Source organism: Paracoccus sp. P2, from assembly GCF_046335115.1.
In the GTDB taxonomy this organism is placed as follows: Bacteria; Pseudomonadota; Alphaproteobacteria; order Rhodobacterales; family Rhodobacteraceae; genus Paracoccus; species Paracoccus pantotrophus.
The window spans coordinates 56131-98715 of sequence record NZ_JBGOSN010000016.1 but is presented as its reverse complement, the minus strand read 5'-3'; the positions used below and the strand labels follow the sequence as shown (position 1 = coordinate 98715).

General features: G+C 66.9%; 42 protein-coding genes (1 of these 42 only partly in view). 21 read left to right on the top strand and 21 right to left on the bottom strand.

Going from position 1 to position 42585, the window contains the following annotated elements; genetic code table 11:
• The first annotated feature begins 188 nt into the window (after positions 1–188).
• From ACDP63_RS12305 to ACDP63_RS12285, 5 genes are all read left to right on the top strand, one after another.
• Positions 189–5126 carry a Hint domain-containing protein gene (locus ACDP63_RS12305; protein ID WP_409928092.1) on the top strand — a complete coding sequence of 1646 codons (4938 nt, stop codon included), beginning with the start codon at positions 189–191 and terminating at the stop codon, positions 5124–5126.
• Between the two features lie 351 nt (positions 5127–5477).
• Positions 5478–5903, top strand: coding sequence for a hypothetical protein (locus tag ACDP63_RS12300; protein ID WP_036747366.1), 426 nt, complete (start codon positions 5478–5480; stop codon positions 5901–5903).
• Positions 5904–5915: 12 nt separating this feature from the next.
• On the top strand, positions 5916–6215 hold the full coding sequence (locus tag ACDP63_RS12295; protein ID WP_409928091.1) for a hypothetical protein: 300 nt from the start codon (positions 5916–5918) through the stop codon (positions 6213–6215).
• A gap of 430 nt (positions 6216–6645) precedes the next feature.
• Positions 6646–7311 carry a transferrin-binding protein-like solute binding protein gene (locus ACDP63_RS12290; RefSeq protein WP_409928090.1) on the top strand — a complete coding sequence of 222 codons (666 nt, stop codon included), beginning with the start codon at positions 6646–6648 and terminating at the stop codon, positions 7309–7311.
• A 50-nt stretch (positions 7312–7361) separates the two neighbouring features.
• The gene (locus ACDP63_RS12285) at positions 7362–8372 is read left to right on the top strand and encodes a hypothetical protein (RefSeq protein WP_143091246.1); all 1011 of its coding nucleotides are present in this window, start codon (positions 7362–7364) and stop codon (positions 8370–8372) included.
• 30 nt (positions 8373–8402) lie between these two features.
• Here ACDP63_RS12285 and ACDP63_RS12280 read toward each other — a convergent pair whose 3' ends face one another.
• Positions 8403–9245 (bottom strand): hypothetical protein, encoded by an 843-nt coding sequence (locus ACDP63_RS12280; RefSeq protein ID WP_024844144.1) that lies wholly within the window; start codon positions 9243–9245, stop codon positions 8403–8405.
• Positions 9246–9532: 287 nt separating this feature from the next.
• Between ACDP63_RS12280 and ACDP63_RS12275 the strand changes: the two genes are divergently transcribed.
• The 5 genes from ACDP63_RS12275 (at position 9533) to ACDP63_RS12255 (ending at position 13709) form a co-directional block, all read left to right on the top strand.
• Positions 9533–10582: a glycosyltransferase gene (locus ACDP63_RS12275; RefSeq protein WP_024844145.1), complete on the top strand. Its 1050-nt coding sequence runs from the start codon at positions 9533–9535 to the stop codon at positions 10580–10582.
• Between the two features lie 292 nt (positions 10583–10874).
• A complete protein-coding gene (locus tag ACDP63_RS12270) occupies positions 10875–11648 on the top strand; it encodes a LamB/YcsF family protein (RefSeq protein WP_024844146.1) in 774 nt (257 codons plus the stop codon).
• A gap of 1 nt (position 11649) precedes the next feature.
• On the top strand, positions 11650–12354 hold the full coding sequence (locus ACDP63_RS12265; protein WP_051419559.1) for a 5-oxoprolinase subunit B family protein: 705 nt from the start codon (positions 11650–11652) through the stop codon (positions 12352–12354).
• Complete coding sequence (locus ACDP63_RS12260) at positions 12351–13328, top strand: biotin-dependent carboxyltransferase family protein (protein ID WP_024844148.1); 978 nt, start codon at positions 12351–12353, stop codon at positions 13326–13328. Before ACDP63_RS12265 ends, ACDP63_RS12260 begins: the two co-directional genes overlap by 4 nt.
• A gap of 186 nt (positions 13329–13514) precedes the next feature.
• Positions 13515–13709 (top strand): DUF1127 domain-containing protein, encoded by a 195-nt coding sequence (locus ACDP63_RS12255; protein WP_024844149.1) that lies wholly within the window; start codon positions 13515–13517, stop codon positions 13707–13709.
• A gap of 209 nt (positions 13710–13918) precedes the next feature.
• Here ACDP63_RS12255 and ACDP63_RS12250 read toward each other — a convergent pair whose 3' ends face one another.
• The 7 genes from ACDP63_RS12250 to ACDP63_RS12220 form a co-directional block, all read right to left on the bottom strand.
• On the bottom strand, positions 13919–14677 hold the full coding sequence (locus ACDP63_RS12250) for an SDR family NAD(P)-dependent oxidoreductase (RefSeq protein WP_024844150.1): 759 nt from the start codon (positions 14675–14677) through the stop codon (positions 13919–13921).
• Positions 14674–15087, bottom strand: a complete 414-nt coding sequence (locus ACDP63_RS12245; RefSeq protein ID WP_024844151.1) for a hypothetical protein — start codon at positions 15085–15087, stop codon at positions 14674–14676. The genes ACDP63_RS12250 and ACDP63_RS12245 overlap by 4 nt, the downstream gene beginning before the upstream one ends.
• An 8-nt stretch (positions 15088–15095) precedes the next feature.
• Positions 15096–16028, bottom strand: a complete 933-nt coding sequence (locus tag ACDP63_RS12240; protein WP_024844152.1) for a 3-keto-5-aminohexanoate cleavage protein — start codon at positions 16026–16028, stop codon at positions 15096–15098.
• A gap of 18 nt (positions 16029–16046) precedes the next feature.
• The gene (locus ACDP63_RS12235; RefSeq protein ID WP_147427499.1) at positions 16047–16982 is read right to left on the bottom strand and encodes a 3-hydroxyacyl-CoA dehydrogenase; all 936 of its coding nucleotides are present in this window, start codon (positions 16980–16982) and stop codon (positions 16047–16049) included.
• Between the two features lie 9 nt (positions 16983–16991).
• Positions 16992–19508: a branched-chain amino acid ABC transporter ATP-binding protein/permease gene (locus ACDP63_RS12230; RefSeq protein ID WP_024844154.1), complete on the bottom strand. Its 2517-nt coding sequence runs from the start codon at positions 19506–19508 to the stop codon at positions 16992–16994.
• Positions 19509–19515: 7 nt separating this feature from the next.
• Positions 19516–20391, bottom strand: a complete 876-nt coding sequence (locus ACDP63_RS12225; RefSeq protein WP_409928089.1) for a branched-chain amino acid ABC transporter permease — start codon at positions 20389–20391, stop codon at positions 19516–19518.
• Between the two features lie 76 nt (positions 20392–20467).
• Complete coding sequence (locus tag ACDP63_RS12220; protein ID WP_024844156.1) at positions 20468–21709, bottom strand: ABC transporter substrate-binding protein; 1242 nt, start codon at positions 21707–21709, stop codon at positions 20468–20470.
• A gap of 146 nt (positions 21710–21855) precedes the next feature.
• Between ACDP63_RS12220 and ACDP63_RS12215 the strand changes: the two genes are divergently transcribed.
• Positions 21856–22515, top strand: a complete 660-nt coding sequence (locus ACDP63_RS12215) for a GntR family transcriptional regulator (RefSeq protein WP_231486682.1) — start codon at positions 21856–21858, stop codon at positions 22513–22515.
• Positions 22512–23279, top strand: coding sequence for an SDR family oxidoreductase (locus ACDP63_RS12210; RefSeq protein WP_024844158.1), 768 nt, complete (start codon positions 22512–22514; stop codon positions 23277–23279). The genes ACDP63_RS12215 and ACDP63_RS12210 overlap by 4 nt, the downstream gene beginning before the upstream one ends.
• Positions 23280–23361: 82 nt before the next feature.
• Here ACDP63_RS12210 and ACDP63_RS12205 read toward each other — a convergent pair whose 3' ends face one another.
• The 10 genes from ACDP63_RS12205 to ACDP63_RS12160 all read right to left on the bottom strand — a co-directional run bounded on the left by ACDP63_RS12205 (position 23362) and on the right by ACDP63_RS12160 (position 32161).
• On the bottom strand, positions 23362–24135 hold the full coding sequence (locus ACDP63_RS12205; RefSeq protein WP_024844159.1) for a hydroxypyruvate isomerase family protein: 774 nt from the start codon (positions 24133–24135) through the stop codon (positions 23362–23364).
• Between the two features lie 259 nt (positions 24136–24394).
• Positions 24395–24970: a peroxidase-related enzyme gene (locus tag ACDP63_RS12200; protein ID WP_024844160.1), complete on the bottom strand. Its 576-nt coding sequence runs from the start codon at positions 24968–24970 to the stop codon at positions 24395–24397.
• A 21-nt stretch (positions 24971–24991) separates the two neighbouring features.
• Positions 24992–25978 (bottom strand): MDR family oxidoreductase, encoded by a 987-nt coding sequence (locus ACDP63_RS12195; protein ID WP_074990559.1) that lies wholly within the window; start codon positions 25976–25978, stop codon positions 24992–24994.
• Positions 25960–26832, bottom strand: a complete 873-nt coding sequence (locus tag ACDP63_RS12190; RefSeq protein WP_409928088.1) for a TetR/AcrR family transcriptional regulator — start codon at positions 26830–26832, stop codon at positions 25960–25962. The genes ACDP63_RS12195 and ACDP63_RS12190 overlap by 19 nt, the downstream gene beginning before the upstream one ends.
• A complete protein-coding gene (locus tag ACDP63_RS12185; protein WP_179921640.1) occupies positions 26786–26947 on the bottom strand; it encodes a hypothetical protein in 162 nt (53 codons plus the stop codon). Before ACDP63_RS12185 ends, ACDP63_RS12190 begins: the two co-directional genes overlap by 47 nt.
• Before the next feature lie 19 nt (positions 26948–26966).
• Entirely contained in the window at positions 26967–27170 is a 204-nt protein-coding gene (locus ACDP63_RS12180; protein WP_024844163.1) for a CoA transferase, read from the bottom strand.
• Positions 27171–27655: 485 nt separating this feature from the next.
• Entirely contained in the window at positions 27656–29059 is a 1404-nt protein-coding gene (gene gndA, locus ACDP63_RS12175; protein WP_024844164.1) for an NADP-dependent phosphogluconate dehydrogenase, read from the bottom strand.
• Between the two features lie 173 nt (positions 29060–29232).
• The gene (locus ACDP63_RS12170; protein WP_123130179.1) at positions 29233–30537 is read right to left on the bottom strand and encodes a TRAP transporter large permease; all 1305 of its coding nucleotides are present in this window, start codon (positions 30535–30537) and stop codon (positions 29233–29235) included.
• 45 nt (positions 30538–30582) lie between these two features.
• Positions 30583–31173 (bottom strand): TRAP transporter small permease subunit, encoded by a 591-nt coding sequence (locus ACDP63_RS12165; protein WP_024844166.1) that lies wholly within the window; start codon positions 31171–31173, stop codon positions 30583–30585.
• A gap of 1 nt (position 31174) precedes the next feature.
• Positions 31175–32161 (bottom strand): TRAP transporter substrate-binding protein, encoded by a 987-nt coding sequence (locus tag ACDP63_RS12160; protein ID WP_036747373.1) that lies wholly within the window; start codon positions 32159–32161, stop codon positions 31175–31177.
• A 242-nt stretch (positions 32162–32403) separates the two neighbouring features.
• On the opposite strand from ACDP63_RS12160, the gene ACDP63_RS12155 reads away from it, so the two are divergent.
• On the top strand, positions 32404–33336 hold the full coding sequence (locus tag ACDP63_RS12155) for a LysR substrate-binding domain-containing protein (RefSeq protein ID WP_024844168.1): 933 nt from the start codon (positions 32404–32406) through the stop codon (positions 33334–33336).
• Positions 33337–33345: 9 nt separating this feature from the next.
• On the opposite strand, the gene ACDP63_RS12150 is transcribed toward ACDP63_RS12155, so the two are convergent.
• Together ACDP63_RS12150 and ACDP63_RS12145 are read right to left on the bottom strand one after the other, a co-directional pair.
• Positions 33346–34377 carry an L-idonate 5-dehydrogenase gene (locus ACDP63_RS12150; RefSeq protein ID WP_024844169.1) on the bottom strand — a complete coding sequence of 344 codons (1032 nt, stop codon included), beginning with the start codon at positions 34375–34377 and terminating at the stop codon, positions 33346–33348.
• A gap of 7 nt (positions 34378–34384) precedes the next feature.
• Entirely contained in the window at positions 34385–35332 is a 948-nt protein-coding gene (locus tag ACDP63_RS12145) for a 2-hydroxyacid dehydrogenase (protein ID WP_024844170.1), read from the bottom strand.
• A gap of 122 nt (positions 35333–35454) precedes the next feature.
• Here ACDP63_RS12145 and ACDP63_RS12140 point away from each other — a divergent pair, with 122 nt between their 5' ends.
• Complete coding sequence (locus ACDP63_RS12140) at positions 35455–36246, top strand: SDR family oxidoreductase (protein WP_024844171.1); 792 nt, start codon at positions 35455–35457, stop codon at positions 36244–36246.
• Positions 36247–36376: 130 nt separating this feature from the next.
• On the top strand, positions 36377–37405 hold the full coding sequence (locus ACDP63_RS12135) for a LacI family DNA-binding transcriptional regulator (RefSeq protein ID WP_231486687.1): 1029 nt from the start codon (positions 36377–36379) through the stop codon (positions 37403–37405).
• A 46-nt stretch (positions 37406–37451) separates the two neighbouring features.
• Here the strand turns inward: ACDP63_RS12135 and ACDP63_RS12130 are convergent, their stop codons facing one another.
• Positions 37452–38126: a 4-carboxy-4-hydroxy-2-oxoadipate aldolase/oxaloacetate decarboxylase gene (locus ACDP63_RS12130; RefSeq protein ID WP_024844173.1), complete on the bottom strand. Its 675-nt coding sequence runs from the start codon at positions 38124–38126 to the stop codon at positions 37452–37454.
• A 223-nt stretch (positions 38127–38349) separates the two neighbouring features.
• Here ACDP63_RS12130 and ACDP63_RS12125 point away from each other — a divergent pair, with 223 nt between their 5' ends.
• The 6 genes in view from ACDP63_RS12125 to ACDP63_RS12100 are tightly spaced (each overlapping or abutting the next) and all read left to right on the top strand, a layout consistent with a single transcriptional unit that may run on beyond the window.
• Positions 38350–38763, top strand: a complete 414-nt coding sequence (locus ACDP63_RS12125; protein ID WP_024844174.1) for an acetyl-CoA carboxylase biotin carboxyl carrier protein — start codon at positions 38350–38352, stop codon at positions 38761–38763.
• A complete protein-coding gene (accC, locus tag ACDP63_RS12120; RefSeq protein WP_028710151.1) occupies positions 38763–40133 on the top strand; it encodes an acetyl-CoA carboxylase biotin carboxylase subunit in 1371 nt (456 codons plus the stop codon). The genes ACDP63_RS12125 and accC overlap by 1 nt, the downstream gene beginning before the upstream one ends.
• Positions 40126–40770, top strand: coding sequence for a 5-oxoprolinase subunit PxpB (gene pxpB, locus ACDP63_RS12115; RefSeq protein WP_024844176.1), 645 nt, complete (start codon positions 40126–40128; stop codon positions 40768–40770). Before accC ends, pxpB begins: the two co-directional genes overlap by 8 nt.
• Positions 40767–41741 carry a biotin-dependent carboxyltransferase family protein gene (locus ACDP63_RS12110; RefSeq protein ID WP_024844177.1) on the top strand — a complete coding sequence of 325 codons (975 nt, stop codon included), beginning with the start codon at positions 40767–40769 and terminating at the stop codon, positions 41739–41741. Before pxpB ends, ACDP63_RS12110 begins: the two co-directional genes overlap by 4 nt.
• Positions 41741–42139, top strand: a complete 399-nt coding sequence (locus ACDP63_RS12105; RefSeq protein WP_024844178.1) for a hypothetical protein — start codon at positions 41741–41743, stop codon at positions 42137–42139. Before ACDP63_RS12110 ends, ACDP63_RS12105 begins: the two co-directional genes overlap by 1 nt.
• Positions 42136–42585 carry the 5' portion of a LamB/YcsF family protein gene (locus ACDP63_RS12100; RefSeq protein WP_024844179.1) on the top strand. It continues 315 nt past the right edge of the window, so 450 of the gene's 765 nt are visible here — the first part of the coding sequence; its start codon is at positions 42136–42138; its stop codon lies beyond the right edge, outside the window. Before ACDP63_RS12105 ends, ACDP63_RS12100 begins: the two co-directional genes overlap by 4 nt.

The window sequence follows — 42585 nt, the reverse complement described above, 5'->3', positions numbered from 1 at the left end:
TCCTGGTCTTGTATGCGGGGGGTGTGGGTCTGCTCATGCCCTCCAGCTACCATACTGGATTCACAAGATGAATCCCTCACAGGATTTGTGCAACAGAGCCGGGCAACGTCTATTATATCGACGGCGCCGGAAACGAGCAGGTTCTGACAAACATCGCGCTCAGCGTCTATCAGCTGGAAAATGGCGACGTGTTTGCCGCACCCTCCGGCGACATCGTTGGCGGGGACGGCACGTTCGGCGATCCGGGAGAGCTGCTGCCCAGCAAGCTGGCCGGGCTCAAGATCTCGCGCATCGAACTGACGTCGCTGCGCAACGACGCGATCGGCAAGGACAGCCTGCTTTTAGACTGGGAATCGCTGGACAGCACCACCACCCTGCATCCGGTCGAGGCAGCCACCGGCGATCCGCTCCGCAACACCAGCGACCAGAACGACCAGATCACCGGCCAGGTCGGCAGCACCGCCGTGACCGGCGGCCACGGGCTGGCGTTCTACATCGGCAACCGGCCCATCCTGGACACGGTCCAGGGCAACGGCGTGATGGAAGGGTCGTCGGCTCTGCTCGGCTATTATGGCCATGGGACCGGTTTCACCTATCAAGGTGTCCAACCCGTCCATCAGGTCATCGACCACCTGGTCGCGTCGAACGACTGGGGCGCCAGCGCCTCCGCGCCCGATGGAGCGCTGGACGAAGGTTTCCTTGGCGCCGACGGCACCTTCAGCGAACTCGACTCGCAGCAGTTGTTCTTTGGCAATGTCTATTACCGCGACATCGACGGAATCGAGAAGGTTCTGCAGAATGTCGCCTTCAACGCCTACCAACTTGAAAACGGCGACACCTACGTCGCGCCGACCGCCGAAATCGTGGGCGGCGAGGGCAATCTGGTCGCCGGCGACGGCGGCATCATCCTGGCCAGCATCCTGAGCGGCAAGGACATTCTGGGTTTCGAACTGACCTCGGTCCGCCCCGACGCCATTGGCCAGGACAACCTCGTTTACGACTGGGAGGCGACCCATGATGTCGTGAATACCTTCTACCTTGGCAACAAGGAAATCCTCGACACCCATCAGGGCGACGGGACGATGGAAGAGGCAGCCCGGTTGCTGGGAAGCTATACCGGCACGGCGGGGATGCCGGGCGACAACCAGTTCACGATCCATCAGCTCTGGGTCCGCCACGATCCTCTGGCGAATGACGGGCTTTTGGCTACGAACGACTACGGCGCCACCGCGACCAACCCCGACGGACTCTATGACGAGGGCTTCGCCAATACCCCCTCTGGCGGCCAGAACGGATCGAGCTTCAGCGAACTCGACTCGCAGCAGCTGTTCTGGGGCAACGTCTATTACATCGACGGCAATGGCCAGGAAAAGGTTCTGAACGATATCGCGCTGAACGTGTATCAGCTTGAAAACGGTGATGTCTTCGCGGTCCCGACCCACGAAATCGTTGGCGGAGACGGCACGTTCGGCGATCCGGGAGAGCTGCTGCCCAGCAAGCTGGCCGGGCTCAAGATCTCGCGCATCGAACTGACGTCGATGCGCAATGACGCGATCGGCAAGGACAGCCTGCTTTACGACTGGGAATCGCTGGATGCCGGCACCACGCTTCAGGAAGGGCGCGACGGCATCGTGGATGGCACCCCAGGCGACGACAACATGGGGCCCGGCTATACCGACCACCAGGGCGATCAGATCGACGGCACCGACGGGCTGGACGACATCATCAAGGCGGGTGCGGGCAACGATACCGTCAACGGCGGCCTGGGCAACGACCACATCGAAGGCGGCGAGGGCAACGACAGCCTGGACGGCAGAGATGGCAACGACTCGCTCTATGGCGGCGCCGGCAATGACTCGCTCTATGGCGGCAGCGGCGACGACTTGCTCGATGGCGGCGATGGCGACGACTACCTGACCGGCGCCACTGGCAACGACACGCTGATCGGCGGTGCGGGCGACGACACGCTGGAGGGCGGTACGGGCGACGATTCTCTGGACGGTGGCCTGGGCAACGACACCTTGCGGGGCTCCGACGGCAACGACACGCTGATCGGCGGCGATGGCAACGACAGCCTGCACGGCGGGGCCGACAACGATATCCTGGACGGCGGTGCGGGCGACGACACGCTGACTGGTGGCACGGGCTCGGATACGCTGACCGGCGGCGCGGGCGCCGACCGCTTCGTGGTCGACGCCGACGGCGACGTGATCACCGATTTCGACGCCGTGACCGGCGTCGGCGACGGGTTGGAGGACAACAACGACTTCGTCAACCTCAGCCCCTGGTACAATCCCGACACGCTGAAAGCCTGGAACACCGCCAACCCGGGACAGACCTATGCCACACCGCTGCAATGGCTGCGGGCTGACCAGAGCGACGGCAGCCTTGCGGCGGTGGGCGGACTGCGCATCATGAACGGCGGCAACCCGGTCCCCGCCAGCCTGCTGACGACCGAGAATACCGGCGTCGTGGACACCGATGGCATCGTGGATGGCACCCCAGGCGACGACAACATGGGGCCCGGCTATACCGACCACCAGGGCGATCAGATCGACGGCACCGACGGGCTGGACGACATCATCAAGGCGGGAGAGGGCAACGATACCGTCAACGGCGGGGCCGGCAACGACCGCATCGAAGGCGGCGAGGGCAACGACAGCCTGGACGGCGGCGAAGGCAACGACACGCTCGATGGCGGGGCCGGCAATGACACCCTGATCGGGGGCGAAGGCAACGACTCTCTCGATGGTGGCGACGGCGACGACCTGCTCGATGGCGGGCACGGCAACGACTCGCTGGAGGGTGGCGAAGGCGACGACGTCCTGCTGGGCAACGACGGCAACGACACCTTGATCGGCGCTGGCGGCAACGACACGCTCAATGGCGGCAACGGCCATGACTCGCTGGAGGGTGGCGAAGGAAACGACCTGCTGGACGGCGGCGACGGCAACGACACCCTGCTGGGCGGTGACGGCAACGACACGCTGATCGGTGGCGACGGCGACGACTCGCTCGATGGTGGAGCTGGCGACGATTCGCTCGGTGGCGGCGCGGGCCATGACACCCTGCTGGGCGGCGACGGCAACGACACGCTGCACGGCGGCGACGGCAACGACCTGCTCGAAGGCGGCACTGGCGATGACTCGCTCGACGGCGGTGTCGGCAACGACACGCTGATCGGCGGCGACGGCAACGACACGCTGGTCGGCGGCGAGAGCGAAGACTCGCTGGTCGGCGGCGAAGGTAACGATATTCTCGTGGGCGATTCCGGTCATGACACCTTGCTCGGCGGCGCCGGCAAGGACTCGCTCTATGGCGGCACCGGCAACGACTTGCTCGATGGTGGCGATGACGACGACTACCTGTTCGGCAGCAATGGCAACGACACCCTGATCGGCGGTGCAGGCAATGACCTGCTGAACGGCGGTGCGGGCGACGACTCGCTGGACGGCGGCCTGGGCAACGACACCTTGCTGGGCGGCGACCACAATGACACGCTGCGCGGCGGCGAGGGAGACGACTCGCTCGATGGTGGCACTGGCGACGACCTGCTGGAGGGCGGTGCCGGCAACGACACCCTGCTGGGCAACGATGGCAAGGATACGTTGCTGGGTGGCAACGGCCACGACCTGCTGGATGGCGGTCTGGACGATGACTCTCTGGACGGCGGTGACGGCAATGACACGCTGATCGGAGGGGCCGGCAATGACACGCTGATCGGTGGCAATGGCGACGATTCGCTCGACGGTGGTGAAGGCAACGACCAGCTTTTCGCTGGCGAGGGCAACAACACCCTGACGGGCGGCGCCGGCAACGACACGCTGATCAGCGGCAACGGCAACGACACGCTTTACGGCGGCGAGGGCGACGATTACCTTGATGCCGGCCATGGCAACAACCTCATCGATGGCGGGGACGGCGACGACTACCTGATCGGCCGCTCGGAAAACGACACGCTTTACGGCGGCGCCGGCAACGATACGCTGTTCGCGGGCACCGGCGACGACTTCCTTGACGGCGGCGAAGGCGACGATGTCCTGGATGCCAGTGGCGGCAACGACACGCTGATCGGCGGCGATGGCAACGACAGGCTGCACGGCGGGGCCGACAACGATATCCTGGACGGCGGCACCGGCAACGACACGCTGATCGGCGGCAAGGGCTCGGATACGCTGACCGGTGGTGCGGGCGCCGACCGCTTCGTCGTCGATGACGGCGGCGACCTGATCACCGATTTCGACGCCGTTACCGGCATCGGGGACGGTCAGGCCGACAACAACGACTTCGTCGACCTTGCCGCCTTCTACAACGATACCACGCTGGCAGCCTGGAATGCCGCCAATCCGGGGCAGACCTACAAGAACGCCCTGCACTGGCTGCGCGCGGATCAGGACGACGGCGTGCTGGATGCGGTCGGCGGGCTGCGCATCCTGGACGGTGCCGGCAATCCCGTCCAGGCCAGCCAGCTGACCACGGAAAACACCGGCGTCGTCTGCTTCCTGCGCGGCACCCTGATCAAGACCGAGGATGGCGAGATTCCCGTCGAGAAGCTGGAACCCGGCATGAAAGTCATGACGCTGGACCACGGCTACAAGGAGCTTTCCTGGATCGGCAAACGCGTGCTTTCGGCCGAGGAACTGGCCGAACAGCCCAAGCTGCGCCCGATCCGCATCCGCGCCGAGGCCCTGGGCGAGAACCTGCCCGAGCGCGACCTGATCGTCTCGCCCCAGCACCGGGTGCTGCTGCGCTCGGTCGTGGCGCGGCGGATGGTCGGCGAGGCCGAGGTCCTACTGGCCGCGCGGCACCTGCTGGGTCTGGACGGCGTCGAGGTGGTCGAGGACATGCAGGAAGTGGAATACTGGCACTTCATGTTCGACCGGCACGAGGTGGTCTTCTCGAACGGTGCGCCCACGGAAAGCCTGTTCACCGGCCCCGAGGCGATGAAGGCGCTGGGGCCGGAGGCGCGGGAAGAGATCTTCACGCTCTTCCCGGAACTGGCCCGGCCCGAACGCGAGGCGCCGATCGCGGCCCGGCTGCTGCTGCGCGGCCGGCAGGGGCGGCACCTGGTGCAACGCTTGGTCACCAATGGCAAGCAACCGTTCACTTGGGGCAAGGTGGGCTGATGCTGACCGGGGCGGGCCTGCGGCCATGCCCCGGACCATGGCGACCAGGCGGTCGGAGGGGACGGAAACAGCCGTCGCGCCGACCGCAAGGCCCTGGCGGTGGCCGAGCAGCGCCGACAGGGCCCCAATCCCCGCAGCGGCAGGACCATCTTGCCGTTTGGCGCAAGAACAAGAAGGCCGGCAGCCCCGCCCCGCGCGGGGCGGTGCTGGATCGGATGCTTTGACACGTCACGGTGCGAACCGGTTGCGGCGCCTCGCTCGCATCGCCTCGGGGCGGCGAGCGACGCGGCGTGGCGGACCGCGGCCGGAAGGGAACAGATCCGCAAAGGCGATACGGAACCGGAGGCAACCATGCTTGCAGAACACATCCCCGTTCAGGTCCGCCGCAGCGGGACCATGGTGCCCGTGCAATCCCTGCGCGTCGGAGATATGCTTTTCGATCCGCTTTCCGGCGATCATGTCGAGATCCTTGACATTTTCTGCAACTGCTCGCCGGACATGCCGGGCCTGCTGTTCGGCATCGCGCAGGGTCGCCTGGGGTCGGGCCGCTCCTCGCACGGGGTTGCGGTCTCGCTGCACTGGCAGGTTCCGGTTCCGGGAATGCCGGACGGGGACGAGAACCCGGCCTGCCTCGACAGGCCGACCGCCGAGCGGCTTGACATCCGGCTGCCAGAGGATGCCACGCTGTTCGCCATCTTTCCCGAACGCGACTGCTTCATGATGTCCTGCGGTTTCTGTTTGCGCGTGTTGGCGCCCTATCCATCCCCTTTGCACTGAAGGAACCGCGCCATGGAAAAGTGCTTGCAGGATCCTCTCTGCCGATACGAAATCATTCACGAGGGCGGCTTTCCGACCGGGATCGTCATCCTTGCGATTCTGACGGCCCTGGCGGCCGCAGGGCTGGTCTGGCTGGTGGACGGGGGGCTGCTGTGGATCATCGCCACCTATTGCCTGACCGGATCGGTGGCGCTGCTGGCGCTGGCCTGGTATCACGCCAGCCATTCCCCCGGCGATCACGCCTGCCCATGCGGCAGCCTTGAGGCCGAAGGCCCGCCCTGCCGCACCCTCGCCAGGGGTCGATCCCGCTAACGCACCGCCAAGCAGGGTCAATGCCCGGCGCTGCGCACGGCTTCGGGTGCATCGGCCCGTGACCCGGCACCGGGCGCAGAGCCTTGCCCCCGCCCTGTCTTCCCCCTGCCCCATCACGGGATGCGCGATCCTCGCAGGGCCCCGGCCCGGTCAGCCCTTGTCCCCGGCCGCTGCACGCAGCTTCGGCCCCCGGAAAGCCGCAGGGCCGAGCCGAGACCCGGCCCGAAGGTCGCGCCGATATCCCGCACCAGCTTTTCCCGAGCGGCCAGGGCCGTATTGATGCTGCTGGCGCCCCTGCCCGTCGCGGCGGCGGCGGACAAGGCATTTCGCGCCGCCTTTCACCCAAACGGGTGAAGACAGGCCCCGTGCCCGGCCCTGTAATCGGCACTGGGCCTTGCGCCCGTAGTTCCAGATTTTCATGGAGGGTTTCATGCAGATGGCCAAAATCTTCAGCGGCGTCCTGGTCACGTCAATCACCCTTGCGCTGGCGGGCTGCGGCGGCGGCAGCGGGTCCGGAAGCGCCGGCGCACCCGGCGGGGGCAGCGGCGGCGGCGGCGGCGGTGGGGGTGGTGGCGGCACAGCCGACGGCCAGACCTTCCTTGACCATGACGGGCCGATGATGGAGATGGTGGAACGCACCGAAAGCCTTGCACAGACGGGCACCGGCGCCATGCCGACGACCGGCAGCGCGACCTATGACGGCTATGCCTTCGTGGAAATGAACATGACCGGCGGCTCGGTCGATGTCGGCGATCCCGGATACGAGGCCGCGATCGGCAAGATCGCCCTCAATGCGAATTTCGCCAACAGCAGCGTTTCCGGGCAAATCCACGAGGTCGGCGTCGAGGACGGGCCCACCCTGACCGGTAGCCTGCCGATCACCGGCGGCAGCATCAGCGGCAGCGGCATGTCGGGCCGGGCGGCGGGCACCCTTCGCGGTGGCGACCGAGGCGACATCGGCCTTGACCTTGTCCTGGATGGGACGTTCCGGGGCAGCAATGCCGAGGTCGTCCGGGGAAACATCACCGGCACGGTCGAATATGACGGCGCCACCGGCACGGTCTTTGGCGACAGCGGCTTCGTCGCTGAACGCTGACCCGCCGAATGCCGCGCGCATCGCGAAAGGCTGGCTGGCGAACCTGGGCCTTGGCAGCCTGCCTGTTGCCCTGCCTGGCGTTGCCGGCCTGGGCGCAGCAGCCCGACCGGACCGAGGCAGCCCTGCTGTCCGGTTCCCCCCGGCTGGCGGCCTTTGCGCTGATGCGCGACCGTCCCGCCGGGCAGGCGCCGCTGCTGGCACGGTTGCTGCACCAGGAAGGGATGCTGCGCGACGGGCGCCCGGCACCGGCCCTGCTGTCGCGACATCTCACGGCCCGGCCGTTGCTGCGATGGGATGACAATATCAACGGCGGCATTCCCGGCGAAACCCTGACCGTCGGCGGGATCGACCTGACGGTCAGCCCGGAAAGCCGCGCCCGCGGCGGACTGGTCCTGGGCCTTGCCGCCTCTGGCAACGCCCGGTACCGGCTGGCTCCGGGCCGCGTGCTGCGGCTGGCCGGTCAGGCGACGGCGGTCTATTCGCCGCGGCATGACCTTTCGCGCCAGGATCTGGGGCTGGGGGCCTGCGTGGCGCAGCACCTGGGCGAATGGCGCTTTGTCGATCTGTGCGGCGGCTACGCCTTTGGCCGGACGGATCTGTCCAACAGCCACCTGGCCTGGACCGGCCTGCGCGGCAGCGGGCTTTTCGAGATGGCGGGCGGTCTGCACGAGCTGTCCCTGGGCCTGCGGCAGACCTGGCGCAAGGATTATCGCCAGGCCTTTGCGGATCTGTCGCTCGATAGCGCCCTTTCCGGGATCGGCGCGGTCGGGCTTCGGCTTTCCGCCGGCGAAAGGGTCGACGGCCATAACGCCATCCGCTACCGGGCGGGGCTGTCGCTGACCCGCCCGATCAGGAAGCGGCCCGTGACCTTCGGCATCGGCTGGCAGCGGGAAGAGGGCTCCACCCTTTTCGGAACGCCGCGGCGGGACGATATTCGCACGCTGGGCATCGAGTTCGGGCTGACGCCGAAACTCACCCTGCTGCTTGCGGGCCAGCATCGAAGCTCAACGGTTCCGATGTATGACGAAAACCGGATCATGCTGGATATGCGCTGGCGCTGATCGGCCGCCAAAGCACCACGGCCCAGCGCCTCACGAACCGCTGAAAAGCCTTCGGCGCCAATAGCCCAGGAAAATGCGGGCCCGTCGTAGCGCCGATTCCCGGCGCTGCATGTAATATCGTGCATTTTCGTAAAGGTAATCGTCCTGGTATCCCTTCAGGAACGAAGAAATCCCATGTCCTTTCCGAAAGGAATCGCGGACGCGCAGCAATCGCAACCCCCATTCCTGACAATGAAAGACACGAATGTCGTCACGATTGACAAGGCGCAATCCCCATAGATCGTTTTCCGCCACATAATCCTCGGCAGCGCCTTCGACCAGGAACCTTCCGTATTTAGATTCGGACTCCTTGGTTCCGGCCTGAAGCATCTTCCATATTTCAGGCCGGATGATCAGAAAACAGTTGCTGATGCTTTGCGTCAACATGAACCCCGGCCTGGTCGTGGGCCGGTCTGCGCGATAAGGTAATGTGCTGCCGGTGATGAAGCAGGCCCCCGTCTCTTTCATCAAGCCAAGGGCGGCATCCTGCCAGGCCTTCTGCCCGGCGCGATATGGGATGGTATCCAGGCGCACCACGCATCCAAGATCGGCCGTGACCGCATCGAACTGCTCTGCCAGAAGCTGCTGTTCCGCCTCGGTGGTTTCTTGTGGCGTCGTCATGCCCATGTCATGCAGGCGAATGCCATGCGCCTCGCATAACTGCCGAACGCGGGCCGCAATGCCGGGATCCCCACCAAAATGCACAACCAGCTCGGCGATCGGATGGTCAAAAAAGGCGATCCAATCCTCGAGAATCACGCAATGATGCTCTTCAAGGACAAAGGTCAACAGCGCGATTGACGGGATATACGGCGCCTTGTCGGACATCAGCATGCAGCATTTCCAGTTTGCGAAAGCAAATTACGCTTGCCAATCCCAAAGATACCGACACGGCATGCGGGTGAAAAGGGGGTGATGACAATCCGCGCCGGCCGCCTGTCCGATGACCATGCATTCCAGCGCCAGGGTGCGGTTCGCCAGCGCGCAAGCGGGTCTGCGATCCCTGTCGGCGGTATCACTGTACCAAGCCGGGCCGGGAAAACCGGCCGCCCTCACCGGTGCTCCATTGACTCGCGTTGCTTTCTTCAACATGTTTTCTGGAAATCAGCTTCCCGGGTGCCATGGTACGTCGCTATCTCTTCCTTTGTCCCGACACCCAAACGGCATCGGGGGGGATCGCCGTCATCTATGATACAGTGGCTGCGCTGTGCCGGGCGGGCTATGACGCCGCCATTCTGCACAACAGCCCGGCCGCCGGCTATCTTGATCATCCGGACAAGCCGCCGCGCTATTATACCTACGACTATTATATCGCCCGGCAAAGACTGGGGCTCGACGGAAAACGGGCCCGGCTCATGTCGCCGTTCATGCTTCTGGGCCAAAGGTTTCGCGGCGGGCCTCTGGAGCCATTGCGGCCCGGCGCAGACGATATTCTGGTCATACCGGAATTCATGATCACGGCCGCGATGACGGCTTTCCCAGGTTCCCGTCTGGGCGTATTCGTACAAAACCCCTTCGCCTTCCAGGAGGCCCATGCAGAAGCCATGGAGAAAGGGCTCGACATCCGCGAGCGCGCGGAGTGGTTCCTGGGCGTGTCGAAAATCTGCCTTGATCAGTTCGACCTTCTGAATATCGAAACCGGCTATCATCTTCCGGTCTCCATGAAGCCCGAGGATTTCCCCTTTCGCGAGAAAAAAGAGCGGTTGATCACCTATATGCCGCGCAAACGGTCGGCAGAGGCACGGCAGATCGTTGACGTGCTGGAGCGTCGAGGTCGATTAAAGGGATACCGGATCGAAGAAATCGACAACATGCCGCGCCTGGACGTGTCGGATTACTTGCAACGCAGCCAGTTTTTCATCTCGCTGCTGCGCATGGAATCAATCGGCTTTCCTGCCGCCGAGGCAATGGCGGCGGGCTGCATCGTCGTGGGCTACACGGGGCTTGGCGGGCGGGAATATTTTACCCCCGAAACCGGCATTCCCGTGACCGAGGATGATACCCTGGGTCTGGTGCATGCTCTGGAAGCCACGGTGGCTGAATATGCCACTGCGCCGGCACGCCTTGATGCCATTCGCCGCCATGCAAGCGAGGTGGTCAATGCCAGTTACAACAGCGCCACCTTCGAAGCGGCGCTGCTGAGGATTTGGCGCGACCTTGATGCGCGTTGAGGAACATGCCTTGCGGGGAAGACGTTATCCGGAGCAAGGCCAGGCGGGGATTCCCCGGTGCCGCGGTGTTCTTGCGTCGGCGTTTTCCTGCGGCATGCCTGCCGCAATCACCGCACCGATGGTCCTGACGCAGAGGACATGAGGCTTCGCCACCGCAGCCGGCCTCTGGACGAAAGGGCGAAGGCGTGTTCCATCTGGGCTTCGAGATGCTCGCCACCTTGGCCGGGAACGACGGGTTGCGCCGCTGGCGCGCCCGGTCGACAGGCCGGGCGGCCGCATGCGGGAGGACGGAATGAAGATTGACCTGAACTCTGACCTTGGCGAAGGCTTCGGGCCCTGGACGATGGGGGACGATGCCGCGATGCTCGATGTCGTCACCTCGGCCAATATCGCCTGCGGCGGCCATGCCGGCGACCCCGAAACGATGTTCGCCACCCTGCGGCAGGCGGCGGAACGCGGCGTCGTCATCGGCGCGCATCCGGGCTATGCCGACCGCGAGGAGTTCGGGCGCCGGGTGATCCCCATGCCGCCCGCCCGGATCGGGCGGATGGTCGCGGCGCAGGTCGGCGCCTTGCAGGGCATCGCCGCGCTGGCGGGGGCGCGGGTGCGCTATGTCAAGCCGCATGGGGCGCTTGGCAATCTTGCCGCGGATGATCGCACCGTCGCGGATGCCATCGTCGCCGCGGTATCGGCCTTGCCGGGAAATCTGGCGGTGCTGGCGATCTCGGGGACCGATCTGGAGCTGGCGGCGCGCGCGGCAGGAGCCGAGGTATTCTCCGAGATCTTTGCCGACCGCGCCTATCTGCCCAACGGCAGGCTGGTTCCCCGGTCACAGCCCGGCGCGGTGCTGCATGATGTCGAAGAGGTCGCGGACCGCCTGATCCGCTTTCTGGAGACCGGGCTGATGCCGGCGATCCAAGGCGCGCCGATCCCGCTGGCCGCGCAATCGGTCTGCGTTCACGGCGATACCGCGGGCGCGGTTTCCATGGCGCAAGCCATCCGGGCGCGGCTGGGCGCGGCGGGAATCGCCGTCGCACCCTTCCTGCAGGTCGAAGGCCGGGCGTGACATGGGCGCTGCCGCCAGCCCTGGCCGCTGCTTTCCGGTTTTCAGCCCCGTGGCCGAGCATGGCATCCTGGTGGAGTTCGGCGACAGGATCGACCCTGGCATCCACGCCCGGGTGCTTCAACTGGACCGGGCCCTAGCTGCGGCGCCCTTTGACGGTTTTCTCGAGGCGGTTCCGGCCTATGCCGGGATTCTGATCCGGTTCGACCCCCTGGTCTGCGATCACGCCATGGCCGAAAGCAAGGCCCGGCAATTATGCCAGCAGGCCGCGCCGGCCGGGGAAAGGCCAGGCTTGCGCGAGGTTCTGGTCTGCTATGACGACGGTCTTTCTCCCGATCTCGCGGCGGTGGCCCAGGCCGCCGGCCTGTCGCAAGAGGCCGTGATCGCCGCACATCTGGCCGGGCAATACGAGGTCTTCATGTACGGCTTTGCGCCGGGATATGCTTATCTCGCCGGCGTGCCGGAGGCGATCCGCATGCCCCGCAAGCCCACCGCGCTGCGGGGCGTCGCGGCGGGCAGCGTCCTGATCGCGGGCCCGCAATGCCTCGTTTCGACCATCACCATGCCGACCGGCTGGTGGAATATCGGCCGATCCCCCACCCGCATCCTGACCGACGACCCCGAGCGGCCGTTCCTGTTCGACATCGGCGACCGGGTGCGGTTTCGCCGGATCGGCCGTGCCGAATACGATGCAGAGGTCGGGAAATGAGCGGGACGGTTCTTTCGGTCGGTTTCGCCGGGCCGCATGTGTCGGTGCAGGACGGCGGACGGCCGGGGCTGATGCGCTATGGCGTGCCGGGCTCGGGCGCGATGGATCGCCGCTCGTTCGCCGCGGCGAATATCGCGCTTGGCAACCCGGCCGGCGCCCCCGGCATCGAGATCTCGCTGGGCGGGCTGGCGCTGGAATGCCTTTCGGGCACGGTCAGCTTCGCGGTCGCGGGCGGTGGTTTCATCGTCGAGCATGCCGGCACCAGGCGCAGCTCATGGACCGTCGCGACCTTGCGGGCCGGGGAAAGGCTGACCGTTCGTCCGGGGCCATGGGGAAGCTGGTGCTATCTGGCCTTTGCCGGGCTGCTCCGATCGCCGCGCTGGCTCGGCAGCGCGTCCACCCATGCGATTTCGGGCTTCGGCGGCGGTCGCCTGGCGACCGGCGCGCGCCTGGTGATCGCCGATGCCGCGCGGCGGGAAGAGCGCGAGGGCAGCATCCCATGCCCGGTCGCCGCCCGGCCCCGCAGAGAGCTGCGCGTCACCATGGGGCCGCAGCAGCGTTTCTTCAGTGCAGAAGCGATCTCGGCCTTCCTTTCCGGCACCTGGCGCATGACCGATGCATGGGACCGCATGGGGGTCCGGCTGGCGGGGCCTTCCATTGCCCCCCATGCCGCCTTGGACATGCCATCCGAACCCATCGTCAGGGGATCGGTCCAGATTGCGGGCGACGGCGTGGCCACGGTTCTGCTGGCCGATCACCAGACCACGGGCGGCTATCCAAAGATCGCGACAGTGCTGGATTGCGACCTCGATTCCTTTGTCCAGCTGCGGCCGCGGGATGCGGTGGCATTCCGCCCCGTCAGCCCCGAGCAGGCGATCAGCCTGTCGCGCACGGCGGCAATAGGCGCAGCCACCTATTTCCGCGCCCTCTCGAACACCAGGCAGAAGCCTCGCGCAGCGGCCCGAGGCGGATAACCCGGATCCGCGCGCCATCCCAAGCCGCCCGCCGGACGGCACGAGGCGCCTGCCGGCCGTCATGCTGCGGCGCAGAATGCATGGCTGCTTTGCCGGGATCGCGACTACTGCCCGCGCTGTGCCCGGACTATATCCGCCTTGTCCGAAACATGCCCGCTGGATGGGCAAGATGAAAAAGGTGCCAAGATGTCCGCTGTCGAACTGAGCCATAACCATGCCGCCGGTAGCCTGGGTCAAGTCTTTGCACGCCTGACCGCACGGATCGCCGCCTGGAACGATGCCCGCATCACCCGCCGCGAGTTGAGCCGGCTGACGGATCGCGAACTGACCGATATCGGCCTGACCCGCGGCGATATCGAGCATGTCGCCCGCGGCCTCTGAGACTCCCCATCGATGAACGGACCCCGCGGCGATGCCTCGGGGTTTTTTCATGCGCGAGGCCGAAATCCGGGGCGCGGGCGCCATGTCCGCGACGGGCGAACAGCAGCGGCCCAAGATGTCGCCCAGCCGGCCCCGGCTGGCCCGGATTCGCACCGCGGCCCGCACCGTTCCGGGCCAATTCCCGATAGGGGGAACGGTTCAATGCGGCCTCATTCGGCGGTCCAGCCTCCGTCCAGCATCATCGCGCTGCCGGTCATCAGGGCAGAGGCGTCGGACGCCAGATAGAGCGCGGCACCCGTGATGTCGCCCACCTGACCCAGGCGGCCCAGCTTGATCATGCGCAGGCAATGGTCGCGAAAGGCCGGGTTCTCGAAATAGGGTCGCGTCAGCGGCGTTTCGATGAAGGTCGGGCAGATCGTGTTCACGCGGATGCCGAAGGGCGCAAGCTCGATGGCGCTGGCCTTTGTCAGCCCCTCGATTCCCCATTTCGTCGCGCAATAGACGGAACGGTCCGCCGCGCCGATATGCCCCATCTGCGACGACATGTTGATGATCGACCCGCCCCGCCCCAGATCGCGCATCCGCCGCGCCACGCTTTGCAGCGCAAAGAAGGCCGCGCGCAGGTTGAGGCCCGCGATGGCATCGAAATCCTCTTCCGTGACCTCGACCAGCGGGCGCGGGCGGTTGGTGCCCGCGTTGTTGACAAAGATGTCCAGCCGCCCCAGCCCCTCGGCCAAGGCACGGAAAGCGCCCACGTCGGTCACGTCGCAGGGGATGGCGCGGGCCTTGAGGCCCTGCGCCACCAGCGCCTCGGCCGCATCGGAAATCTCGGCCGCGCTGCGGGCGCAGAGGATGACCTCGGCGCCGGCCTGCGCATAGACCTCGGCGATGGCGCGGCCGATGCCTCGGCCCGCGCCCGTGACCAGCGCGACACGGCCGTTCAGCGAGAAATCGGGCATCGGGTTCATCGGGCAGCCTTTCCGTAGCGGATGGCGTCGCCGGCATGGCGGCGGACGCGGATTTGGGCCTGTTCGGCATGACCGGCAAGGCCCTCGATCATGCGCCGGCGCAAGCAAGGGCGCGCTGGCGTCGACAGGGCGTGATCGGTCCCGATGGCCCTGTCGCCGCCTGCGACATGGGAGTGCGGGCCAAGGAACGGCGCGCCGTAAGTGAGCCCGTGCGCCGGATACAGGCCGTCGCGGTCGGTCATCCGCACATGCCGGTTGGCGATGCCTTTGGCGGCCCGCAACATCCCGTCACGGATTGCCCTGCCATGGTCCCGCCACCAGGCGGTCGCCTCGACCCTGTCGCGGAGGCGGCAGGTGTCCCCAGTGCGGGCGGCGGCGGCGCGACCGGGTTCCAGATCGGTGATTGCCATGATTTCCCCTAGAAATTGACCTGATCGCCGCCCTTCAGCGCCAGAAATTCGCGCGCTTCGGCGGGCGTTGCGACCTCAAGGCCCAGCCCCTCGACGATCTGCCGCGCGGCGCGGACCTGCTGGGCATTGGTTTCCGCAAGGCGGCCCTTGCCCGCCCAGAGATTGTCCTCCAACCCGACGCGGATATGCCCGCCCATCGAGGCCGACATGGCGGCGATGTTGAGCTGGTTGCGCCCGGCGCCGAGCACCGACCAGCGGTAATCCTCGCCAAACAGCCGGTCGGCGGTGCGCTTCATGTGCAGCACGTCGTCGGGATGCGCGCCGATGCCGCCCATCAGCCCGAACACGGTCTGGATGAACAGCGGCCCGCTGACCAGCCCGCGATCGTGGAAATGCTTGAGGTTGTAGAGATGCGAGGTGTCGTAGCACTCGAACTCGAAGCGGGTGCCGTTCGCGCCAAGCGTGGTCATCACATGTTCCACATCACCGAAGGTGTTGCGGAAAATGATGTCCTTGTTGCCCAGGTAATCCCGCTCCCACTGGTGCTTCAGCTGGGATTGATAGCGGCCGAGCATGGGAAACAGGCCGAAATTCATCGTACCCATGTTCAGCGAGGCGAGTTCGGGGCGATAATGCTGCGCGGGCTGGATACGCTCGGCGATGCTCATGGTCGGCGCACCGCCGGTGGTGATGTTCAGCACGGCATCGGTTGCCTGCCTGATGACGCCAAGAATGGGGTTGAAGGCCTCGACGCTCTGGTCGGGGCGGCCGTCGCCCTCGGCTCGGGCGTGCAGATGGACGACCGCCGCGCCCGCCTCGGCCGCGCCGATGGCCGCCTCCGCGATCTCGGAGGCCGAGACCGGCAGATAGGGCGACATGGACGGGGTGTGGATTGCCCCGGTCACGGCGCAGGTGATGATGACTTTGCCTTGAAGGCTCATGGCTTGCTCCTGAGGGTCTTATCGTTGGGACTGGTCGGCCAGATGGCGGGCCAGGGCGGCTAGGCGGCCGTCGCGCCAGTCCTGGCGGGCGCGGATGGCCTGCGGGGTCGCGGCGTCCGGGAAGGCCGCGCCAAGGATTGCGGCGGCCTCGGGCGTGAAGGCCTCGGCGCGGGCGGCGGTTTTCGCCAGGTCGGCCATCATCTGCCCGTAGCGGCTCAGATAGTCCCCCGCTCCGCCGGGCGCGTTGAGATTGATCGTCTCCATCGGGCCCATGAAGGCCCAGCGGCGACCAAGCCCGTGGCGGATCGTGTCGTCCAGGCCCTGCGCATCGACATAGCCCTGTTCGATCAGGCGCAGGCTTTCGGCCAGCACCACCGCTTGCAGGCGGTTCAGGATGAAGCCGTCGATCTCGCGCTTCAGCACCACGGGCACCTGGCCGGCACGGGCATAGATGGCGCGGGCGCGGGCGGTGACAGCCGGGTCGGTGAAGGGGGCGGGGGCGATCTCGACCACCGGGACCAGATGCGGCGGGTTGACCGGATGGCCGACGAGGCAGCGCGACGCCCCCGGCAGGCCCTCGGCGAAGGCCGAGGCCATGAGGGCCGAGGAACTGGAGGCGAGGATCACCTCGGGGGCCGCCAGCCCGTCCAGCCGTGCGAAAAGCTCGCGCTTGACGGCCAGAACCTCGGGGCCGCTTTCCTGTACCAGTTCGGCCCCCTCCAGCGCCTCGGCCAGGTCCGGCACGGCGCGGATGCGCGCGGCGGTGGCAGCGGGATCCGCGCCCGCCTGCCCGAAGGGCGCGGTCTGCGCGATCATGGCGGCGATATCGCCGTCCAGCCGCGCCAGCACCTGCGGGTCGTGGTCCCAGACCCGGACCTCGAACCCGGCGCGGGCAAAGACGAAAGCCCAGGCGCGGCCGATCAGGCCCGCGCCGACGATGGCGATATGAGACATACGCCCCCCCTACATCCACAGCATTTCGCGCCGCAGCTCGATATCCTCGGCGATGCGGCGGGATTCGATTTCATGCAGCACGCGACCGCGCTCCAGCACGATGGTGCGGTCCGACAGCGCCAGCGCCAGGTCGAGGTTATGGTCCACGATCACGATCGACAGCCGGTCGCGCAGCTTGTCGAAGGTACGGAACAGCTGCTCGACCACCGCCGGGGCCAACCCCTCGAAGGGCTCGTCCAGCAGCAGGACGCGGATGTCGCCCGACAGCGCGCGGGCCACCGCGGCCATCTGCTGCTCGCCGCCCGACATGCTGTCGGCGGGCGTATCCAGGCGCTCGCGCAGGCGCGGGAAATATTCCAGGATTTCCTCCAGCGACCAATGCGTGCCCTCGCCCGTCTGGCGGCGGATGCGGCCCAGTTCCAGGTTCTCGCGCACGGTCATTCCGGCGAAAAGCCCCCGGCCCTGCGGCACATAGCCGATGCCGAGCCGCGCGATCCGGGCGCTGGACAGGCCCGCAAGCTCGTGCTCCATCAGCCCCACCGAGCCCGAGGACGGCGCCACGATCCCCGTAACCGCCTTCAGCACCGAGGATTTCCCCGCGCCGTTGCGGCCCAGCAGCGCCAGGATCTCGCCCTTGTGCAGATCGAAGCTGACATCCTGCAGGATATGGCTCTTGCCGTAATGCAGGTTCACCTTGTCGAGCCTGAGGATCCGTTCCGCCGAGAATTGCCCCTGCCGCGCCGAGGCGGCGACCGCGCTGGTGCCCGAGCCGATATAGATGTCGCGCACCTCGCGCGAGTTGCGGGCATCGTCCACCGTGCCATCGACCAGCACCTTGCCGTCGGCCATGACGGTGACGTGGTCGGCAAGCTCGAACACGCGGTCGATGTCATGCTCGACCAGCAGCACCGGCAAGCTTTTCGAGACGTCCTTGATCAGCAGGCCCACCCGCTCGCGCTCGGCCACCGAAAGACCGGCAAGGGGTTCGTCCGCCAGCAGGATGCGCGGCTCGGTCGCCAGCGCCAGGCCCAGGTCCAGCAGCCGCTGCCCGCCATAGGACAGCGAACCGGCGCGGGCATTCTCCATTCCGGCCAGACCGACCCAGTTGATCATCTCCTCGACCTTTTCATGGACCTGCGCAACGCTGGCGGTCGAGCGCAGCATGGAGTTGCGGCTGGGATCTCGGGCCTGAACGGCCAGGCGGATATTCTCGCGCACGGTCAGCTCGGGGAAGAGGTTGGTGATCTGGAAGGATCGTCCCAGCCCGAGGTTCGATATGCGGTCCGCCGACTGTCCCGAAATGTCCTGCCCCAGCAACGAGACCCGGCCCGCACTGGTCGGAACGATCCCCGACATCAGGTTGAACGCCGTGGTCTTGCCGGCACCGTTGGGACCAAGCAGGGCGTGAAGCGTGCGGTCCCTGACCCGCAGCGAGACATCGTCGACCGCCTTGATCGCGCGAAAATTCTTGGAGATTCCTTCCGCCACCAGCACGTCGCCGCCGCCGCCATCGCGCCCGGCGATGGCACGGGGCAAGGGATAGTCGCCGGTCCTTCGGTCGGCCATGGCCGCCCCGATCTCGGGCTCGGGAAAGAAGCGGCGGCGGAACTGCGCGCCGATGCCGATCATGCCCTGCCGCGCGAAGATCACGAAGCCCAGGAAGATCAGGCCGAACCAGAGCAGCCAGTTCTCGGTATACATCGACAGGTATTCGCGGAAGAGGATATAGAACAGCGCGCCGAGCGCCGGCCCCAGATAGCCGCGCATTCCGCCGATCACGACCATGGCCAGCAGCTCGCCCGAGAAGATGATCGACATCGGCTCGGCCGAGGTCATGCGGTTCTTGTAAAGCAGAAGCGCCCCGGCCAACCCGGTGATCACGGCCGAGAGGACGAAGGCTTTCAGCTTGTAGCGGCGCACATCGTAGCCAAGCGCCTGCGCGCGGCCATCGTTTTCGCGGATCGCCTCCAGGACCGAGCCGAAGGGCGATTGCAGCACCCGCTGAAGCAGCACGATCACCGCAAAACCCAGCAGGGCCACGAAGACGTAGAAATTGAGGTTGTTGTCCAGCAGCGCCGGGCGCTCGATCCCGCCGAGGCCGTTCTCGCCCCCGGTCACGTCGGTCCAGCGAAAGGCCAGTTGAAAGCCCATCGCCGAAAGCGCCAGCGTCATCAGCGAGAAATAGACCCCGCGCCGCCGCAGCACCAGAAAGCCGACAAGCGCCGCGACCAGCGCCGTCGCGGCCACCGCGACGATCAGCGCAACCGCCATGCTGGCATTGCCCAACGACCGCGCGGTCAGACCCGCGACATAGGCCGCCGTCCCGAACCAGATGCCATGTCCGAAGGACACCAGGCCGGTATAGCCCACCAGCACGTTGAGCCCCATTGCGGCCAGCGCGAAGATCACCACCTCGACCGCGGAATTGGCACCCAGCCCGATCCGGCTCAGCAGGACCGGCAGCACCACCAGCGCCAGCGCCACGATCAGCAGGTTCTTCACCGCCAGGAATTTTTGGGAAGTCATCTGAAACCTATTCAAAGCGGGTGATGCGTTCGCCCAGCAGCCCGCGCGGCCGCAGGAACAGCACGACGAGCATCAGCAGGTAGATGGCCAGCATCGAATATTGCGTATAGCCGATGCCGATCATCAGCCCCTTGACCAGCCCGACCAGCAGCGCGGCCACGACCACGCCCCAGAACGAGCCCAGCCCCCCGATCACCACGACGACGAAGGCGGCCGTCCCGACCTCGACCCCCATCATCGGGTGGACGGGCTGCAGGGGCGCCATCAGCACGCCCGCGAGCGCCGCGATGGCAATGGCGATGGCCACCACCGCCGACAGATAGGGCCGCAGCGAAATCCCCAGCGTGCCGAGGATGTCGGGGTTCTGGATGCCCGCCCGCACGATGCGCCCGAAGGCGGTCCTGTTCAGCAGCACCCAGACCGCCGCCACCGTCGCGATGGCGATGCCGATCAGGAAGAAGCGATAGCGCGAATAGACGAAATCGCCCATGAAGACCTGCCCGCGCAGTTCATTGGGCATGGAATAGGCGCGTGGCGAGGCGCCGAAATACCAGCGCAGGCTCTGTTCGATGATCATCGAAAGCGCAAAGGTCAGCAGCAGCGAATAAAGCGGATCCTCGCGGTAGAAACGGGCGAACAGCGTGCGCTCGACCACCATCGCGACGCCCGCCGCGATCAGCGGGCCGACGATCAGCGCGCCGAAGAAACCGATATGCGGCGTCAGCACCAGCGCCAGATAGGCGCCAAGCGTGAAGAACGCTCCATGCGCAAGGTTGACGATCCCCCCAAGCGAAAAGATCAGCGACAGCCCCAGCGCGATCAGCATGTAATAGAAGCCGTCAAGCAACCCGTTCAGAAGCTGCGAAAGAAAGACCAATGTCATGAAGCATCCCCGTTATCATGCGAGATGATCGGGCGCGTCGCCCGGACGCGCCCTGCCCTTGCGGGTTTTTCCGGGATCAGAAGGTGCAGTCGCCGCCGACCGCGCCCTTGATCAGCTCATCCAGCGGCACCTCCGCGCCGGGCAGCGCGCCCGAGGTGGTGAAGATGTCCCATTCGTTCTGCGCCTCGGACGGATCGAGGGCGGTGACGGCATAGACCTCTTGCAAAAGCTGGTGCGTCGCGGTGTCGAAGCGGCCCTTGCGATCCTTGAGGATGTCGAACTCGGTCGCCGGGTCTTCCAGAAACTCGATCAGCGCCGCAGTGTCGGTGCCGCCGGTCTTCGCGATCGCCTCGGCAGCGATGCGCACGGCGATATAGTCGGAATAGGCCTGGTTTTCCGCGGGCTTGCCATATTTCGCCTGGAAGGCCTGCGCAAAGGCCTGCGAGGCATCGGTCTGCACCTGGTGGGTCCAGATGCAGGGCCAAGTGCCCTTGAAATCCTGCGGCCCGGTCGCCCATGCGATGCTGCTGTTATAGTCGAAGCCGCCCAGCGGGATGTCCAGGCCGAACTCGCCATATTGTTTCATGAAGCTGGCCCCCGAAGTGCCGGCCAGGTTCACGACGATCAGGTCGGGCTGGACATTGCGGATGTTCAGCAGATGCGACGAGAAATCGGTCGCATCGGTCGGGATCAGCTCGTCGCCGACCGCCTGCCCGCCGTTCCGTTCAAGAAAGCCAAGCGCACCGTGGCGCAGGTCGTGCCCGAAAGCGTAGTCGGAGCTGAGGATGAACCATTTCTTGTCCTTCACCATGTCGTTCTGAAGGAAATACTGGCCCTCGGCGTTCACATACATGACGTTCTGCGCCTCGGTATGGAACATGGTGCGCTTGCAGTCGCTGCCGCGCAGCGTGTCCGAATTGGCGCCGGTGTTGATGAACAGCTTGTTCGCCCGCGCCGTCACCTGCGCGATGGACAGCGCCGAGGCCGAAGAGATCTCGCCGATGATCATCGCCAGATCGCCGCGCTCGACCATGCGCTCGGCCTTGGTGGTGGCGGTCTGGGGGTTGACGGAATCCTCCTTCACCACGGTCAGCGGACGGCCGTTGATGCCGCCCTTGGCGTTGATCTCCTCGACCGCAAGATCCACGGCCATCACCGCATATTCGCCCATCGGGCCCAGGAAACCCGTGCGCGGGGTCAGATGGCCCAGGACCACCGGGTCGCTTTGCGCGCGCAAAAGCCCCGGCGCGGCCAGCGTCACAAGCCCCGCCGCCGTTCCGGTCTTGAGCAGCTGTCGCCGGCCAATCGTTCTGATCATGTCTTCTCCTCCCATGAAACCGCGGGGTGATTGCCTGCACAGGCTTGACTTTTCGCCCCATCAGTGTGATCACAGATCATACTGGAATCGAAAGCGGCCCTTTGTCAATGACCGAACTAAGCAGCCCGCCCCGCCCATTGAAAACCGTGTCCCTGACCGGGCAAGTCTATGATGCCATTGCGGAAATGCTGCTGGACGGCACGCTGAAGCCCAGCAGCCGCACCTCGATCCGCGAATTGGGCGAACATCTGGGCGTTTCGACCATGCCGGTTCGCGAGGCGATCGGACGGCTGATCGCACAGGGCGCGCTGGCGATTCAGCGCAACAAGGCAGTGATCGTGCCGGCCATGGCGCCCGAGGATCTGCGCGACCTGGTCCGCACGCGCGTGCTGCTGGAATGCGAGGCCGCGCGGCTGGCAACCGACCGCATCCCCGAATCCGCCATTCACCGCATCCGCGAATTGCACGAACAGTTCAGCCGTGAACTCAGCGCCAACAACCGGGCCGAGGCGCTGACCCTGAACCGCCGCCTGCATTTCACGCTTTATGACGAGGCGCGCTCGCCCAGCCTGCGGCAGTTGATTGCGATCTCATGGCTGCGGGCCGGGCCGATGATCTCGCTGGATCTGGGGCCACATAACGCGATCGAACGCGCCAGCCATTCCGTCGATGCCCACGGCCAGCTGGTCGAGGCGCTGCAAGCGCGCGACCGCGAGGCGGCGGCGGCGGCGATCCGCCTAGACATCACCACGGCGGCCGAGATCATCCTGGAACATCTGGCACATGCGGGGGAAAGCCAACCATGACGCATCAACTCGAAGGCCAGCGCGCCATCGTCACCGCCGGGGCATCCGGCATCGGGCGCGCCATCGTCGATGCGATGACCGAGGCCGGCATGACGGTGGCGACCTGCGACATCGACGCGGCGGCGCTGGCATCGCTGCCCGCAGGGGTTTTCGCCCGGCAGATCGATGTCGCCGACGAAGCGGCGCTCACGGGATTTGTCCGCGATGCCATCGCCCATCTGGGCGGGCTGGACTGCCTGGTCAACAATGCCGGGATCGCCGGGCCGACCGCCCGGATCGAAGACATCGACCCTGCCGATTGGCGGCGGACGCTGGACATCGTGCTGACCAGCCAGTTCCTGAGCGCCGCCGCCGCGGTGGGCGCGCTTCGGGTAAGCGGAAATCCCTCGATCATCAACCTGTCCTCGGTCGCGGGCCGCGTCGGATTCGCGCTGCGCACCCCTTATGCCGCCGCGAAATGGGGCGTCATCGGACTGACGAAATCGCTGGCCATCGAACTGGGCGAGAGCGGCATCCGGGTCAACGCCATTCTGCCCGGGCTCGTCGCCGGCGACCGGCAGCGCCGGGTGCTGGAAGCCAAGGCACAGCAGCGCAATATCAGCTTTGCCGAGGTCGAGGCGGAAGCCTTCCGCTATACCTCGATCAAGGAATACGTGCCCGCCGAGGCCATCGCCGCGCAGGCAATCTATCTTGCCTCGCCGCTCGGACGCCATATTTCGGGACAGGCGATCTCGATCTGCGGCGATACGCGGATGCTGGCCTGAAAAAGCCCGGCCGGCGCCCGCTGCCCCAGACGCTGCATGACAAGGGGCCGGAGCCGGAAACAGCCGCCAGACGTGACGGGTTCTAGGACCGGCCGGGGGATCGCAAGATGTCCAGCCATCCCAGCGTGGCCTCGGTCGGTCCGCCGGGACGGTATTCGGCGCCGACCGGCCGCGTCCAGCCCAGCTCGTCCAGAACCGCGCAAATGTGGCGATGGTCCAGCTCGCCCGAGTCGGGCGGACCGCGATCCGGGACCGAGGCGATCTGCACATGGCCCAGGATGTCGCGATGCGCCCGCAGCCGGCGCGTGATGTCGCCCTCCATGATCTGCAGGTGATAGCAGTCGAACATCAGCCGCAGGTTGTCATGCCCGGCCGCCTCGATGATCCGTGCCGCCTGGTCCGAGCCGGTCAGGAAGTAGCCCGGCGCATCGTAGCGGTTCAGCGGCTCGATCAGGATAGTGATGCCAAGCGGCCGCGCCAGCCGGCAGGCATGATCCAGGTTGGCGCGAAAGACGCGCTCGGCGGCCGGCCCCTCGGCCTGGCCCGCCATGACATGCACCGCACCGCAACCGATGGCAGCGGCATAGTCGACGCTGCGCCCGATCTCGGCCCGCGCCTCGGCCTCGCGCCCCGGCAGCGCGGCAAGCCCGTTTTCGCCCGGCCGGCCGCGCCGGGTATTCAGGCCCAGCATCGGCAACCCGGTCTCGGCCAGCGCAGCAGCCAGATCGGCGGCAGGCAGGTCATGGGGCCAATGGCATTCGACCGCATCGAAACCGGCACGATGGGCGGCGCGGATCGCCTGCGGCAGCGGCAGATCGGTCCAGAGAAAGCCCAGATTGGCAGAAAACCGCGTCATGCATCCCCCCAGGCGATATGGTGCGGCTGCAGCAATCCATCGACCCGGGCCGGTGTCAACAGCGTGGGCATGGCGGCATGGTCCCACGCGGCAGCCGCGCCGTCACCTCGAGGATCGCGCCGGGCGAAAGGCCGGCACGGCTTCCTCGGGACCGGATGGCGACCGCACGACCCGCGGCGCGCATCAACCCTGCGGCCGATCGTTCATGCGCGAATCGGCGGCATCCGACGCGGAGCGCAAGCTGCCCGCCGGCCTGAAGTCAGCGGCCAAGGGCATAGAATTCGTCGTTGGGACGCATGCTTGTCACATTGGCCAAACGGTTGGACATGCCGAAAAAGGCTGAAATGGCCGCGATGTCCCAGGCATCCTCCTCGGTGAAACCATGTGCCTTCAAGGCCTGCAGATCGCTTTCCCCCACATCATGGGCCTGTTGCGACACCCTGACCGCAAAGTCGAGCATCGCCTTCTGGCGCGGGGTGATATCGGCCTTGCGATAGTTGACGGCGACCTGATCGGCGATCAGCGCGTTCTTGGCGCGGATGCGCAGGATGGCCCCGTGAGCGACGACGCAATACTGGCATTGGTTGAGACTGCTGGTCGCCACGACGATCATCTCGCGCTCGGCCTTGCTGAGATTGCCGGGCTTGTCCATCAGCGCGTCATGATAGGCGAAGAAGGCCCGGAATTCGTCGGGACGATGTGCCAGTGCCAAGAAGACGTTCGGAATGAAGCCGGACTTTTCCTGCACCGCCAGAATGCGATCGCGGATATCCTCGGGCATTTCCTCGATTGTCGGGACCGGAAACCGGCTGATGGCGGGTTGACCGTTGCTCATGTGCTTTCCTTTCTTGGAATGTCAGGGATTGGCGATCGGCACGACGACGCGGCCGCGCATGGCACCGGCGATCAGCTGTTCGGAAACCCCGATCACCTCCTCGATTGCGACATGCTGCGTCATGCCATCCAGAAGCGCCGGATCGAGATCCTCAGCCAGCCGCCGCCAGGCCTCGCGCCGCTCGTCCAGGGGGCACATGACGCTGTCGATCCCCGCAAGGGTGACACCGCGCAGAATGAAGGGGGCGACCGTGGCCGGGAACGCCATGCCCCCGGCAAGGCCGCAGGCCGCGACAACGCCCCGGTATTTCATGGAGGCGCAGACATTGGCCAGCACATGCCCGCCCACCACGTCGATCGCACCCGCCCATTGCTCACTGGCAAGCGGCTTGCCCTGCTGGTTGAAATCGGACCGGGGCAGGATGCGCTTGGCGCCCAGCCTGGCCAGATACTCGCTCTCCTCGACGCGCCCGGTCACGGCGGCCACCTCGTAGCCCAGCTTGGCCAGCACCGCGACCGCCACGCTGCCCACGCCCCCCACGGCGCCGGTCACCAGCACTTCGCCGCTTTCGGGCCTGACGCCATGGCGCTCCAGCGCCATCACGCATAGCATCGCGGTATATCCCGCGGTGCCGATGCTCATTGCCCGGGAAAAGCTGAACGCGGGCTCCAGGGGGATCAGCCAATCGCCCTTCACACGGGCAAGCTCGGACAACCCGCCCCAATGCACCTCGCCCAGGCCCCAGCCATTCAAGACCACCTTGTCTCCGGGCCGGAAAAAGGGGTCGGTCGATTGTTCGACGACACCGGCGAAATCGATCCCTGGCACCATGGGAAACCTTCTGACCACCGGCCCCTTGCCGGTAATCGCCAGCGCATCCTTGTAGTTCAGGGTCGAGCAGGCGATGCGAACCGTGACGTCGCCCTCGGGCAACCGGCTTTCGTCCAGTTCGGACAGCGAGACCCGCTGCCCGTTCTCATCCTTCTCGATCAGTATCGCTTTGAACATGTCGGCTGTCCCTTGGAGGTTTCGGATCCGGACCGCAGCATGGCCAGAAAGCCCTCTGCGAAATCGTCAAGCGGGGCCGGGCTTCGCTCAAGCTTCGCCCGCAGGACCGCGCCTTCCCAGCCGATCCAGAAGAACCTGGCAAGCCGGTCGCAATCCGCATCCCTTGCGATCTGGCCTGCCGCCTGCGCCGCCCGAAGACAGGTCGCGGTCCGTCCTTCCCAATCCCGGAACACCGCGGCCAGGCGCTCGCGGAAGGCGGCCGGCAGCACGCCCATTTCCTGCCCGAGATTGCCGATCAGGCAGCCCCGCCGGTAATCGAAACGCGCCATCCCCGCCTTTGCATCCGCAAAGAAGTCGCGCAACCGTTCCAGCGGCGGGCGATTTTCTGCGCCCAGCCAATGATCGAGCTTGCGGGCGAAAAAATCCGCATAGGCATCGACCAGCGCCAGGCCGAAGGCATCCTTGCTGTCGAAGTAATGGTAGAATGATCCCTTGGGCACCCCGGCCGAGGAAAGGATCTCATCGATGCTGACGGTGCTGAACCCCTTTTCCGTCAGGACCGCCAGGCCGGCCCGCACAAGCAGCATGCGCGGTGCATCCGGCCGGCTCTGGTCTTTTCGGGGACGGCCTCGCCTGCGCGGCAGACCTGCGTTCCTTGTTTCTTCCATATGCTTTTTTAGACCGGAGTCCTCCTCAAATCCAAAATAATTAGACCAGTCGTCTTGAAAAATTCCCGGCAGGACCGCGCCCTTCTGGTCATGCTTGCGGGGCATGGAATGAAATCGTTTATATTCCGATCCTTGCGTATTACCCTGCCCCGGGAATGCCCACGGCCGCGCGGCTTTCCCCGTCATGCTCGCCCAGATGCGGCGGCGACAGCCGATAGCTGACGGCGGTGCGCGGGAGCTTCAGGGGCTTGCCGATCATCGGCACCCGGACCCCTTCCGGCCCGGTCATCTCGATGCGCATCTCGCGGGTTGCGCCAGGATCACATGGCCATCCGCGACCGCATAGACCTGGCTGGCGCGATGTTCGGATGCGCATTGCCGCATCTTGGCGGCATCCTGCCCGAAATCAGGCCGTTCATGCCCGCGTTGCTCCGCCAGGCGACCCGGCTGTCCACCAGGGCCAGTTCGACATGCTGTCCCTCGCCGCTCCGGGCGCGATGGCGCGGCGCCGACAGGATGCCCACAGCCGCATGTGTCGGTGATTTCGCGCCCGACCATCGTCTGGACGATCTGGTCGCGCGTCACGTCCCGCGCCGGCGATGCCAGGACGGACCTCATCGGGGCCACGTGATCCGCGGCGGCATTTCCGGCGTGCTGCGCGCGATCCGTGAAAGTTCGGCCGAACGGCGAAAGGAAGATCCGCATCGTCTGCCGCGATGTCGGCTCCGAGGCGCGCAAGGGCCTGAACGCAGGCCCGATCGCCGCGGTCCCGTATCATCCGCGCGGGCAGATCTCGCAGGAGCAGATCAGCACCATGCTCGAGGCGCTGGGGCAGAAACGTCGATCCCCGATGATCCTGCGCATCGTGCCGTTCCAGATCATCACCCCCGAAAACATCTGGCCCGAAAACATCTGGGGCCAGGGCTTCGGCGGCGGGGCTGTCCCGGTCAGGCGGCTTTGCCCATGCCGGATTGGCCGCCTGCGGCCAAGACCGCCCTGGCCGCCCGGTTCACGCCTTTCCGCCCCATGGCCCGTGATGGCTGTCCTGGCCGTCCAGACGGTCGAAGCCATGCGCGCCGAAGAAGTCGCGCTGCGCCTGGATCATGTTCGCGGTGCCGCGGCCGGTGCGCATCATGTCGAACCAGCCCAGCCCCGAGGCCAGCGCCGGCAGCGCGTGGCCGGCCATGATCCCCTGCGCCACCACCTGCCGCAGCGCCGGCATCGCGGTCTCGAGCTTCTCGGCGAAGAAGGGCGCCAGCGCCAGGTTGCGCGACGGATCCTCGGCCAGCGCCGTGGCCATGTCGTTCAGCATGGCCGAGCGGATGATGCAGCCCGCCCGCCAGACCCGCGCGATCCCCGGCAGGTCAAGCTGCCAGCCGAAGGCGCGGCCGGCGGCCTCGATCATCGCGAAACCCTGCGCATAGCACAGGATCTTGCCGGCGATCAGCGCCGCCTCCAGCTCGGGCAGCGCCAGGTCCAGCGCCTGCGGGGCGGCGCCGAAGCGCGCCTCGCCCGCCTTGCGCTCGCCGAGGCGGGCCGAGACGTTGCGCGCCATCACCGCCGCCTCGATCACCGGGATCGGCGCGGCGAGGTGCTGCGCCTCGATCGCGGTCCAGCGCCCGGTGCCCTTCTGCCCGGCGGCGTCCAGGATCACGTCCAGCATCGGCGCGCCGGTCAGCGGATCGGCGGCCCCGGCGACGGCGGCAGAGATCTCGACCAGGTAGGATTTCAGCGCCCCCCCGTTCCAGCCGGCGAAGGTCTCGCCGATGGCGGCGGCCGGCAGGCCCAGCCCGTCGCGCATCAGCCCGTAGACCTCGGCGATCATCTGCATGTCGGCATATTCGATGCCGTTGTGGACGGTCTTGACGAAATGGCCGGCGCCGGCCTCGCCCATCCAGGTGGCGCAGGGGGTGCCGTCCTCGGCCCGGGCGGCGATGGCCTGCATGACCGGGGCGACGCGGTCCCAGTCGGCGCGGGCACCGCCGCCCATGATGGCGGGGCCGTGGCGCGCGCCCTCTTCGCCGCCCGAGACGCCCATGCCCAGGAAGCGCATCGGCAGACCGGCGGCGGCGCGGCGGTTGGTGTCGTGGAAATTGGCGTTGCCGGCGTCGATCACCAGATCCTCGGGGCCGAGCAGCGGCGCCAGCGCCGCGATCTGGTCGTCGACGGCCTGACCGGCGGGGACCATCAGGATGATGGCGCGAGGAGGCGCGATGGCGGCGACCAGATCGGCCAGGCTTTCGGTCGGGACCACGCGCTCCGCCAGCGCCCCGGCCTCGGCATGGAAGCGGCGGGTCACTTCGGCGGTGCGGTTCCAGACCGCGATGGGAAAGCCCTTCTCGGCGATGTTCAGCGCCAGCGCCGCACCCATCGTCCCCAGGCCGATCAGGCCGATCCTAGTGTCAGTGTTCATTATTCTTCTTTGCTCTGGACAGCGCATCCCCGAGGGACGCCGATTGATGATCGAAATGCAGCTGCGCGTTAGGCCGTGGCATGGCGCCTCTGATAGCGCCAACGGAACGGGCAGTCAAAGCTGACCTGCATGGCGCCCCGACAAGAAGGCCAGGGCGCCACGCCCAAACGGGATCAGCCCAGCAGCAGGTCGGGCAGGAAGGTGACGATCCCCGGAAACAGCGCCAGCATGATCGCAAAGCCGATCATGATCAACAGGAAGGGGAAGGTGACCCTTGCGATATAGGCCGTGCTTCGGGCGGTGATGTTCTGGATGACGGCGAAGTTGAAGGCTACCGGCGGCGTGATCTGCGCCATCTCGACCACCAGCACCATGAAGATGCCGAACCAGATCTTGTCGAAGCCCGCGGCCTCGACCAGCGGCAGCACCACCGGCAGGGTGGTCGCGATCATCGAAAAGCCTTCAAGCGCGGTCCCCAGCACCAGATACAGCACGATCAGCGCCACGATCAGCAACATCGGCGACAGGTTCCAGTCGGTCACGACATTTGCAACCGCGGCAGGAATGCCAAGGGTCGAGGTGATATTGCCCAGCACCGATGCGCCAAGGATGATGATGCCCATGACCGAGCAGGTCTGCACCGTCCCCAGGATGATGTCGCGCAGCACCCGCAGGTTCAGCGCGCCCTGCGACAGCGACACGAGGAACGCCCCGACCACGCCCAGCGCCGCGGCCTCGGAAGGGGTCGCCAGCCCGCCATACATCGAGCCCAGCACGCAGAGGATCAGGAACATGACCGGGCCGAGATCCCGCAGGGCGGCAAGACGCTGGCGGAAGGGCATGTGGCGCAAGGCGCGTTCGTTCTCGGGCACCAGGTCGGGCTTGGCGCTGGCGCGGATCATGATGTAGGCGGCAAAGACCAGGGCAAGCAGGACGCCCGGAATGAAGCCGGCGGTGAAAAGCCGCAGGATCGATTCATTGGCCAGCACGCCATACATGATCATCACCGTCGAGGGCGGGATCAGGAATCCCAGCGTGCCGGCACCTGCAAGGCTGCCGATGGCCAGGTCGGGCGAATAGCCCCGCGCCAGCAGTTCCTTCAGGGTCATGCGGCCGACGACCTGCGTCGTCGCGGCCGAGGAGCCCGAGATCGCCGCAAAGATCGAGCAGCCGACGACATTGACATGCAGCAGCCGGCCCGGAAGCAGGCCCGCCCAGGGCGCCAGGCCGCTGAACAGGGTCTCCGACAGGCGCGTGCGAAACAGGAACTCGCCCATCAGGATGAAAAGCGGCAACGCGACCAGGTCGGGCGTGGTCAGGATGTTGAACAGGTATTGCGGAAACAGCCTGTCGACGGGCAGGCCGGTGAACATCATTGCCAGGCCGATGGCCGTGGCCAGCAAGGCGATTCCGATCCAGGCCCCGATGGCCAATGTGCCGAAAAGAAGCCCGAACAGGCTTGCGACGATAGCGCCCATGTTTCTCCCCGATATTCCTGGTTTCGCGCGCAGGGGCGCGGTGGCTTACTCGATGGCGCTCGCGGCACCGAGGCTGGGTTTGTCGACAGTGTTGCCGCTGATGGCGGTGACGAGTCGGGCAACCATCTGCAAGGCCAGCACGGCCGCGCCGATGGTCAGCACCAGCTGCGGGATCCACAGCGGCGTGAAACTGTCCTGGGAAACCTCGCCATAGCTCCAGGTGCGATGCGTGAACTGCGCAAGCCAGACCGCCAGGGGAAGCGTGACAACAGAGCCGAGGATGGCAGCGAATATCTCGAACATCCGGGCGTAGCGGCCCTTGCCCATCGACAGCAGCAGCTCTACCCGCAGTTGCAGGCCCGCGCGCAGCGTCATGCCCGAGCCGAGCAGGAAGGCCGCGCCCATCAGATAGGCGCTGTATTCCCAGCCGATCCCGGTGCCCGTGGGAAAGGACGGGACATAACGGCTGATCAACGCCATCGCGGTGTCGATCAGCACGAGCAGGGTCAGGCCCAGGACACAGAGACCGGCAAGCCAGGCCGCGACCAGCGAGGCAAAGTCCGCCGCCCTTTGCAGGGCAGCGACAGCACCGCGTTCAGCGACGGCCTCGGAGGCGACATGCTGCTCTCCGGCCATCTCAGTTGCCGCCTTTCGACGCGAGATAGGCATCGGCGATCGGCTTGGCGGCGGGAACGCGGCTGAAGAACTCTGCCTGAACCTGCTTGGCTTTCTCGGCGATCTGGGCCTTCAGCTCGTCCGAAAGCTCGACCAGCCGCATGCCGTGGCCGGTCATGATCTCGATGCTGTTCTTGTCGCTCTCAAGCGAGCTTTCCCAGAATTGCGGCTCAAGCTCGGCCGCGACCTTCTCGATGGCGGCCTGCTGTTCCGGCGTGAGCCTGCTCCAGGACTCGAGATTGATCGTCACCGCGTTCGACCCCCAGGTATGGTTGGTCGGATAGATATGGCTGAGAAATTCCCAGAACTTGCCGTCCACGCCCGAGCTGGCCGAGGTCGCAACGCCGCTGACCCGGCCCGAGGCCAGCGCCGGCAAGAGTTCGCCCCAGGGCATGGCGATGCCGTCCATGCCAAGGCTGCTGACGATATCGACGGTGTTCTTGTCGGCGCCGCGCACCGTGATGCCGCGGAAGTCGCCGATATCGTCGATCTGGGTCTTCAGATAGACATACTGGGCCGGCGACGGCACCATATAGAGGATCTTCTGGTTGTATTGCTCGGCCAGCTTCTCGAACTCGGGACGCAGGAAGGCGTGGTATTCCTTCAGTTCCTCCATCGACTCGACAAGGAAGGGCACGCCCTCGGCGCCGAACAGCGGGTTCATCCCGACCTGCTGGCTGATGTTGATATCGGCCATGTCGGCAAGCCCGTCGCGAACCGCACCCAGCTGGTCGGGCCCCTTGAAGCCCAGCGACCCCGAGGAGGCGACATTGATGACGACCTCGCCATCGGTGGCCTCCTTGACGGCCTCCGCGAATCTCTTGGCGTTTTCCGTCATGAAATTGCCGTCCGGCAGCACTTCGGACAAGCTGAGCCGGGTTTGCGCCACAGCGGCGCTTGCAAGGGCAAGCGCAGCCGCAGCCCCCAACGCGATCGGCTTGAGGAACATCAATCTCTCCCTATCCTGGCGCTTACCGCAAGCGAGCCGGACCAACGGCATATCGCTGCGGAGCGACCGTTTTGCAGTTTTGTGACCGTTGCACCTGCCACCCTAGCGACCGGGCCGTCGCCGCGAAAAGAACAGTTCGGTCTGACATGATCGCGAATGCTTATACATCGGTGCGCAGCAGGCGCCGACCCAATAGAATGGCCGCCGCGGCCGGAAGAATCGCGCCTCAGGGAAATGTTATCATGGACATACGCAGGCTTTACGCCTTCATGAAGATCGTGGACATCGGCAGCATCACCCGCGCCTCGGCGATCCTGCACATCGCCCAGCCGGCACTGAGCCAGCAGATCGCCGCGCTGGAAACCCATTTCGGCAAGCCGCTTCTGCTGCGCTCGAAGCGCGGCGTCATCCCGACCGAGGCGGGCAAGGTTCTGTATCGCCATTGCCAGATGATCATCCGGCAGATGAACCAGGCCGAGCAGGACATCGCCACCTCCTCCGAGGAGATTACCGGCGCGGTCAGCGTCGTGTTCGCGCCGCTGGGCCTGGGTTCGCTGGTGGCGACGCAGCTGATGCGGACCATCCGCGAAAAGCACCCGGGCATCCTGCTTTATGCCAATGAGGCAGTCGGCGGCGGCGTGATCAGCGAACAGATCATGACCGGCAAGACGGACATCGCGCTGATCTTCGATCCCGGCAAGATCCCCAGCCTCAGCTTCGAGCCGATCTCGACGGAAGAACTGCATTTCATCGGAACGCAGATCGCCGAACCGGAGGATGGCGAGATCTCGTTCGCCGAGGCCGTGTCCCAGCCGCTGATCCTGCCAAGCCCGATCCACACCGTCCGCCAGGTGATCGAGACCACCCTGTCGCGCGTCGGGACCAGCGCCCAGGTCGTCGCCGAGACCGAGTCGATTTCCTACCTGTCGAACGCGCTGGCCGAGGGGCTGGGCTGCACCATCCTGCCCGCATCGGCGGCGCAGGCCGTGCAGCGCCGCGTCGCGGGTGCCCGAAGCTACCGCATCCGCCGCCCCAACATGAAGGTCGCGATGGCGATCTGCGTCTCGGCTCAGCTGCCGCTTTCGGAAGCAGCCGCCGTGGTGCGCGATCATCTGGTGCGGCTGGCGACCGAGGCGGCGCGGTCCCCGGCGGCCTCCGGTTCAGGCCAAGGCTGAGGCCTCGGCTCAGGCGAAGAGGATCTGCGCCTTGATCGCCGCCGAACGGTCCGAGGCCAGCCGGAACGCCGTTTCGGCCTCGTCCAGGGCGATCTCGTGGGTAATCAGCGGCTTGACGTCGATCCGACCCGCCAGCATGGCCTGGACGCCGGTCGCGAATTCCGGGTGGAAGCGGAAGGAGCCGCGCAGGTCCAGCTCCTTGGCGGTGATCGCCGTCATCGGCAGCGGCATGTCGCCGCCCAGCCCAAGCTGGACGACCACGCCGCGCGGCCGCATGGCCGCGATGGCCGGCGCGATGGCCGCGGCAACACCCGTGCATTCGAACAGCACGTCGAACCCGCCCTTGCCGGCGGCAAAGGGCGACAGGCCGTCGGGCGCCGTGCCCATGTTGACGACCGCGTCCGCACCGCATTTCCGCGCCATCGCCAGCGTGAAATCCGACAGGTCCGTGGCGACGATCTCGCCCGCGCCCGCCAGCCGCGCCGACAGGATCGACAACAGGCCGATGGGCCCGCAGCCGGTGACCAGCACGCGCTTGCCCAGCAGCTCGCCGGCCCGGCGCGCGGCGTGCAGCGTGACCGCCAGCGGTTCGGCCATCGCCGCCTCGCCCGGCGTCAGGCCGTTGGCCAGCACGCATTGCGCGGCATCCGCCACCAGTTCCTGCCGGAACGCGCCCTGGATATGCGGGAACGGCATGGCCGAGCCGTAGAAGCGCATGTTCTCGCAATGGTTGGGCAGCCCCTCGCGGCAATAGCCGCAGCCCCCGCAAGGGCGCGAGGGCGAGACGGCGACCAGATCGCCGGGAACGAGCCCCGCCACGTCCGGCGCGCATTCGACCACATGGCCGGAGACCTCATGGCCCAGGATCATCGGCTCGCGCAGCCGCACCGCCCCGAAGCCGCCATGGTTGTAGTAATGCAGGTCCGATCCGCAGACCCCGCCGGCCGCAAGGCGGATGCGCACCTGTCCCGGGCCAAGCGCCTCGGGCTCGCGTTCCTCGATGCGCAGATCCTTGGCGGCGTGGATGACAATCGCTTTCATGACGGCCTCAGACAACCGGGGTAAGCAGGGGCTGGCCGGCGAAATGCGCCGCCAGGTTGTTGCGGACCAGTTCGCCCATCGCCTTGCGGGTCTCGACGGTGCCCGAGGCCTGATGCGGCTGCAAGAGCACGTTCGGCAGCTCCAGGAAGCGCGGGTCGATCTGGGGTTCGTTATCGAAAACATCCAGTGCCGCCGCGCCCAGCCGGCCGTCCTGCAACGCGGCGATCAGCGCCGCCTCGTCGATGTTGGAGGCACGCGAGACATTGACCAGCACGCCCTCGGGGCCAAGCGCCTCGATCACCTCGCGATTGACGATGTGCCGGGTCTGGCCCGAGGCCGCCAGGGCGACGAACAGGAACTCCGAATGCCGCGCCAGCGCGACCGGATCGGCGATGAAGGTCAGATCGGCGGCATAGTCCTTGGCCGCGACGTCGGAATAGGCGATATCCATGCCAAAGCCGCGCAAACGCTGCGCGATCTCGAAGCCGATCCGGCCCAGCCCCAGGATACCGGCCTTCTTGCCCCAGATGCGGCGCTGCAGCGGATAATTGCCCTTGGCCGCCCACTGGCCGCCCCGCACCCAGGCTTCAGCGCCGACGATGCCGCGCGCGACGGCCAGCATCATCGCGACACCCAGATCGGCCACGTCCCCGGTCAGCACGTCGGGCGTGTTCGTCACCTGAATCCCCCGCTCGCGGCAGGCTTCCAGATCGACCGCGTCGAAGCCCACGCCATAGATCGAGATCAGTTCGAGATTCGGGCAGGCCTCGATGATCTTGCGACTGGCCCCCAGCTCGCCGCGGGTGGCGATGGCCCGCACCTCGGCGCCGCATTCGGCCAGGAAGGCCTCCTTGTCCGCGGCCTCGAAATAACGGCGCAGATCGTATTGCGCGCTCAGCGGGACTTCGTCCCATTCGGGATAGGCCCCCATCTGCAGGACCACCGGCTTGCTCATCGTGTTCTCCATTATGGTGCGGGATTTTCCGGTCGCCCTTTCAGCGGGCCCTTGACTCGGATAGTTATCGATAACAAAACACGAGTCGAACGGATTTGTCGAGACCCAAACGGAGGAACGGGATGGCCGGGACGAATGGATTTGTTGAAAGCCTGTTCGGGCTGGCGGGCCGCCGCGCGCTGGTCACGGGGTCGTCGCAGGGCATCGGCCATGCGCTGGCACGGGGGCTGGCGAAAAGCGGTGCCGCAGTGGTGCTGAACGGTCGGGATCCGAAACGGCTGGAGGAGGCGCGCGCCGCCTTGCAGGCGGAACTGCCCGAGGCCGAGATCCGGGCCCTGCCCTTCGACGTGACCCGCCATGACGAGGTCCGCGCCGCCATCGACGATTTCGAAGCCTCGGTCGGCCCCATCGACATCCTGGTCAACAATGCCGGCATGCAGCATCGCACGGCGCTGGAAGATTTCCCGGCCGACCGGTTCGAGGCCCTGCTGCAGACCAATATCGCCTCGGTCTTCCATGTCGGGCAGGCGGTGGCGCGGCACATGATCCGGCGCGGCCGCGGCAAGATCGTCAACATCTGCTCGGTCCAGACCGCATTGGCGCGGCCGGGCATCGCCCCCTATACCGCCACCAAGGGCGCCGTCGGCAACCTGACCAAGGGCATGGCCACGGACTGGGCCCGCCACGGGCTGCAATGCAACGCCATCGCGCCGGGATATTTCGACACGCCGCTGAACGCCGCGCTGGTCGCGGACCCCGATTTCTCGGCCTGGCTGGAAAAGCGCACCCCTGCCGGGCGCTGGGGCCTGGTCGAGGAACTGGTGGGGGCCTGCGTCTTCCTGTCCTCGGACGCATCGAGCTTCGTGAACGGGCACACGCTCTATGTGGACGGGGCGATCAGTGTCTCGCTCTAGGCTTGCGTCATCCCGTCATGCCGGGCGGGCGGCGGACGGCCTGCCGCGGCCTCCTGTCCCATGCCGCCGGGGTGTTGTGGCCGCATCCCGCAGCGTCTAGCCTGCCCTTTCGGCAGGGGCATGTGGCGGCATGAGCAGGGACGGATTTCACAGCGGAACCGTGAAGATGGCGGATATCGCCAAGGCGGTCGGCGTTTCCGCGATGACCGTCTCGCGGGCGTTTCGCGGCGACGAGGGCGTCAACCCGCAGACACGCGCCCGGATTCTGGCCAAGGCCGAGGAACTGGGCTATGTCTTCGACGCGACCGCCGCCAGCCTCCGGCAGAACCGCTCCGGCTTCGTGGCGGTCACCGTCCCCTCGATCAATAACGCGAATTTCGCGGAAACCGTGCGGCAGCTCTCACGCGGGCTGTCGCGGAACGGCTTGCAGATCCTGCTGGCCAATACCGAATACGACCCCGAGGAAGAGGAAAGGCTGATCGGCCAGCTGCTGCGCCGCAAGCCCGAGGCGCTCGTCCTGACGGTGGGCGACTACACGCGCAGGACGCGGCAGATGCTGCGCGCGACACGGATCCCGGTGATCGAAATCTGGGACCTGCCCGCTCAGCCGATCCGGCATGTCGTGGGCTTTTCCAACACCGCCTGCATCGGCAGGCTGGTGGATCACCTGGTCGCCTCGGGCTATCGCGACATCGCCTTCATCGGTGGTGAATCGCCGCGCGATCCGCGCGGCGGCCAGCGCCGCCGCGGCTTTGTCGAGGCGATGCGCCGCCACGGGCTGGACGACACGCGGCTGGTTCCCGCCGGCACCGCCCCGGTCGGCATGGCCGAAGGGGCGCAGGCGCTCGGGGCCTTGCTGGACAGCCAGCCGGAGACCCGGGCAGTGGTCTGCGTCTCGGATCTGGTGGCTTTCGGGGTGATCTCGGAATGCCAGAGGCGGGGCATCGGCATCCCTGGCGACCTGGCGGTGGCCGGCTTCGGCAATTACGAGATCGGCAGGATCAGCGTACCCCGCCTGACCACGATCGATGTCCATGCCGGCAGCATCGGCAGCAAGGCCGCGGATCTGATCGTCGCCCTGCTGCGGCAGGATTCCGACGCGGCGCCGGCCCGGATCGAAATCCAGACCGACCTGATCGTACGGGAATCATCGGCCTGATCCCGCACCGCGGCAGGGCGCGGGGCGCATCCTCAGCAAGATCTCGTCAAAGATCGGTGGTCAGGCCCTTGGCCTTCAGCACCGCCTCAAGATTGCAGACATCGATCACCGTCCGGCCCGATTTGTAGGCCTCGATATAGCCGGCCTCGTCCGCTTCGCGGGCAGCGGATTTGCGCGCCACCTCGGCGGCATCCTCGCGGCGCACCACCACCAGGCCGTCGGCATCGCCGCGGATCACGTCGCCCGGCCGCACCACCTGCCCGCCGATGACGATGTCGCCGTTGATCTGGCCCAGGGTTTCCTTGACCGTGCCCTTGATGCAGACGCTCAGCGAGAACACCGGCAGGCCCAGCCGGATCAGTTCCTGCGTGTCGCGCACCCCGGTATCGGTGACCACGCCGGCGATGCCCTTGGCCAGGCAGGCATTGGCCAGCACGTCGCCGAAGCACCCCGCCTCCTCGTATTCCCCGGCCGAGACGATGACGACATCGCCGGGCTGGGCGTAATGGATCGCCAGTTGCAGCATGATGTTGTCGCGCGGCGCGCTTTGCACGGTGAAGGCGGGGCCGCAGACCGACATGGCGCGGTCGACGGGCTTCAGGCGCGCGCTCAGCGCGCCCAGCCGGCCCTGCGCCTCGTGAATCGTGGCGCTGCCGAATTTCGACAGGGCGGCCACATCCGCCGGCGCGGCACGTTCGATCCTGGTGATGATATGGGGCACGTCGTGCTCCTCCTTGCTGGAATGCCGCGGCCGGGGCCGGCGGTGATCGGCCGGAAGCATAGGAAGAACGCGGGGCGCAGGCATAAGAGCGTCTGCATCTGATGTGATCGGGTTTCGCGATGCCCCCGGACGGGTCATGCGAAACCGCTCTGACATCATTGCGAAGCGGCGGTGCTACCAATCGCAAGAGAACGCAACTTCGCACAGGGACAACGCCCTTCGCATGCCGATCACCATCGACTCCATCATCTCGGGGATGGAATGGGCCGCCGAAAACCATCTGGCCGAGTTCGCCTTTTCGGCCGAGGGGCACCGGATCACCATCCGCCGCGGCGCGGGCGACGCCCCCCTGCCCGCGCAACCCGCCATCGAGGCGGCGCAGGCCGCCCCAGCGGCGCCCGAGGCAGATGCCGTCACCGCCCCGCTGGCGGGCCTGTGCCACCTGCGCCCCGAATCCGGCGGGACGGCCTTTGTCGAGGTCGGCGCCCGCGTCGAGGCCGGCCAGACGATCTGCGTCATCGAGGCGATGAAGATGATGACCGCCATCCCCGCGCCCCAAGCAGGCACCGTCGAGGCCATCATGGTCGGAGACGGCGCGACGGTCGAGGCGGGCGCGCCGCTGATGAGGATCCGCTGATGGCCGCGATCGACATGGACTGCCTGCTGGTCGCCAACCGGGGCGAGATCGCCCTGCGCATCATCCGCGCCTGCCGCCGGCTTGGCCTGCGCGTCGTCTGCGCGCATTCCGAGGCGGATCGCGACGCCGCCTGGCTGCACCTGGCCGATCAGGCGATCTGCATCGGGCCCGCACCCGCCGCCAAGAGCTATCTGAACATCCCCGCGCTTCTGGCCGCGGCCGAGGCCAGCGGCGCGGGCCTGATCCATCCCGGCTATGGTTTCCTCTCCGAACGCCCGGAATTCGCCGAGGCCGTCGAGACCGCGGGCCGGCGGCTGGTCGGACCCAGCGCCTCGGTCATGCGGATGATGGGCGACAAGGTCGAGGCCAAGCGCGCCATGATCGCCGCCGGCGTGCCCTGCGTGCCCGGCCCGGACAGCGTGCTGCCGGACGATCCCGACGAGATCGGCCGGATCGCCGCCGGGATCGGCTATCCCGTCATCCTGAAGGCGGCCGGCGGCGGCGGCGGGCGCGGCATGCGCGTCGTGCGGACCGAATCCGAGCTGGCCGATGCCTTCATGGTCACCCGGCAAGAGGCCGGCCGCTTCTTCGGCAATGCCGACATCTATATCGAGAAATTCCTCGAAAGGCCGCGCCATGTGGAGATCCAGGTTCTTGCCGATGCACATGGACATGCGCTGTGGCTGGGCGACCGCGACTGCTCGATGCAGCGCCGCCACCAGAAGCTGATCGAAGAGGCGCCGGCGCCGGGCATCGACCGGGCGCTGATCGCGGAAATCGGCGAACGCTGCGCCGCCTCCTGCCGCCGGATCGGCTATGTCGGCGCCGGCACCTTCGAATTCCTCTACGAGGACGGGCGGTTCTATTTCATCGAGATGAACACCCGCATCCAGGTCGAGCACCCGGTGACGGAAATGGTCACCGGGCTGGACATCCTGGCCATGCAGATCGACGTGGCGCGCGGCAAGCCGCTGCCGATCACCCAGGACCAGGTGCGCAGCCTGGGCCATGCCATCGAATGCCGGATCAATGCCGAGGATCCGCAGAGCTTCGCCCCCAGCCCCGGCCGGATCACGGCGATGCACGTGCCGGGCGGGCCGGGCATCCGCATGGATACCCATGTCGGCGCCGGTTCGGAGATCCCGGCGAGCTACGATTCGATGATCGGCAAGATCATCGCCCATGGCGCCGACCGCGACGAGGCGCTGGCCCGCGCCCGCACCGCGCTGGCCGAGGCGCGGGTGGAAGGCGTCTCGACCAATATCCCCCTGCACCGGCAGATGCTGGCAGAGCCCGGCTTCTCGGCCGGGGGGGTCAGCATCCACCATCTCGAACACTGGCTCGAAACCCGGAAATCCCGCCATGCCTGACGCGAAGCTTTCCATGATCGGCAGCCGGGCGGTGCTGTTCCAGCCCTCCTGCCCCTTCGACCTCGCCAACCAGCAGCGTATCTGGGCCGTCGCCGACGAGGCCGCCACCTGGAAGGGCGTGCGCGAAGCCGTGCCCGGCATGACCAATGTCACCCTGCTTCTGGACCATGTCCCGATCGAACTCGACCGGATCGAGAAGGACCTGACCGCGCTGTGGGAAAGCGGCATCCGCAAGCAGGTCGAGGGCCGGCTTCTGGCCATCGACATGGCCTATGACGGCCCGCATCTGGCCGAGGTCGCCGAGATGACCGGCCTGCCGGTGGACAAGGTGGTGCGCCTGCATGCCGCGCCGGAATACACGGTCTATGCGGTCGGCAGCCATGCCGGCTATTGCTATCTGGGCGGCCTGGATCCCCGGCTGGAAACACCGCGCCGCAAGGTGCCGCTGCCCCGGCTGCCGGGCGGGTCGCTGTCGCTGGCGGGGCTGCAGACCGGGGTCTCGGCCTCGGCCGGCCCCAGCGGCTGGAACACCATCGGCAGCACCGGCCTGTCCTTCTTCGACCCCGAATGCAGCCCCGCCGCGCTGCTGCGGCCCGGCGACCGGATCCGCTTCAACCCCGTCGAGGTCAAGGCATGATCGAGGCTCTTTTCATTCCGCCGGGCGCGACGGTGCAGGATCTGGGACGCGACGGCTACTGGTCGCAAGGGCTTGGTCGCGCCGGGGTCATGGACGCCCTGTCGCATGGCATCGCCAACATGATGCTGGGCAATGACGAGGATGCCGCGACGCTGGAAATCCCGCTGACCCCGGCACGGTTCCGGTTCCGGCAGGCCGGCGCATTCGCGCTGGCGGGCGCGGCCTGCGGCGCGACGCTGGCCGGCCGGCCGCTGCCGCGGGTCTGGGCGGGCATGGCGGACGAGGGCGAGGTGCTGGAGCTTGGCCCGATGGCCTCGGGCGCCCGCACCTATCTGGCCCTGCCCGGCGGGATCGACGTGCCGGCGGTGCTGGGCTCGCGCAGCACGCAGCTGCGCGAGGGTTTCGGCGGGCTGGAAGGCCGCGTCCTTGCCGCCGGCGACCTGCTGCACGCCGCGGCGGATACCGCGCCGCTGCCGCTTGCGGGGTTCAGCCTGACCATGCCCGCGCTGCGTGCCCCCGGGGTCGCAGAGATCGAATTGCGCGCCCTGCCCTCGGCCGAGCACGGGAGTTTCGCCCCGGCCTCGCGCGAAGCGTTCTGGACCACGCCCTATGCGGTCAGCCAGCAAAGCAACCGCCAGGGCTATCGGCTGGAGGGCGAGCCGCTGGCCTATGCCGCGTCGGGCGAATTGCGCTCGCACGGGATCGCGCCGGGGATCGTGCAGGTGCCGGGTGGCGGGCAGCCGATCATCCAGCTGGCCGATTCCGCGACCATGGGCGGCTATCCCAAGATCGCGGCGGTCATCGAACCCGACCTGTGGCGCATCGCGCAGGCGCGGCCCGGCGACCGCCTGCGTTTTCGCCGGGTGACGCCGGCCGAGGCGGCCGAGGCCGCAAGGGTGCAGCAGCAAAGCCTGGCCGGAATCCGCGCCGAGCTGGAAGCATTCCGCGTCCGGCAGGGGGGATGGCAGTGATGTTCGACAAGCAAGACCTTACCCGGCTTCTGGACGCGATGCGCGCGCATGGCGTCGGCGCGCTGGAGATCGAGGGCGGGGACATGTTCCTGCGCCTGGTCCTGCCGGCCGGACCCGCACCGTCCGCCATAACCCCGGCGCAGCCCGCGACGGCGACCGCAGCCGCGCGCAGCCCCGATATCGGCCGCTTCCTGCCGCGCGGCAGCGACGACGGCCTGCCCGCCCTTGCGCCCGGCCACGCCGTCCGCACCGGCGAGCTTCTGGGCTATGTCGCGCAAGGCGCCGTCCGCGCCCCCGTCATCGCCCCGGCGGATGGCACCATCGCGTCGCAGATCCCGGAACCCGGCACCCTGTTCGGCCACGGTGACACCGTCCTGACATTGGAGACCAAGCCATGATCATCGACATCAACTCGGACATGGGAGAGGGCTTCGGCCCCTATCGCATCGCCGATGACGAGGCGCTGATGGCGCAGATCAGCTCGGCCAACGTGGCCTGCGGCTACCATGCCGGCGATCCGGTCATCATGGACCGCACGATCCGGCTGGCCAGGGAGCATGGCGTCGATCTGGGCGCGCATGTCAGCTTTCCCGACCGCATGGGCTTCGGGCGGCGGCGGATGGACATGGACCTGCCGGAACTGGAATGCCATGTGCTTTACCAGCTGGGCGCGCTGGCCGGGCTGGCGGGCCGCGCCGGGCATCGCATCACCCACATGAATCCGCATGGCGCGCTTGGCAATCTCGCCAGCTCCGATCCCGCCATCGCGGCGGCAGTGGCGCGCGCGGCCATGGCCTTCGACCCCGAGATCGCCTTCCTGGTCCTGCCGGGCAGCGCCCTGGAA

Bases quoted from the DNA above. Each gene is read 5' to 3' on its own strand.
- ACDP63_RS12300 (WP_036747366.1), top strand. From the start codon at position 5,478: ATGCTTGCAGAACACATCCCCGTTCAGGTCCGCCGCAGCGGGACCATG.
- ACDP63_RS12295 (WP_409928091.1), top strand. From the start codon at position 5,916: ATGGAAAAGTGCTTGCAGGATCCTCTCTGCCGATACGAAATCATTCAC.
- ACDP63_RS12290 (WP_409928090.1), top strand. From the start codon at position 6,646: ATGCAGATGGCCAAAATCTTCAGCGGCGTCCTGGTCACGTCAATCACC.
- ACDP63_RS12280 (WP_024844144.1), bottom strand. From the start codon at position 9,245: ATGCTGATGTCCGACAAGGCGCCGTATATCCCGTCAATCGCGCTGTTG.
- ACDP63_RS12275 (WP_024844145.1), top strand. From the start codon at position 9,533: ATGGTACGTCGCTATCTCTTCCTTTGTCCCGACACCCAAACGGCATCG.
- ACDP63_RS12270 (WP_024844146.1), top strand. From the start codon at position 10,875: ATGAAGATTGACCTGAACTCTGACCTTGGCGAAGGCTTCGGGCCCTGG.
- ACDP63_RS12265 (WP_051419559.1), top strand. From the start codon at position 11,650: ATGGGCGCTGCCGCCAGCCCTGGCCGCTGCTTTCCGGTTTTCAGCCCC.
- ACDP63_RS12260 (WP_024844148.1), top strand. From the start codon at position 12,351: ATGAGCGGGACGGTTCTTTCGGTCGGTTTCGCCGGGCCGCATGTGTCG.
- ACDP63_RS12255 (WP_024844149.1), top strand. From the start codon at position 13,515: ATGTCCGCTGTCGAACTGAGCCATAACCATGCCGCCGGTAGCCTGGGT.
- ACDP63_RS12250 (WP_024844150.1), bottom strand. From the start codon at position 14,677: ATGAACCCGATGCCCGATTTCTCGCTGAACGGCCGTGTCGCGCTGGTC.
- ACDP63_RS12245 (WP_024844151.1), bottom strand. From the start codon at position 15,087: ATGGCAATCACCGATCTGGAACCCGGTCGCGCCGCCGCCGCCCGCACT.
- ACDP63_RS12240 (WP_024844152.1), bottom strand. From the start codon at position 16,028: ATGAGCCTTCAAGGCAAAGTCATCATCACCTGCGCCGTGACCGGGGCA.
- ACDP63_RS12235 (WP_147427499.1), bottom strand. From the start codon at position 16,982: ATGTCTCATATCGCCATCGTCGGCGCGGGCCTGATCGGCCGCGCCTGG.
- ACDP63_RS12230 (WP_024844154.1), bottom strand. From the start codon at position 19,508: ATGACTTCCCAAAAATTCCTGGCGGTGAAGAACCTGCTGATCGTGGCG.
- ACDP63_RS12225 (WP_409928089.1), bottom strand. From the start codon at position 20,391: ATGACATTGGTCTTTCTTTCGCAGCTTCTGAACGGGTTGCTTGACGGC.
- ACDP63_RS12220 (WP_024844156.1), bottom strand. From the start codon at position 21,709: ATGATCAGAACGATTGGCCGGCGACAGCTGCTCAAGACCGGAACGGCG.
- ACDP63_RS12210 (WP_024844158.1), top strand. From the start codon at position 22,512: ATGACGCATCAACTCGAAGGCCAGCGCGCCATCGTCACCGCCGGGGCA.
- ACDP63_RS12205 (WP_024844159.1), bottom strand. From the start codon at position 24,135: ATGACGCGGTTTTCTGCCAATCTGGGCTTTCTCTGGACCGATCTGCCG.
- ACDP63_RS12200 (WP_024844160.1), bottom strand. From the start codon at position 24,970: ATGAGCAACGGTCAACCCGCCATCAGCCGGTTTCCGGTCCCGACAATC.
- ACDP63_RS12195 (WP_074990559.1), bottom strand. From the start codon at position 25,978: ATGTTCAAAGCGATACTGATCGAGAAGGATGAGAACGGGCAGCGGGTC.
- ACDP63_RS12190 (WP_409928088.1), bottom strand. From the start codon at position 26,832: ATGACGGGGAAAGCCGCGCGGCCGTGGGCATTCCCGGGGCAGGGTAAT.
- ACDP63_RS12185 (WP_179921640.1), bottom strand. From the start codon at position 26,947: ATGCGCATCGAGATGACCGGGCCGGAAGGGGTCCGGGTGCCGATGATC.
- gndA (WP_024844164.1), bottom strand. From the start codon at position 29,059: ATGAACACTGACACTAGGATCGGCCTGATCGGCCTGGGGACGATGGGT.
- ACDP63_RS12170 (WP_123130179.1), bottom strand. From the start codon at position 30,537: ATGGGCGCTATCGTCGCAAGCCTGTTCGGGCTTCTTTTCGGCACATTG.
- ACDP63_RS12165 (WP_024844166.1), bottom strand. From the start codon at position 31,173: ATGGCCGGAGAGCAGCATGTCGCCTCCGAGGCCGTCGCTGAACGCGGT.
- ACDP63_RS12160 (WP_036747373.1), bottom strand. From the start codon at position 32,161: ATGTTCCTCAAGCCGATCGCGTTGGGGGCTGCGGCTGCGCTTGCCCTT.
- ACDP63_RS12155 (WP_024844168.1), top strand. From the start codon at position 32,404: ATGGACATACGCAGGCTTTACGCCTTCATGAAGATCGTGGACATCGGC.
- ACDP63_RS12150 (WP_024844169.1), bottom strand. From the start codon at position 34,377: ATGAAAGCGATTGTCATCCACGCCGCCAAGGATCTGCGCATCGAGGAA.
- ACDP63_RS12145 (WP_024844170.1), bottom strand. From the start codon at position 35,332: ATGAGCAAGCCGGTGGTCCTGCAGATGGGGGCCTATCCCGAATGGGAC.
- ACDP63_RS12140 (WP_024844171.1), top strand. From the start codon at position 35,455: ATGGCCGGGACGAATGGATTTGTTGAAAGCCTGTTCGGGCTGGCGGGC.
- ACDP63_RS12135 (WP_231486687.1), top strand. From the start codon at position 36,377: ATGAGCAGGGACGGATTTCACAGCGGAACCGTGAAGATGGCGGATATC.
- ACDP63_RS12125 (WP_024844174.1), top strand. From the start codon at position 38,350: ATGCCGATCACCATCGACTCCATCATCTCGGGGATGGAATGGGCCGCC.
- accC (WP_028710151.1), top strand. From the start codon at position 38,763: ATGGCCGCGATCGACATGGACTGCCTGCTGGTCGCCAACCGGGGCGAG.
- pxpB (WP_024844176.1), top strand. From the start codon at position 40,126: ATGCCTGACGCGAAGCTTTCCATGATCGGCAGCCGGGCGGTGCTGTTC.
- ACDP63_RS12110 (WP_024844177.1), top strand. From the start codon at position 40,767: ATGATCGAGGCTCTTTTCATTCCGCCGGGCGCGACGGTGCAGGATCTG.
- ACDP63_RS12105 (WP_024844178.1), top strand. From the start codon at position 41,741: ATGTTCGACAAGCAAGACCTTACCCGGCTTCTGGACGCGATGCGCGCG.